Source organism: Fodinibius roseus (genome assembly GCF_900129315.1).
GTDB classification, from domain to species: Bacteria; Bacteroidota; Rhodothermia; order Balneolales; family Balneolaceae; genus Fodinibius; species Fodinibius roseus.
Genome location: NZ_FQUS01000013.1, coordinates 1 through 57,671, shown reverse-complemented (window position 1 = coordinate 57,671; position 57,671 = coordinate 1). Strand labels below are relative to the sequence as shown.

At 48.1% G+C, this 57,671-nt stretch carries 44 protein-coding genes and 1 tRNA gene (1 of these 45 running past the window's edge); 30 read left to right on the top strand and 15 right to left on the bottom strand.

Going from position 1 to position 57,671, the window contains the following annotated elements:
- Both recN and BUB16_RS12600 read left to right on the top strand, forming a co-directional pair.
- Positions 1-328, top strand: partial view of a DNA repair protein RecN gene (gene recN, locus BUB16_RS12605; RefSeq protein WP_073064785.1) — the final stretch only. The gene continues 1,385 nt to the left of window position 1, outside the view; 328 of the gene's 1,713 nt are visible here — the last part of the coding sequence; its start codon lies beyond the left edge, outside the window; its stop codon occupies positions 326-328.
- Between the two features lie 231 nt (positions 329-559).
- Positions 560-943 carry a rhodanese-like domain-containing protein gene (locus BUB16_RS12600; RefSeq protein ID WP_073064783.1) on the top strand — a complete coding sequence of 128 codons (384 nt, stop codon included), beginning with the start codon at positions 560-562 and terminating at the stop codon, positions 941-943.
- Positions 944-1,104: 161 nt separating this feature from the next.
- On the opposite strand, the gene BUB16_RS12595 is transcribed toward BUB16_RS12600, so the two are convergent.
- From BUB16_RS12595 to lhgO, 3 genes are all read right to left on the bottom strand, one after another.
- Positions 1,105-2,097 (bottom strand): sugar phosphate isomerase/epimerase family protein, encoded by a 993-nt coding sequence (locus BUB16_RS12595; protein ID WP_073064781.1) that lies wholly within the window; start codon positions 2,095-2,097, stop codon positions 1,105-1,107.
- Between the two features lie 239 nt (positions 2,098-2,336).
- Complete coding sequence (locus tag BUB16_RS12590; RefSeq protein ID WP_244545696.1) at positions 2,337-5,279, bottom strand: FAD-binding and (Fe-S)-binding domain-containing protein; 2,943 nt, start codon at positions 5,277-5,279, stop codon at positions 2,337-2,339.
- Positions 5,280-5,372: 93 nt separating this feature from the next.
- Complete coding sequence (gene lhgO / locus BUB16_RS12585; RefSeq protein WP_073064779.1) at positions 5,373-6,578, bottom strand: L-2-hydroxyglutarate oxidase; 1,206 nt, start codon at positions 6,576-6,578, stop codon at positions 5,373-5,375.
- Between the two features lie 193 nt (positions 6,579-6,771).
- On the opposite strand from lhgO, the gene BUB16_RS12580 reads away from it, so the two are divergent.
- From BUB16_RS12580 to gldC, 3 genes are all read left to right on the top strand, one after another.
- Entirely contained in the window at positions 6,772-7,341 is a 570-nt protein-coding gene (locus BUB16_RS12580) for a TlpA family protein disulfide reductase (protein WP_084088254.1), read from the top strand.
- Between the two features lie 399 nt (positions 7,342-7,740).
- The gene (ahcY, locus tag BUB16_RS12570; RefSeq protein WP_073064775.1) at positions 7,741-9,051 is read left to right on the top strand and encodes an adenosylhomocysteinase; all 1,311 of its coding nucleotides are present in this window, start codon (positions 7,741-7,743) and stop codon (positions 9,049-9,051) included.
- A gap of 112 nt (positions 9,052-9,163) precedes the next feature.
- Positions 9,164-9,499 (top strand): gliding motility protein GldC, encoded by a 336-nt coding sequence (gene gldC, locus BUB16_RS12565; RefSeq protein WP_073064773.1) that lies wholly within the window; start codon positions 9,164-9,166, stop codon positions 9,497-9,499.
- Positions 9,500-9,718: 219 nt separating this feature from the next.
- Here gldC and amrB read toward each other — a convergent pair whose 3' ends face one another.
- Both amrB and nth read right to left on the bottom strand, forming a co-directional pair.
- A complete protein-coding gene (gene amrB, locus BUB16_RS12560) occupies positions 9,719-10,969 on the bottom strand; it encodes an AmmeMemoRadiSam system protein B (RefSeq protein ID WP_244545695.1) in 1,251 nt (416 codons plus the stop codon).
- A 123-nt stretch (positions 10,970-11,092) separates the two neighbouring features.
- Positions 11,093-11,800: an endonuclease III gene (nth, locus tag BUB16_RS12555; protein WP_073064768.1), complete on the bottom strand. Its 708-nt coding sequence runs from the start codon at positions 11,798-11,800 to the stop codon at positions 11,093-11,095.
- A 169-nt stretch (positions 11,801-11,969) separates the two neighbouring features.
- On the opposite strand from nth, the gene BUB16_RS12550 reads away from it, so the two are divergent.
- From BUB16_RS12550 to BUB16_RS12530, 5 genes are all read left to right on the top strand, one after another.
- Positions 11,970-12,896: an ATP-binding cassette domain-containing protein gene (locus BUB16_RS12550; RefSeq protein ID WP_073065106.1), complete on the top strand. Its 927-nt coding sequence runs from the start codon at positions 11,970-11,972 to the stop codon at positions 12,894-12,896.
- Positions 12,897-12,952: 56 nt separating this feature from the next.
- On the top strand, positions 12,953-13,678 hold the full coding sequence (locus BUB16_RS12545; protein ID WP_073064765.1) for an ABC transporter permease subunit: 726 nt from the start codon (positions 12,953-12,955) through the stop codon (positions 13,676-13,678).
- Positions 13,675-15,267: a GldG family protein gene (locus BUB16_RS12540; RefSeq protein WP_073064762.1), complete on the top strand. Its 1,593-nt coding sequence runs from the start codon at positions 13,675-13,677 to the stop codon at positions 15,265-15,267. The genes BUB16_RS12545 and BUB16_RS12540 overlap by 4 nt, the downstream gene beginning before the upstream one ends.
- 21 nt (positions 15,268-15,288) lie before the next feature.
- Positions 15,289-16,239, top strand: coding sequence for a DUF4340 domain-containing protein (locus tag BUB16_RS12535; protein ID WP_073064759.1), 951 nt, complete (start codon positions 15,289-15,291; stop codon positions 16,237-16,239).
- 100 nt (positions 16,240-16,339) lie between these two features.
- Positions 16,340-17,614 carry a spinster family MFS transporter gene (locus BUB16_RS12530; protein ID WP_073064756.1) on the top strand — a complete coding sequence of 425 codons (1,275 nt, stop codon included), beginning with the start codon at positions 16,340-16,342 and terminating at the stop codon, positions 17,612-17,614.
- A 131-nt stretch (positions 17,615-17,745) separates the two neighbouring features.
- On the opposite strand, the gene BUB16_RS12525 is transcribed toward BUB16_RS12530, so the two are convergent.
- From BUB16_RS12525 to BUB16_RS12515, 3 genes are all read right to left on the bottom strand, one after another.
- Complete coding sequence (locus tag BUB16_RS12525) at positions 17,746-19,167, bottom strand: NAD(P)(+) transhydrogenase (Re/Si-specific) subunit beta (protein WP_073064753.1); 1,422 nt, start codon at positions 19,165-19,167, stop codon at positions 17,746-17,748.
- A gap of 8 nt (positions 19,168-19,175) precedes the next feature.
- Complete coding sequence (locus tag BUB16_RS12520; protein ID WP_073064750.1) at positions 19,176-19,457, bottom strand: NAD(P) transhydrogenase subunit alpha part 2; 282 nt, start codon at positions 19,455-19,457, stop codon at positions 19,176-19,178.
- 129 nt (positions 19,458-19,586) lie between these two features.
- A complete protein-coding gene (locus BUB16_RS12515; protein WP_073064745.1) occupies positions 19,587-20,711 on the bottom strand; it encodes a Re/Si-specific NAD(P)(+) transhydrogenase subunit alpha in 1,125 nt (374 codons plus the stop codon).
- Between the two features lie 610 nt (positions 20,712-21,321).
- Here BUB16_RS12515 and BUB16_RS12510 point away from each other — a divergent pair.
- Positions 21,322-22,356 (top strand): serine hydrolase domain-containing protein, encoded by a 1,035-nt coding sequence (locus BUB16_RS12510; protein ID WP_073064742.1) that lies wholly within the window; start codon positions 21,322-21,324, stop codon positions 22,354-22,356.
- 439 nt (positions 22,357-22,795) lie between these two features.
- Entirely contained in the window at positions 22,796-24,670 is a 1,875-nt protein-coding gene (locus BUB16_RS12505; protein WP_073065103.1) for a M61 family metallopeptidase, read from the top strand.
- Positions 24,671-24,880: 210 nt separating this feature from the next.
- Here BUB16_RS12505 and BUB16_RS12500 read toward each other — a convergent pair whose 3' ends face one another.
- The 4 genes from BUB16_RS12500 to BUB16_RS12485 all read right to left on the bottom strand — a co-directional run bounded on the left by BUB16_RS12500 (position 24,881) and on the right by BUB16_RS12485 (position 29,612).
- Positions 24,881-25,876, bottom strand: a complete 996-nt coding sequence (locus BUB16_RS12500; RefSeq protein WP_073064739.1) for a sigma-54 interaction domain-containing protein — start codon at positions 25,874-25,876, stop codon at positions 24,881-24,883.
- A gap of 882 nt (positions 25,877-26,758) precedes the next feature.
- Positions 26,759-27,394, bottom strand: a complete 636-nt coding sequence (locus BUB16_RS12495; RefSeq protein ID WP_073064736.1) for a response regulator — start codon at positions 27,392-27,394, stop codon at positions 26,759-26,761.
- A gap of 642 nt (positions 27,395-28,036) precedes the next feature.
- Positions 28,037-28,672: a response regulator gene (locus BUB16_RS12490; protein ID WP_073064733.1), complete on the bottom strand. Its 636-nt coding sequence runs from the start codon at positions 28,670-28,672 to the stop codon at positions 28,037-28,039.
- Positions 28,673-28,973: 301 nt separating this feature from the next.
- Positions 28,974-29,612, bottom strand: coding sequence for a response regulator (locus BUB16_RS12485; RefSeq protein ID WP_073064730.1), 639 nt, complete (start codon positions 29,610-29,612; stop codon positions 28,974-28,976).
- A 380-nt stretch (positions 29,613-29,992) separates the two neighbouring features.
- Between BUB16_RS12485 and BUB16_RS12480 the strand changes: the two genes are divergently transcribed.
- The 3 genes from BUB16_RS12480 (at position 29,993) to BUB16_RS12470 (ending at position 36,003) form a co-directional block, all read left to right on the top strand.
- Positions 29,993-33,238: a CheR family methyltransferase gene (locus tag BUB16_RS12480; RefSeq protein WP_073064727.1), complete on the top strand. Its 3,246-nt coding sequence runs from the start codon at positions 29,993-29,995 to the stop codon at positions 33,236-33,238.
- Positions 33,239-33,442: 204 nt separating this feature from the next.
- Positions 33,443-34,309, top strand: coding sequence for a DUF72 domain-containing protein (locus tag BUB16_RS12475; RefSeq protein ID WP_073064724.1), 867 nt, complete (start codon positions 33,443-33,445; stop codon positions 34,307-34,309).
- A 77-nt stretch (positions 34,310-34,386) separates the two neighbouring features.
- Complete coding sequence (locus tag BUB16_RS12470; protein ID WP_073064721.1) at positions 34,387-36,003, top strand: peptide chain release factor 3; 1,617 nt, start codon at positions 34,387-34,389, stop codon at positions 36,001-36,003.
- Positions 36,004-36,069: 66 nt separating this feature from the next.
- On the opposite strand, the gene BUB16_RS12465 is transcribed toward BUB16_RS12470, so the two are convergent.
- The gene (locus BUB16_RS12465) at positions 36,070-36,849 is read right to left on the bottom strand and encodes a hypothetical protein (RefSeq protein ID WP_084088252.1); all 780 of its coding nucleotides are present in this window, start codon (positions 36,847-36,849) and stop codon (positions 36,070-36,072) included.
- A gap of 368 nt (positions 36,850-37,217) precedes the next feature.
- Between BUB16_RS12465 and lpdA the strand changes: the two genes are divergently transcribed.
- The 7 genes from lpdA (at position 37,218) to BUB16_RS12430 (ending at position 43,512) form a co-directional block, all read left to right on the top strand.
- The gene (gene lpdA / locus BUB16_RS12460; RefSeq protein WP_073064718.1) at positions 37,218-38,624 is read left to right on the top strand and encodes a dihydrolipoyl dehydrogenase; all 1,407 of its coding nucleotides are present in this window, start codon (positions 37,218-37,220) and stop codon (positions 38,622-38,624) included.
- Positions 38,625-38,771: 147 nt separating this feature from the next.
- Positions 38,772-39,539: a lipoyl(octanoyl) transferase LipB gene (gene lipB, locus BUB16_RS12455; protein ID WP_073065096.1), complete on the top strand. Its 768-nt coding sequence runs from the start codon at positions 38,772-38,774 to the stop codon at positions 39,537-39,539.
- Between the two features lie 16 nt (positions 39,540-39,555).
- A complete protein-coding gene (lipA, locus tag BUB16_RS12450; RefSeq protein ID WP_084088251.1) occupies positions 39,556-40,434 on the top strand; it encodes a lipoyl synthase in 879 nt (292 codons plus the stop codon).
- Positions 40,435-40,529: 95 nt separating this feature from the next.
- The gene (gene plsY, locus BUB16_RS12445) at positions 40,530-41,231 is read left to right on the top strand and encodes a glycerol-3-phosphate 1-O-acyltransferase PlsY (RefSeq protein WP_073064714.1); all 702 of its coding nucleotides are present in this window, start codon (positions 40,530-40,532) and stop codon (positions 41,229-41,231) included.
- On the top strand, positions 41,224-42,249 hold the full coding sequence (locus tag BUB16_RS12440; protein WP_073064711.1) for an NAD(P)H-dependent glycerol-3-phosphate dehydrogenase: 1,026 nt from the start codon (positions 41,224-41,226) through the stop codon (positions 42,247-42,249). Before plsY ends, BUB16_RS12440 begins: the two co-directional genes overlap by 8 nt.
- 94 nt (positions 42,250-42,343) lie before the next feature.
- Positions 42,344-43,033, top strand: a complete 690-nt coding sequence (locus BUB16_RS12435; RefSeq protein WP_084088250.1) for an AlbA family DNA-binding domain-containing protein — start codon at positions 42,344-42,346, stop codon at positions 43,031-43,033.
- Between the two features lie 14 nt (positions 43,034-43,047).
- On the top strand, positions 43,048-43,512 hold the full coding sequence (locus tag BUB16_RS12430) for a HesB/IscA family protein (protein ID WP_084088249.1): 465 nt from the start codon (positions 43,048-43,050) through the stop codon (positions 43,510-43,512).
- A 283-nt stretch (positions 43,513-43,795) separates the two neighbouring features.
- On the opposite strand, the gene BUB16_RS12425 is transcribed toward BUB16_RS12430, so the two are convergent.
- Both BUB16_RS12425 and hslO read right to left on the bottom strand, forming a co-directional pair.
- On the bottom strand, positions 43,796-45,091 hold the full coding sequence (locus BUB16_RS12425) for an NAD(P)/FAD-dependent oxidoreductase (protein ID WP_073064708.1): 1,296 nt from the start codon (positions 45,089-45,091) through the stop codon (positions 43,796-43,798).
- Positions 45,092-45,098: 7 nt separating this feature from the next.
- Entirely contained in the window at positions 45,099-46,004 is a 906-nt protein-coding gene (gene hslO, locus BUB16_RS12420) for an Hsp33 family molecular chaperone HslO (protein ID WP_244545694.1), read from the bottom strand.
- A 465-nt stretch (positions 46,005-46,469) separates the two neighbouring features.
- Between hslO and recJ the strand changes: the two genes are divergently transcribed.
- From recJ to BUB16_RS12380, 8 genes are all read left to right on the top strand, one after another.
- Positions 46,470-48,191 (top strand): single-stranded-DNA-specific exonuclease RecJ, encoded by a 1,722-nt coding sequence (gene recJ / locus BUB16_RS12415; RefSeq protein ID WP_073064706.1) that lies wholly within the window; start codon positions 46,470-46,472, stop codon positions 48,189-48,191.
- A 69-nt stretch (positions 48,192-48,260) separates the two neighbouring features.
- Positions 48,261-48,333 (top strand) — tRNA-Phe (locus tag BUB16_RS12410).
- A 299-nt stretch (positions 48,334-48,632) separates the two neighbouring features.
- Positions 48,633-49,646, top strand: a complete 1,014-nt coding sequence (locus BUB16_RS12405; RefSeq protein ID WP_073064703.1) for a restriction endonuclease — start codon at positions 48,633-48,635, stop codon at positions 49,644-49,646.
- 15 nt (positions 49,647-49,661) lie between these two features.
- A complete protein-coding gene (locus tag BUB16_RS12400; protein WP_073065080.1) occupies positions 49,662-51,797 on the top strand; it encodes a type I restriction-modification system subunit M in 2,136 nt (711 codons plus the stop codon).
- Between the two features lie 188 nt (positions 51,798-51,985).
- Entirely contained in the window at positions 51,986-52,885 is a 900-nt protein-coding gene (locus tag BUB16_RS12395; protein WP_073064700.1) for an Abi family protein, read from the top strand.
- Positions 52,873-54,252, top strand: coding sequence for a restriction endonuclease subunit S (locus BUB16_RS12390; RefSeq protein ID WP_073064697.1), 1,380 nt, complete (start codon positions 52,873-52,875; stop codon positions 54,250-54,252). The genes BUB16_RS12395 and BUB16_RS12390 overlap by 13 nt, the downstream gene beginning before the upstream one ends.
- Entirely contained in the window at positions 54,236-57,247 is a 3,012-nt protein-coding gene (locus BUB16_RS12385; RefSeq protein WP_073064694.1) for a type I restriction endonuclease subunit R, read from the top strand. The genes BUB16_RS12390 and BUB16_RS12385 overlap by 17 nt, the downstream gene beginning before the upstream one ends.
- 199 nt (positions 57,248-57,446) lie before the next feature.
- A complete protein-coding gene (locus BUB16_RS12380) occupies positions 57,447-57,632 on the top strand; it encodes a hypothetical protein (protein ID WP_073064691.1) in 186 nt (61 codons plus the stop codon).
- Positions 57,633-57,671: the final 39 nt, after the last annotated feature.

The following is a 57,671-nucleotide window of genomic DNA, read 5'->3' as shown; positions in this document are numbered from 1 at the left end:
GCAAAGCCTGCCGGTCATGATTTTTGATGAGATCGATACGGGCATAAGCGGAGAAATTTCGGAGAAAGTGGGACGGACCATGCGGCGGCTCTCGAAGAAGTGTCAGATTATAGCGATTACGCATCAGCCCCAGATTGCCAGTCAGGCCCACCAGCACTATAAAGTCCGGAAAGTGGAAAGCGACGGCCGCACGGTTTCCCAAATTGTGCCGCTGGATGACGATGAGCATGTCCGTGAAGTCGCCACCCTGATGAGCGGCGAAATGATTACCGATTCCACCCTTACCAGTGCCCGCGAGCTAATTGAGAAAAACACGTTTTCTAATTAGGCGCAGACCTGTATGAGGTCAGGAAATCTATTGCAATATCAATACCCGGCTGTTAGCGTCCGACGCCCGCGGGTGGGAACATTCATGCCTTGAGGCTTGAACGGACGCTCGCACTTTGTGGTACAAAATATTGTTGAAGGAAGTAACCCTGAAACCGTGTAGATCTGCAGCTTCGTATGTACCCTGCAGCGGCCGGAAACGAGTCAATTCCTAATATTAAATCATAGCATTATGGGAAAACATCATTCAGAACGATTTGTAACGTTAGTCGACGATGCGAAGACCCGCATAGAGGAGGTTACTCCCGAGGACGTAAAAGAGAAAATGGAAGCCGGTGAAGAGTTTGTCCTGCTGGATGTCCGTGAGCAGGATGAGTGGAAAAAATCGCATATTTCGGAGGCCGAATACCTTGGAAGGGGTGTTGTTGAGCGGGACATTGAGGAAGAATATCCGGATGTGGATGAAGAGCTTATCCTCTACTGCGGGGGCGGATACCGTTCGGCGCTGGCCGCCGACAGTCTTCAGAAAATGGGGTATCGCAACGTAAAATCCCTGTCCGGTGGATTCCGGTCCTGGACCGAGGCAGGCTACCCGATCGAAAAAGAGGAGGAATAATTACCGGGTACGGTTCCCTGTCCGGTTTCTAATCATGCCCGGTTGCCAGTAACAGTTCTTCCCCGCGGATACGGAACTCTAACCTTTGATGGTAGAAAAGGTTAGGATAACAGAACCCTTCTTCCGTGGGCCCGGGGCCCTGGACCTCAGAATTTCGAATATTATCCCCTTTCCAGTCCAGCATCCCCGAGCCAGCGGTCGAGGATACCGAGGTCCCTCCGGAAGGCGGCCAAGACCTCCCCCCGGCCTGTTGTGAGCGTGGTGGCTCCATGGTTGGCTCCTCCGAGGTCGTACTCATAGTGAAGGGAGATGGGGACCTGCACATTATGTTCTTTCAGCAGCTCAAAATACGTTTGAAAGTCGACCATTCCTTCTCCCAGGGGAACATTTTGTTCCTGCCACCGGCCCTCTGATTTCACCCAGTGAAAATCTTTGATATCGAGGGTGCCGATATATGGATGAATTGCGGCAAATCCATTTTGCCACGAACGGGCCCCTTCAACGGTCGCATGTCTGATATCATACTGGGATCCGATCCACCCGGTATCCATTTCTTTTAAAACAAGCCACAAGTCCCAGATCGACGCCCCGAAGCTGGTGCCGGCATGATTCTGATAATCGCCCTGAATCCCATAAATGCTATTTATTTCCGCCAGCCGCTGCAGCTTTGAACGGAACGCCTCCAGGTTTTGCGTCACATTTTTGGTTTCATCATAGGGAAACCAGTCGGTGCGGTAATGGCCGATGTCCAGCCGGCTTGCTGTCTTGAGTATCGCTTCGGTATGCTCCTCATCGGGATCTCCGATCGCCGTGCTGATCATATGGACTTCGAGTCCCGCTTCCCGGACGGCCTCCACGGCCCGGGGCAGGTCCCGTTCCGCATGTTCCGGCAACACATGTCCCCCGGGGCGTACCGTCAGATCCACTCCGTCGAATCCCAGGTCCGCCGCCACCTGTGCCATCTCCGGGTAGTCCAGCCATTGGAGATGCTTGGAAAAAATGGAGATGCTGCAGCCGGTATCCTCCTGTGTATGGCTGTGGGGACGATTTTGTGGGGAGGAGAAGAGATTGTCGTCAAGAGCATTCAGGCCTGGGAGCAGTCCCGCCGAGGTGAGAATAGAAGTGCGCAGAAAATCCTTTCGAGAAAAATTCATAAGCCCGGAGATTAAAGCAGATGGTTAAAAAATGATATACAGGTGTAAATAAGCTATTGATAACCGATTAAGCAATAAGTAAAAAGATAATCCTCACGTGCTCTGCGATCGAATGCGAGCGGAACTGCGGTCACTGGGCCGGCCAAGCATCAAATCGTTGAAGTCAACCGATTCGCATGCACCCTCCAATGGCTGTAAACGAGTCAATCCTCTATATTCCAATCCCTAATTCTCAATTCCTAATTCCCAATTCCCACCCGCTCGGCCATAAGTTCCGCCGGATGCCACGCCCGCTTTCCCACCCCATCGCTGATCTGATGCCGGCATGAAAATCCCGGAGCGCAGACCAGGGCCTCGTCGGGCAGGGAGCGCACCGCAGGGAAAAGGGTGAGCTCTCCGATATCCATGGAGACCTCGTAGTGATCTTTCTCATAGCCGAAGCTGCCTGCCATCCCGCAGCAGCCGGTCTGCAGGACGTCTGTTTCATAGCCGGACAGCTGCAGGGCCTGCCGGGTTGCGCTGTTTCCGATCAGAGCCTTGGCGTGGCAGTGCCCATGGATATATACCTTGCGTGTGCCGGATGGAGGGGGTGTATTGTTCGATGCTGCCGATAACACCTTCCGGGCGAACTCTTCAAAAGTAAAGCTTTGCGCCGCTACCATTTCAGCAGAAGTCAGCTGCTCATCGTCACAAAGGTCCAGGTACTCATCCCGGAGCGTCAATATCTCGGAAGGTTCCAGTCCCACGATCGGGAAGCCGCGGTTGGCATAGGTGGCGAGCCGCGGCAGGTTTTGATCAAGTACTTTTTTGGCATGCTTAACCATCCCTTTGGAGAGCTGGGGACGTCCCAACTCATGGAAACCGGGAATAATAATCTGGTGACCCGTAGCCTCCAGAAAACGAACGGCCGCCCTGGCGATCTCCGGATCGTGGTAGTTGGTAAAAATGTCGATGAGAAGCACCACCTTTTGTCCGCCGCCGGCGGTTTCCGGAAGGGATTGAAGGTCATTAGCCTGTGCTGAACCGCGCCGGCGAGGGTCGGATGACTTGCTGCGTTTCTGATACCATTCCATAAACGGCTGGGGAGCAAAAGCGGGAAGGTCCCTTCGCTTGTCAATGCCGAGCCACTGCTGCAGCACTTCCTTGACGGCCGGCTGGCGCATCATCCAGTTGGAAAGCCGTGGCCATATACCGGCCAGTGGGTAGATCCTGGCAGCCTGTCCGAAGAATCGTTCTCCCGGGCTGATGCCCTTATCCTCGTGCCAACCCTGCATAAACTCAGCTTTCATGCGGGCCATGTCCACATTGGCGGGACACTCGCTTTTGCATGCTTTGCAGCTGAGGCAGAGGTCGAGGGCATCGCGCAGTTCCCCGGACCGGAAGGCCTCTTGCTGTCGGCCGGAAAAGAGCTGGCGGAAAAGGTTGGCCCGTCCGCGCGTGGAATCCTTTTCTTCCCGGGTGGCCATGTAAGAGGGGCACATGGTGCCGCCGCTGTCGGCCAGTTTGCGGCAGACGCCCGCCCCGTTGCAGAGCTCCAATGCATCGGCGAAGCTCTCCTCTTTTCGCCAGTTGAACTGGGTATCTACTTCGGGGGGCTGGTAGGCGGGAGAGTAGCGCAGGTCCTGTTCCATCGGCTTTGGATTTACAATTTTGCCCGGATTGAAAATATTTCCTGGATCCCAGATTTGCTTGACCCGCCTCAGAAGCGGCATCATCTCCGTCCCGAGTACTTTTTCGATATACGGCGCGCGCGCTCTCCCGTCGCCGTGTTCTCCGGAGAGCGAACCGCGGTAGCTTCGGACCAAATCGGCGATTTCTCCGGCCATCGTTTTCATTTTTTGAATTTCATCTTTCTCCTTCAGGTTGATGACCGGACGCAGGTGCAGCTCGCCCACCGAAGCGTGGGCATAAAAGACACAGTTGGCATTATGCCTGTCAAGTATCCGCTGGAAATCATCCACATAGTCAGGCAGATCAGGCACACGAACCGCCGTATCTTCACAGAAGGTGGGAGTTCGTCCTTTGGAACCCAGTCCCATAAGAAGTCCCAGCCCGGCTTTCCGAAGTTGCCAGACGCGATCTATTTTTTCGGGGTCCGTAATAAGGGCTGCGGAAGAGGTAAGGTTGCGCTTCTGAAGCTTATCAGCAAGCCGTTGCGCTTTTGCTTTGAGCCGGCTGATATTTTTTCCATCGAACTGGATGATCAGGATACCTTTGGGTTCACCCTGCAGGAAAAACCTGTTTTTTTGTTGCTCGATATTGCCTTTTGTAGCATTCAGGATGATATCATCGACCAGCTCGACTGCAGCGGGGCCCGTTTCTACGGCTTCTACCGTTGCTTCCATTGCGGCGCGGATAGAGGAAAAATGAGGAACCAGCATTACGTGGGCGGGATCTTCGGAGACCAGCTTTACTTTTGCCGATGTGGTCATGGCCAGCGTGCCTTCACTGCCGCAGAGGAGCTCCGCCAGGTTGAAGGGGCGTCCCCCTTCGGTAAAGGGGGCCATCTCGCAGAGCCGGTCGAGCGCATACCCGGTATTGCGACGGATGATCTCCGGATGAGGGTAGTTGGCAAGGATGCGATCGCTGTGTTCACGGAGAAGTCCTGTCATCTCCCGGTAAATTTGTCCCTCCAGGCTGTCAAGCTCCATTTTTGCCGCCAGTTCGGTCTGGGAAAGCGGCTTGAACACCGCTTTGGATCCGTCGCTGAGTACGGTTTCGATTTCGAGGACGTGCTCGCGGGTAGTTTTGTGCTTGATGGAAAAGAGTCCGCAGGAGTTATTGCCGATCATGCCGCCCAGCATGCAGCGGTTGGTTGTTGCGGTATCGGGACCAAAGAGCAGGTTGTGCCTGGAGGCTTCCCGGTTGAGCGTATCCCGGATGACGCCCGGCTGAACCAGCGCTTCCTGCTTTTGCGCGTCGATGTTGATAATCCGGTTCATATTGCGGCCGATATCCATCACTATGCCACCCCCGGTCGTCTGTCCCGCCAGGCTGGTACCGGCTCCCCGCGCCGTCAGGGACAGCCCTTGCCGCCGCGCATAGGTAACGATATCAATAACTTCCCGGGTGGTCTCGGGGAAGGCCACGGCTTTGGGCAATTCCTCATAACTGGAGGCATCCGTGGCATAAAGCCGTCGTGTTTGTTCGTCGGTAAAAAAATCGGGAGCCGTTGATGTCATGGTGTGGCTTAGGGTTAGAAATACGTTGAAAAAAGCTAACAAATAACCGGCAATAGCAAAACAAAAATTAAAAAAGCCGCGTCAAAATTCATCTCACCCTGTTCCGAAAGCGTCCCCCGCCCGCCCGACGATTTCATCACCGATCGCAAGTCCGGCCGTGGCGGCGGGACTCGGGGCATTGAGGACATGGATTTCGTTTTCAGTAACCTCGAACCGGAAGTCATTCAGAATTTCGCCGTCGGGCTTTAGGGCCATGGCCCGAACCCCGGAAGGCGAAGCGCTCAGGTGCTCGGGACGGATGGCCGGCACGAGCTTCTGCAGTCCTCTGACAAAGGTCTGTTTGGAAAAGGAACGGTACCACTCGTCGAGTCCCATTTTCCAGTGCTCTTTCGCCAGCTTCCAGAAGCCGGGAAAGTTGAGGGTTTCGATGGTCTCGTTAAGATCGAAAGAGGTCTTGTCGTAGCCTTCGCGTTTGAAGGCAAAAACGGCGTTGGGACCGCACTCCACCGCGCCGGTGGTCATTTTGGTAAAATGAACGCCCAGGAAGGGAAACGCCGGGTTGGGCATCGGGTAAATGAGCCCGTTAACAAGATGCCGGGCTTCCGGTTTCAGCTCAAAATATTCGCCCCGGAAAGGGACAATCTGGATATCGGGACGGATACCCGCCGATTGGGCCACCCGGTCGCTGTACAGGCCGGCGCAGTTAATCAGGTATCGTCCTCGAAACCGGTCGGTGCCGGTACCGACCGAGAGTCCCTTTCCATCGGTGTTGACATGGCGAACTTCCTGTCCGAAGCGTAGCTGTCCCCCGCTTTCCGCAATCAGCTCCTTCAGCTGTTTGCAGACGCCCACATAATCGACGATACCCGAGCAGGGCACGTGGATGGCTTTTACGCCGCGGGCATGCGGTTCGATCTCCGCCAGTTCGCGGGGACCGATTTTTCGGATGCCTTCAATCTCGTTGATCCGGCCTGTTTTGAAAATATCATCCAACCGGGGAATATCCTCCTCTTCGGTGGCCACAATCACTTTGCCGCAGATTTCATAATCTACGTTATATTTCCGGCAGAAATCAACCAGCTGGTGACGCCCGTCCACACAATTCCTGGCGCGGTAGCTGTTCGGCTTATAATAGATGCCCGAATGGATCACCCCCGAATTATTCCCGGTCTGGTGGGCTGCGACACGGTCTTCCTTTTCCAGGACCAGAATATCCAGATCCGGATAGCGCTCCGAAAGTTTATAAGCGGTGGAAAGTCCGACAATACCGGCCCCGACAATGATAAAATCGTAGGTCATGAGTCAACTGTTAGCAATTCTTTTTTTATTGCCGCCCAAGATACAAAATCCGCCGGTAGAGTTAAATCAAAAGGTCGCATACCGGTAATTCTGTCAGGAGTTTTGCACATAATTAGCTATTTTTCCAACAATAATAAAAGAATGCAGTTGTTATCAATCATAACCGGCTTTAATAAAATATCAGGTATTATTTATGATCGTTGGCGTGTTTAAGAAAATGGTGCCCCTGCTGCTGGCGGGACTCCTCGCAGGATGTGGCGGCGGGGAAAATTCGGAATCGACAAGCCAGAAAGAGCAGGCTGAACCCCAAACTACTGCGGACTATGTAGAACAGGCCACCTTTACGTCATTGGATGGCGATACGGTCAGCGTTAGCGATTTTAAGGGCAAGGTGGTGATGATTGATTTGTGGGAAACCTGGTGTAAGCCCTGTTTGGCAAGCTTCCCTACGCTTCAGAAGTTGCAGGAGGAATACCCCGACGATTTTGTTTTATTAGCCGTAACGCCGGGCTTTACGGATACGAAGGAGGATGCGCGTGCTTTTGCCCGGGAGCATGACTATGATTTTACGTACCTGATGGATTCAAACGGGCTGCATGAGAAAGTAGGGGTGCAGGGTATTCCTTTTAAGCTGTATGTGGATGCAGAAGGGAATTTCATCCAGAAGTCGATGGGCAGCTATGGTCCCGATCAGGACTACAAAAAAGTGAAAGAGATTATTGAAAAGCATAAACAGCAGGACGAAGCGGGAAGCGAGACCTGAAACACGCTTTAGCAGAAGTCTTTGAAAAACCAGAAATTTCGTTCAAGGTCAGGGCCCCGGGGAGGTTGCCCTCGCAGGATATCGTCCATATGTGAGAATTTCAACCGACCGATAACGCCGACATTGGCCAAAAGAACGGTTTCGCAAAGCGTTCTTATAGTTATGGTCCCATTGATTGCAGGCGTTGAAAAGCCCTGCATGTCATCCTGAGCACAGGGGAAGGATCCCCTGTTTAGAAGTAGAAAAAGTATTCGGGCGCTTCTTTGCTACGAATAACAGAGTCTATGGCTATTCAACGTCTTCTGAGAAACCGATTCCATTTGCGACTTCGGATTGAATCAGGCGGCTTAAAGCCGTATTTTAGCAGTTGAAATTTAACACAACCAAGTATCAATTTCTATGGCACAGAAAGTAAAAGAGAAACTACCCTATAAAGTAAAAGACATTGGCCTGGCCGATTACGGCCGTAAAGAGATTCGCCTGGCTGAAGCAGAGATGCCCGGGCTGATCGCACTTCGTGAAGAATATGCCGACCAGCAGCCGTTGGAGGGCGCTCGCATAGCCGGTTGTCTCCATATGACGGTGCAAACCGCCGTTCTCATTGAAACGCTTGTAGAGCTGGGAGCAGAGGTTCAGTGGTCGTCCTGCAATATTTTTTCCACGCAGGATCACGCTGCGGCGGCTATTGCAGAAAGTGGCGTTCCGGTATATGCCTGGAAGGGCGAAACCGAGGAAGAGTACTGGTGGTGTGTGGAGCAGACGCTCTTCTTTGAAGACGGAGAACCGTTGAATATGATTCTTGATGACGGGGGAGACCTCACACAGTTGGTTCATGAGGACTATCCCGAATTGCTCGACGGCATTCGTGGCATCTCCGAAGAAACGACCACGGGCGTGAATCGACTCTATAAAATGGCGAAGGAAGGTACGCTTGGCGCCCCGGCTATCAACGTTAACGATTCGGTCACCAAGTCGAAGTTTGATAATAAATACGGCTGCCGGGAATCATGCGTTGACGCCGTTAAGCGGGCTACCGATATCATGCTGGCCGGCAAGGTTGCGGTCGTAGCCGGGTACGGGGACGTAGGAAAAGGTTCGGCCGCTTCGCTTCGCGGGGGCGGTGCCCGCGTGATTGTAACGGAAATTGATCCCATCTGTGCCCTGCAGGCGGCGATGGATGGCTACGAAGTCAAAAAGATGGAGGATGCCGTCAGAGAAGCCGATATTGTTGTGACCGCCACCGGGAATAAAGATATTATTACCGCACGCCATTTCAAGATGATGAAAGACAAGACGATTGTCGGAAACATCGGTCACTTTGATAATGAGATTGATGTGGCCTGGCTCAAGGAACATGCTGAGCGCGATAACATCAAGCCGCAGGTGGACCTCTTCAGGCTGGAAGACGGCAAGGAAGTGATTCTGCTTTCAGAGGGACGCCTCATGAATCTCGGGAACGCTACGGGTCACCCGTCATTTGTGATGTCGAACAGCTTTACCAACCAGACGCTGGCCCAGATTGCGCTCTGGAATCGTCCGGAGGATTTTGACCTGAGCGTAAGCGTGCTGCCGAAGGACCTGGATGAAAAGGTCGCGCGGCTGCATCTTAAGAAGATTGGTGTCGAGCTCGAAGAGTTAACGGATGAGCAGGCAGAATATATTGATGTCCCCAAAGAGGGACCCTATAAGCCCGAACACTATCGCTACTAATAGCATGTAAAATTGTGATTTATGGCCTCATTCATGGTATATCAATGGATGAGGCCTTTTTATTAAGCCTTTAGCGGCTGGAATTACAAAAAGTCCAAGAATGAATTAAACGATGGCGCAGAATAAAAAAGAAATTAGTATCACGGTAGAACTGGATGACAATAACATTCCCGAAAAAATTGACTGGAACGCCACAGACAAGGCCGGTGAAGGGATAGCCAACTGTAAAGCGATGTTTCTCTCGATGTGGGATCCGGAAAAGCAGGATACGCTGCGGCTGGACCTGTGGACCAAGGAGATGACCAAAGAGGAGATGAAAGTATTTTTTCATCAAACACTGGTCACGATGGCCGAAACCCTGGAAAATGCCACGGAAGAAGAGGCCATGGCCGAGGATATGCGCGATTTTACGGCCTACTTCGCTGAAAAAATGGAGATTGTGGAATGATAAATTAAGTATTACTAAATGAAAACTACTCAATTAAAAATGATAGCTGCAGGAGCCGGCGAATTTTAGCTTTCAGAAGTCTTTTGAAAAACCGGGAATTTTGTATCAAGGTCAGGGCCCCGGGGAGGTTGTCCTCGCAGCATATCATCCATATGTGAGGATTTCAACTGACCGATAGAAGCCCCATTGGCCAAAAGAACGGTTTTACAAAGGCTTCTTTCATTTTTTCACTGAATAAAGGATAGAGCCGAAGGTGACGGCGCTTTTTCGTTCGCGCTCATCCCACAAGTCATAGTTTAGTTTGGTTCCTTTCAGTCCGGGCATGCTCTTCAGGAAGGTATAGAGCGGGGGAAATCCACAAATGCGATACGGATCCAGATCCTCTGAGATCAGCTGCAGCATTCCGGAAGGATCATTCCGGACCCCGTATTCCAGGAATTGCTCATCGAAGTTCCCCACTTCCTCAAACATGGCGGTGGCGGCCTCCTCATCGCCAAATTTCCTGCCGAAATGAGACAGGTCGCCGCTGATTAGGAAAAACGTCTCTTCATCCTCTGTAAATTCATCGGCCAATAGCGTCGAGAAACGCTCGACCAAGGTCCCGTGATGTCCCTCTTCCATATACATCAGCTCCTGCAGGCCCGAAACGAGAAAGGGGACCACCGTAAAATCGTGTTTCCAGAGATAGCTGAGAAAGAGCAGGGGCAGTTCGATGCTGTGCTCCATCCGGTGGGCACGGTCGCGGAGCGTTATACCGCAATCGCTGGCTTTGCTGAGCTTATTGACGGTTTCCCGATCGCATTTGATATCTCCCAGCGGAAGTTCGAAATCCTTGTTTACTAAAATAAAGGGATGATCTTCATAGAGGTCCGGGTATAAACCGGCATAATGAGCGGTTGCCAATACAACGACTCGCTGGGGTTTGATCTCCTTGATAGTTGCAAACGCTTCCGCATAACGATTCATTGCTACCTGTGGATCGATATGCGGGGCATACAGGGCCCGGGGCGATCCGTGAGACTCGCTGGCTGCGGACTCACAGCCGGCAAAAGCGTTATCGAGCAGGGGCGCCAGCTCGTCCGGATCAGAGGGATAGGAACGTCCGGCGGTGACGGATGAATGGACGGAGCGTTCTTCGTAGTTGTTTTCTGTTTTATCTGCATATGTTTTGAAATAGTCAGAATAAAGGAGCCTGTTTTTATCCAGGAATTTGATAAAGTCCAAGAGTTCATCTTTGCTGATATCTTCTCCCAAATAGGATTCCAGGTCGTTAATGCTCTTATGTCCGTCGATAAGCGAGAGCAATGATTCAATCTCGCGGCGGAGCGCTAAATCAGAGGTTGCGTATTGGCGCTGATCGTGAAAGTACAGGTAGTCGTTGCCGTTTTCCCGGATGGGAACAACCTCCAGGTCGGGCCGGAGTGGAGGAATAGGATTGGTTTTTGAATTGAAAATATTATCGTTACTCATGGACATTGACTTTTTTTGTATCACTGAGGCGCGCAGCAAAGAAAGAGGACTATGCAACAAGGAGGCTGTGAATCCGGTCTCTGTTTTGTGATACCTGTAAAGGAAGGGTTATTTCTCTGCATGTTACTCCTTTCTCATTTGCCGGCATTTGCAGTTTATTCCATATTTTTTGCAGACTGGATGATCCGGCGGCTCCGAGATACGGGCTTTGCAGGCATTTCGGCCGTGATGGATGATCAGGTGGGAGAGATCCGTCCATGACGTTCTCGGAAACAGCGCCATAAGATCGCGTTCGATTTTGTCCGTGTTCTTTTTTTCTTCGGTCAGCCCGTAGCGGTTGGCAAACCGGCGCACATGCGTATCCACCACCACACCCACATTAATATTAAAAGCATTGCCCAGCACCACGTTGGCGGTCTTGCGGGCCACCCCGAAAAGCTCCAGAAGCTCATCCATCGTTTGGGGAACTTCCCCGCCGTGTTCTTCTGCAATAGTTTGGGAGGAGGTTTTCAGGGCTTTTGCTTTGTTGCGGTAAAAGCCGGTGGAACGCACCAGTTCTTCGAGCTCCTGAATGGGCGCTTCGGCCATGGCTTCGGGCGTGGGATAGGCCTCAAACAGTTCCGGGGTCACTTTGTTGACCCGCACATCCGTACACTGTGCGCTTAAGATGGTTGCACAGAGCAGCTCAAATGCGTTGCGGTGAACCAGGGCGCAATGGGGGTCGGGATAGTGCTCGTACAGGGCATTCAGTATTTCCCGGGCCCGCGCTTTTTCTTGCTCCGTTTTTTGAGGAAGCTTTGGCAGATCGTCGTACAGTTTTACGTTTGGCATGCGGGGAATCGGTTGTCGGAATTTATTTTTACTGAAAATCAAAAAGAGTGAGGAGGAATACAATATTTTTCTTTCGGGCGAGTTTAATAAAACGAATAAAAAAAATATATTTGTTCGGAGTGGTTATCGGAGTATACATATTCCTGACATCCTGAAAAATGTTAGTTTTATGAATATTACTATATCTAATCTTACAAAAGAGTACGGCCGACAAAAAGCTGTAGACGATATATCATTCGAAGTTAAAACCGGTGAAATTCTCGGTTTCCTGGGTCCCAACGGCGCGGGGAAAAGTACCACCATGAAGATTATCACCTGTTTTATCAGTCCTACCTCGGGGAGCGTGAGCCTTAACGGATATAATATTTTTGATCATTCAAGGGAACTGCGCAGCCGTATAGGCTACCTGCCCGAGCATACCTCCCTTTATACGGATATGTCGATTGTGGATTATCTGAGACTTTCGGCCCGGCTGCAAAATATGGAAGAGGAGGCGATCATGCCAGCCGTGCGCAGGATGGTTGACCTGTGCGGATTAGGTCCGGAGCGGCACAAATATATCGGGGAGCTTTCCAAGGGATATCGTCAACGGGTGGGACTGGCCCAGGCACTTATTCACGACCCCGACGTGCTTATTTTGGATGAACCGACCACCGGTCTGGATCCGAATCAGATTGCCGAAATCCGGTCGCTGATCAAAGAGATTGGCAAAGAAAAAACCGTCATGCTCAGCTCTCATATTCTCAAAGAGGTCGAGGCTACCTGCGATCGTATTTTGATTATTAACCGGGGACGCATAGTGGCCGATGGTTCCACCGGGGAGCTCCGGCAGCGTGCCAAAGGGGCCAAGCAGCTTCTGGTACAATTCAAGGAGGACGGGAATGAAGTGGCCTCCTCTCTTACAAAATTATCTTCGGTCTCTGAGGTGCATCCGGCGGAAAATGGCGAAAGTGGCTGGATGGTCAGCACGGAACCGGGAATGGATTCGAGGGAGGAAATTTTCAGGTATTGTGTGCAGCGGGGCTGGATTCTGACGCAAATGACCCCTATTGAGTCGAGCCTTGAAGATATTTTCCGTGAGCTGACGGAAGATTAGCCTTTCTAAGATCAATGGCAGTGTGAAGCAAATACGAATGACAAGATACCAACCCTATGAATCATATCTGGATTATCTGCAAACGAGAAATTAACGCCTTCTTCGATTCGCTGATGGCCTATATTATGCTCGTGGTGTTCCTGGGACTCAGCGGCATTTTTACCTGGCTTATGGGCGGAGGAGATATCTTTTTTGTGGGACAGGCTTCGCTTTCGAGCTTTTTCAATGTCGCTTTCTGGACGCTTTTCTTCTTTATCCCCGCCATCACGATGCGGATGGTGGCCGAAGAGGAGCGATCGGGAACGATGGAGCTGCTGGCCACCAAGCCTATTTCCCACTTTCAGATTGTGGCGGGCAAATGGATGGCCGCCTGGTTGCTGGTGGCTATCTCACTGGCCCTGACGCTGCCCTATTATATCACGCTGGCCAGCCTTGGCCCCGTCGATCACGGGGCGACCATCAGCGGGTATATTGCGCTGCTGCTGATTAGCGGGGTCTACACCAGTATAGGTATTTTTGCCTCCAGTCTGACCAGCAACCAGATTGTGGCTTTTATCGTGAGTTTGTTTATTGCTTTTTTCTTCCAGATGCTGTTTTCACAGCTGGCCGTGATTCTGCCGGATAGCCTTGCCGGCGTGACGCAGTACTTGAGTTTGAATCAACATTACCAAACCATGTCCAGGGGAGTCATCGGATTGTCTAATATTGTCTATCTTATTTCGTTGATTTTACTCGGCTTTCTGAGTGCGACTATTTCAATTAAACGGAGGGCCTGGCAATGAATAATACAAGTACTATATTTGCGGGATTTTTAAAGAACCGGAAAGAAGCGGGTATTCAGCTTCTGTTGATCGTCGGCATCGCCGTTGCCGCGAATGTGCTGGCTGAAGAACTGGTCGTGCGGCTCGATCTTACGGAAAATAACCGGTATACCCTTTCACAGGCCAGTATTGATATCGCCGAATCGCTGGAAGACCCGGTGACGGTAACCGCCTATTTTTCGGAGAACATGCCACCCAATCTGAACCGGGTCAGAAGTGAGCTGCTGAACTTTTTGGAGGAGTTCAGGGCCTATTCTGACGATAACCTGGAATATAAATTTGTGAACCCCAACAAGGACCAGGCTACCGAGCAGGAGGCCCAGCAGGCGGGTGTGCGACCGGTAACCCTTGATATCCGCGAGCAGGACCAGGTTTCCCAGAAGAGGGCCTATCTCGGGGTGGTTTTTTCGTACCGGGGCCAACAGGAAGCGGTACCGTTCGTACAGCCCGGCGGATCGATGGAATATACTATTGCCAGCAAGATCAAACAGCTCACGATTGAAGACAAACCCAGGATCGGTTTGCTGCAGGGACACGGAGAGCCGCCCAGACAGCAGATGCAGCAGCTGGTCGGTGAACTGGAACAGCGATACGAGCTGGTTGAGGTGTCGGGACTGGACACTACATCGGTGCCGGCCGATATCGAGAGCCTGTTGATTATAAAGCCGGAGCAGGAACTTTCTCAGAACGAGCTTGTTGCCATTGATCAATACCTGATGTCGGGGGGACATGCTGTATTTGCCGTTAACCGGGTTCGGACAATGATGCAGCGCGGAATGGCGATGCCTCAAAATACCGGTGTCAACAGGCTCCTTGCCGCCTATAATATTCCCGTGCAGCCTAATTTGATTCGTGACGCCAGCGCCAGCGCCATCCAGGTACAGCAAAACCTGGGAGGGTTCCAGGTTATGAATAATGTGCAGTACCCGTATATCCCGCAGGTGACGACTTTTTCCGATCACCCGGTCAGCGCGGGACTGGAATCGGTCATGTTCCAGTTTGTCTCTTCGCTGGATACCGCACGCATCGATTCCGTCCAGTCACTGTCTGTGCTGGCCTCCAGTTCTGAACGGTCAGGCGTTGCACAGGGACGCTTTAACTTAAATCCCCGCCAGAATTGGACGGAGCGGGATTTCATGCAATCTCACCTTCCCCTGGCGGCCGCCGTTGAGGGTACATTTCGTTCGGCCTTTGCCGAAGTCGATTCGGTGGACGTGCCCCTTCGGGAAAGCACGAACAGCGCCATCATCGTGATCGGGGATGGCGATTTTGTGATTAATGGTCCGCAACAGCGCAGTCAGCAGCTGCCGGCTGATAATATCAGTCTGATGGTCAACAGCGTTGACTGGCTGGCGGACGATACCGGATTGATCGACCTGCGAACACAGCAGGTCACCGACCGCTCGCTGATGCAATTATCCGATCGTACAAAGACCATGTTAAAATACCTGAATCTGTTTCTGCCTATTCTGCTGATACTTGGTTATGGCTTTTTCCGGTACCAGCGCAGAAGGACCCGGCGCAGAAAATGGATTGAGGAAGGAATTTAAAAAGGAGAAAAGGATCCGATTATGACGAACGCATCCAAAACGCTTGCCGCCATTTTTATTGTTTTATTCCTGCTGACGGCCGCTATAAAATGGTCGTCGGGACCAGAGGCCAGTGAAGTATTTCGCTCGCAGCTGGTCTCGGTCGATACCAGTCAGGTGACCCGGATTGTGATCGCGCCGCCTTCAGGGGGACCGCTGACCCTGGAGAAGGATCAACAGCAGTGGCGGATCTCTTCCCATGCTTCGGAGCAGTCGCACCCGGCGGACGCCTCCCGTGTGAGCGGGGCGATCAGCCGGTTGAACGATATGAATGTGACCGCTGTGGCAACCCGTGATCCCGAAAAGTTCACCCGCTACCGGGTCGACTCCACGGGCATTAAGGTATCATTGTATAACGGCGAAGAGCTGTTAAGCAGTATCTACGTCGGTGCTCCCCAGAGCGGGGGACAACAGTCCTTTAATAATTATGTTCGCCTGGATCGCGAAGATGCGGTTTACGCGGTCGACGGCTTGCTGGAGTCCACCTTCGGCAGGGAGTTTGAGGAGTGGCGGGAGAAGACCGTGTGGGAGGTTGACCGATCGAATATTTCGCAGCTAAGTTTCAGCTACCCGGCGGACAGTTCGTTTGTCATTGACCGGGCAGAGGGAGAGCGTCAAAAAAACTGGGTCTCCGGCAGCGATACTCTTTCCTATTCCTCCGTCAGCCCTATCCTACGGCACCTGTCATCCCTCCGGGCTTCCGGTTTTGTCGATTCGCTTGCCAGGGATGCCTTCGGCTCAGAAAAGTATGCTGTCCGTCTGACTCTGACGGGGGGAGCACAGCACCAGCTGCGCCTAAGGGAATCGGAAGCGGATACCACCATCTACCTGGCCGCCAGCCCTGATTTCCCGTATATCTTTAGCCTAAATAAAGAACAATGGGATGAGGATGTGCTGAAATCGCGCAGTGAGCTTCTGAATGACGATCAGTAGGGACGGTTCCGGTAACGGATAAAGTGGCATTCCTCGGTCAAATTATCTTACTTTCCGTATCATTTTAATAGCGGAACGGAAGGTGAACACAGGTAATTACATGTCGTCAGAAAAATCAAAGGCCCGGAAACTGGTCTCGAGTCCCTACGCCTGGGGGGTACTGGGACTCCTGACCCTGATCTATATTTCAAGCTTCGTGGACCGGCAGATTATTGCCGTATTGGCCCCTCAGATCCAGCAGGAACTGTCGCTCAGTAATTTCCAGGTAGGGCTGCTGTACGGCACCGCTTTTTCCCTGATATATGCGGTCTGCGGGATTCCGATGGGGCGAATGGCCGATATCTATTCCCGCAGAGTCATGATTGTAGGGGGACTGCTGGTCTGGAGCCTTATGACCCTGGTCAGCGGCTACGCAGTTTCGCTTACCTTTCTGATAGTCGCCCGTTTTTTCGTGGGTATCAGCGAGTCGGCCCTGAGTCCCGCCGTATACTCCCTGCTGTCCGACTATTTTCATTCCTCGCAGCGGGGCACGGTTTTCTCTATATACGCCGCCGGTATTTTTGTGGGCATCGGCGTGGCTTTCCTCGGTGGAGGCACTGTTGCCCAGGCCTACGACTGGCGTATGGCTTTGCGGGTGGTCGGGGCGCCCGGCTTGCTGCTTGCAGCCATTGCCTGGCTGGTGATACGGGAGTTGCCGCGAGGCATTACGCAGGGCGGCAGGCGTTATAATACGGTGATGAGCTTTCGGGAGGTCATAAGGTATATTCTCCACAAAAAAACGGTGCGTTATCACTTTTTGGGCTTTTCGTTTTTGGCCTTCACGGGGTATACCATTCTCGGTTTTATCGGTATTGTGCTGACAGATATCCACGGCGCGAGCTCAATGGTGCCGCAGTACGGCTGGTTTATGATGGCTACGGGACTGAGTGTGGTGGCATCCGGGAAAATGGCCGACTGGATGGCGAGGCGATGGGATGCCTCCCGCCGTTTTGTGATGGGCATCGTTGCCGGGTTGGCGGGACTTCCCCTCTACTATTTCGGGCTTTTTGCGGAGTCGGCAACCACGGCGTTTATGCTCATCGGTCTGGCCAATGTGATCTCTTCCTCCTATAACGGCGTTGCTGCGGCCATCCTGCAATACCTGGTGAAGCCCGATATGCGGGCCCAGGCGGGGGGACTGTACCTGTTTGTGATCAGTGTCGTCGGCTTTGGGGTGGGTCCCCCGCTGGCCGGCTGGCTCATGGATGCGGTGTTCACCGGTCCCTATGGTCCCGCTAAAGCACTGATGCTGGTCTTCAGCTGCTGTGGGATACTAGCCAGCCTCTGTTTTTTAAAGGCGATGCGCACATATAGTCAGGATAAAGAACAAGATTAAATCCTTTAACATAATATAGCGGTAGCGCTGCTTCTTTTCGGAACTATTTTCTCTGGTCGAGCAGCCTGTTCCTCCATAAAAGCTATTCTTTTTTGAGGCCCGCTCCCAGGCTGTCGATATTTATTGGTGATTCACACTTCATTCAGGGCCTGCGAGAGATCCTGCAGGGTTTCCTTGGCGTCACCGAAAAACATCTGGTTGGTTTCCACATAAAACAAGGGATTGTCGATACCGGCGAAACCGGGACTCAGACTGCGCTTGAAGACGATGGTCCGCTTCGCTTCATCCACATCCAGGATAGGCATGCCGTAGATGGGACTACCCTTGGTTGTCTTGGCCGTCGGATTAACCACGTCGTTGGCGCCGATAACAAGCACCACATCCGTGGACTTAAACTCGGGGTTGATCTGATCCATGTCATACAGCTGGTCATACGGCACATCCGCTTCCGCCAGCAACACGTTCATATGTCCGGGCATGCGTCCCGCCACCGGGTGAATTCCGTATTTCACTTCCACTCCTTTCTTTTCGAGTTTATCCACCACTTCCTTGAGTACGTGCTGGGCCTGGGCCACAGCTAATCCGTACCCCGGCGTGATCACCACCTTGTCGGCATAGGCACACTGCAGGGCGACATCCTGGGCCGTCGTTTCGCGAACCGTCTTATCGGTGTCTGCAGCCGGACCGCCGCTGTCGCTGTTGTCGCCGCCGAAGGCCCCGAAGAGCACGTTGCCGAGCGTACGGTTCATTGCCTTACACATGATGTTGGTGAGAATGAGTCCCGCCGCCCCGACCAGGGCACCACTGATAATCAGCAGGTTGTTATTGATCACAAAACCAGCCATCGAAGCCGCCAGTCCGGAGTACGAGTTGAGCAGTGAAATGACCACCGGCATGTCCGCGCCGCCGATAGGCAGGACCGTCATCATTCCCAGCAGCAGGGCGATGCCGAAGAGGATCCAGAAGATCAGCTGATTCGCCGGGTCAAAGGCCAGCCAGCCGACCAATACCAAACTGACAATTGTCAGCAGCGCATTGAAGAAATTTTGCCCCGAAAAGGTAACCGGGTTGCCGCTGATGAAGCCCTGGAGCTTCCCGAAAGCGATGAAGCTGCCGGTAAAGGTGATGGAACCGATCAGGATACTGAGCCCGATAGTAACAAGATCCTGTCCCGCAAGTATGGTCGGGTCCGCCACCCGGCTGAGTTCTCCCCAGGCCACAAGCGCGGAAGCACCACCCCCGAAACCGTTAAAAATAGCCACCATTTCGGGCATGGCCGTCATTTCAACTTTTTTGGCGGCAAAAGCACCGATAGCGGATCCGAGCAGGATGCCACCGATGATATAATCAAAGCTGATAATCTGCTGGTCGAAAAGCGTGACGACAATACCGATAAACATCCCCAGGGCGGCCAGCTGGTTGCCGGAACGCGCCGTGGCGGGGGACCCCAGGCGTTTGATGCCGATGATAAAGATACCGGTCGCCAGGAGGTAGACAAGTTGAATAATATCGGGTAACATATTCTGAATGCCGGAGGGTAAAAAGTGACTCATTATTTATTTCAATCTTTTTTCTTAAACATTTCAAGCATGCGATCGGTGACCATGAAACCGCCGACTACGTTGATGGTTGCGAATACGATAGCACAAAACCCAATAATCTGAGCAATTTCACTTTCCACCTGTCCCGCTACCACCACGGCGCCAATAATAGTAATACCAGAAATAGCGTTAGCGCCCGACATCAACGGGGTGTGCAGGGTGGGCGGTACTTTGGATATGAGTTCGAATCCTATAAAGGAAGCTAACACAAAAATAAAGAGATTGAATATAAGACCTGACATAAGTAGAGTAGTTATTTTGCTCTTTAAAAAAAGCCATCCCGAACCTAATAGCGTGCGTGCAGGGTTTCTGTACTATGCAACACAGCTGCTGAAATAACTTCAGCATGGCATGATTCCTAATTGTTCATTTTAGTTGTCTTTCAGCATGGGACTGATGATCTCACCCTGATGTGTGATGGTCGTGTTAAGGGTGATTTCATCTTCAAAATCGAAGTGGGGTTTTCCTTCTTCCAGGAGGTGATCCAGGAGGGCCCACATATTTTTGGAATAAAGCGTGCTCGCGTGGTAGGCCAGCATGCTCGCGATATTTAACGGACCGATAACCTTGACTTCATTCACAAGGGTTGTTTCTCCCGCTTCGGTAAGCTCGCAATTACCGCCCTGTTCCGCAGCCAGGTCAACAATGACCGAACCGGCGTGCATGTCGTGAACCATCTCTTTGGTCACCAGCAGCGGCGCCGGTCTGCCCGGAATCAAGGCGGTGGTAATAATAATATCCGATTTTTTGGCATGCTCGTGGATAACCTGCCGCTGGCGTTCCTGTTCGTCTTCCGCCAGCTCTTTGGCATAGCCCCCCTCGGTTTCCGATTCCTCATCCAGGTCGGGTACTTCCACAAAGGTAGCACCGAGACTTTCTACCTGTTCTTTCACGGCGGGACGAATATCGAAGGCTTCAACCACCGCTCCCAGTCGCTTGGCGGTAGCAATAGCCTGAAGTCCCGCTACGCCCGCTCCCAGCACCAGCACCTTGGCCGGGGCAATCGTTCCTGCGGCGGTCATCATCATGGGCATATAGCGGTCCAGTTCATTGGCGCCCATCAGCGCTGACTTATAGCCGGCGATGGAACTCATTGAGGAGAGCGCATCCATATTTTGCGCCCGCGAAATGCGGGGCACAGCGTCCATTCCCAGGGCCGTAATGCCACCGGATTTGAGCAGTTCAACCGCATCGTCATTTTGCAGGGCCCACAAAAAGCAGATAAGGATGCTCCCTTCCGGCAGGCGCCTGAGATCTTCTTCGGGGGGCGTCTGAATACTGATGAGCAGGTCAGCCGAAGCGAACAGATCTGTGCGATCATTTTTTATCGTTGCTCCGGCTTCCTGATAGGCGTCGTTAAGATAGTTCGAAGCAAGGCCGGCATCCTTTTCAAGCATAACATCCAGTCCCATGTCCGTAAGCTTGCTAACCGTCTCCGGGACAAGGGCTACGCGTTTTTCATACTCGGCCGTTTCTTTGGGAATTGCAACAATCACAGCGTTTTGTAAAAAGTTTAAAATTAAATCGTAAAAATATAGAAAACTACGGGGATTACAAATGTTATTTTTGCTACTTCATAAAAAAATGTTCTATCATTCATCCTTCTGATACGGTATTCTGTTCATGGATGAATGTCCTACATCAGGCAAAGTCGAAAGTTTCGGATGCGGTGGCCTCCTTTACTCCGTCTGCATCTCCTGGTCTTTTGAGTCTTTAAAAATTATTTGAATTGGTGTAAAAACTGCCAAGAGCATTCTTCCCGATGTGCCTGCCACTTACGGCTAATGGGTATGGGCAGTAACATTCCGGACTGACTCGAAAAGATTACCAACCTATTTCTGTAAAGTAATCGCTACGTTTTCCTACAGCTGATGGTGCCTCCCTAACGCGGAAAAATCGGGGAACTATCTCTTGGGAGTGTGAATTTAAAAGTATTATGAGAAGCTTTTGCAAAACCATTCTTTTGGCCAATGTTGGCGTTATCGCTTGGTTGAAATTCTCACATATGGGGGGATATACTGCGAGGGCAAACTCTCTATGGCCTTGACTTTGTCCAAAATCCTGGTTTTCCGAAGACTTCTATGAATGGTGATAAAAACAGCAGTTATGGATATAAATATAAAGCAGATAGCTATAGGAGCAATTCTTGTTCTCGTTGGTGGCTTGTCTTCCTCACAACACCTTGAGGCCCAGGCCAATGCTTTTTCGATCGAGGAAATCAACAAGCGGGCTTCTGATATTCCCTCCGTTACGAGTCTTTTGATTCAGCAAAACGGGCAGCTGCTCAGCGAGGAATATTTTAACGGAGTGCGGGCATCCGGGCACGCCAACATAAAGTCGGCCTCCAAAAGTATTATTTCCCTGTTGGTGGGCATTGCTATAGATCACGATTTTTTATCGGGGGTCGACCAGCCGATCGGGCCGTTTTTCGAGGAATATTTTGAAAAACATCCCGATTCGGTAAAGCAGGCCCTCACGCTTAAAGATCTGCTGACGATGCGGGCCGGACTCGAAACCACCAGCTTCCATAACTACGGCCGCTGGGTGACAAGCGACAACTGGGTGCGGTATGCACTGGATCAGCCGATGGAGGCGAAGCCCGGAGGAGATATGGTCTACAGTACCGGAACCTCTCATCTGCTTTCCGTTATTATAACCCGGGCAGCGGGCATGAGTACGCGTGATTTTGCCCGACAATATCTTTTTAATCCCATGGATATTGCTGCAGGCGGTTGGGACCGCGATCCGCAGGGATATTACATGGGAGGGAACAACCTGGCGCTTCGTCCCGCGGATATGATGAAAATCGGGCAGATGGTATTGAATGGCGGGAGCTTCCGGGGGGAACAGATTGTCTCGGAAAGATGGCTGGAGGATTCCTTCAGGACCTATACCCGCAGTAACTTCAACCCCTATGACTATGGTTATATGTGGTGGAAAAAACCGGTCGGCGCGTTTCAGGTTCGTTTTGCCTGGGGATTTGGCGGACAGTATATCTTTCTGATCCCCGAACTCGATGCGGTGGTTGTATTAACCGGCTCGCTGCAAAACGCCGATCAGTCCCGATCCTACAAAGAGCCGGTATTTGATCTGCTCAGAGAAGATATTCTCCCCTTTTTGCAAAACCGGGTATCTTCTTAACCCGAATTATTCACGAATGATTGGGTAATAACTATTACGCGGGTAAATTTTTTGGTGGATAGTCCGGGTTAATAGAGAAAGAGGCTGTGGGAAACAGAATATAGTGACCTGACGGAAGAGTACATGGGCATTACATTTGGTATTGCCGGGCGACATTCATTAAGGCAAAGGGTCAAATAAATTGCTGAATTAATTTAAATTTGGCATACTGAAAAACAGGCGGCAGTCGGAACAACTATAGACGACTGTTTTTAACCGGTCAGAAAAGGAGTTGCAGAACCAGGTGTTTTGTTCAAGGCCGGGGGACGGTTAGAATCGCATAACATAGCCCATATATGAGGATTTCAACCGACCGGTAACGCCTGTATTAGGCCAAAGAACGGTTTTTGTAAAAGTTCTTTTAGAGATAAAGATGAAAAATAGCTATATACGGAAATCTATGGTACGACTTTGGAATACATATATTAAAAAACTGGTTCTTTTATGGGCTGTTGCCGTTATAGCTACAGGTTGTCAGCCGGGATCTGACCAGGAGCCTTCGCTTCATTATGACGTGCGCTTTCCCAATGCCGTTCATAATGAAGCGGAAATCACGCTTACCATGAAGAACCTGCTTCCGGGGGTGGTTACGCTGGCGATGAGCCGGACCTCCCCCGGACGGTATGCCCTGCACGAATTTGCCAAGAATGTATATAGTGTTACAGCGACCAACAGCAGGGGCGACACCCTCGATATTACGCGTCCCGACCTGCATCACTGGGAGATTAACGGTCATGACGGGACAGTGAAGTTTCAGTATACGCTGTTTGGGGATCACGCCGATGGCACTTATGTGGGAATCAACGAGCAGCATGCCCACCTGAATATACCGGCTTCGTTTGTCTGGGCGCCGAATTTACCCAACACGCCCATCACCGTTGCCTTTCATCCCCCGAAAAATTCCGAATGGAAAGCGGCTACTCAGCTTCAGGAGACCGATGTGCCGATGACCTTTATGGCCCCCAATTATTATTATTTCCTGGATAGTCCCGTGGAGTTGAGCAATCACATGATCGCCGAGTGGGAGGCCCCGGGCGATACGACCGGACAGACCATTCGCATGGCCGTGCATCACAACGGCACACAGGAGGAGGTCGACCGTTATGCGGAGATGGCTCAAAAAGTAGTAGCCGAACAGATTGCGATTTACGGCGAGCCGGCTAACTTTGACTACGACAGCTATACCTTTATTGCCGATTATCTGCCGTATGTGTATGGCGATGGCATGGAGCATCGAAATTCCACGATTTTGACCAGTCGACGTCCCCTGGAAGGAGACGATGCCCTGCAAAATTTGTATACCCTCTCCCACGAGTTCTTCCACAGCTGGAATGTGGAGCGTATTCGTCCCCGGTCGCTGGAGCTTTTTGATTTTATGGATGTCAACGTCTCCGGCGCCCTCTGGTTTGCAGAAGGGTTTACAAGCTATTATGATGATTTGACCATACGCCGGGCGGGTCTTATTTCGGACCAAAAATATGCCGCGGATTGGGCAGGGACACTGAACTATGTGCTTAACTCACCCGGGAACAGCTACTACAATCCTATTGAGATGAGCAGGCAGGCCCCTTTTGTAGACGCCGCCACCTCGGTCGATGCCCAAAACAAGTCCAATACCTTTATCTCCTATTATTCCTGGGGGGCTGTCCTCGGATTGGGGCTGGACTTAACATTGCGCTCGACCTTCGTGGATGTTACGCTTGATGATTTTATGCGGCGGATGTGGGAAAAATATGGCAAGACCGAAGAGCCTTACCGGATTTCTGATCTGGAGCAGACCTTGGCCGAAGTGACTGAGAGCTCGGAATTCGCAGAACAATTTTTCGATCGTCATATATACAGGGGGCGCCATGTTGATCTGAAACCATTACTGGCAAAGGCCGGATTGTTGCTTCAGCCTGCGGATACTTTGCAGCCCGTAGTCAGTTTCGGGACTGCCAAATTAGCATATGAACAGGGTAAGACCGTGGTTGCCCGTCGGACCCGGGTCGGAAGTCCGCTCTACCGGGCCGGCCTGGATAAAGGCGATGTAATTATTTCCATCGGCGGGACCTCTGTTTCCAATGCCGGCGAATTGCAGCAATTGCTCAAAGAGCACCGGGCGGGAGATCAATTACCCATCGTGTATCGTTCGCTGAACGAGGAAAAGGAAGGGATTATTCGACTGGCTGAAAATCCGGCTATGGAGGTGGTACTATACGAACAGGCCGGCCGGGAGATAACCGAAGAGATCAAACAGTTCCGCCATAACTGGCTGGGAAGCAAGGTGCAGTAGCCTTGAGCCGTAAGTTTTTTTAAGAGACCTTTGCAAAACCGTTGCTTTGCCCATCGCTTATATGTTCGCGATTTCAATATCTTCACCTGTAGCCTATACACTGCGGTTTTAAAATCGCTCAGGGGTCGGTCATGAACAAACCCCCTGGTTTTTCAAAGGCCTCGTATAAATAAAAATACAGGTAATCCCAAAAGCAAGAAACCTTTGTTATTAAGTATTGGCCTTTTCTGTCTCGTATTTTTCCAGTTTATTATGAAGCGTTTTCCTGGCAATATTTAATATTTTGGCCGCTTCGGTCTTATTATTGTCTGCAAAATGAAGCGTTTCGGCGATTATTCTCCGTTCGACTTCTTTCAGATCCGTTCCAACCGGGATCTGCATGATATTCTTTGCAGAATGGCTACTGGTAACCGGATAGCTGCGTTGGTTTTTGTGCATGTGGGAAGGGAGAGAACTAAGATCGATGGTTTTCCCGTCTGATAATACAATGCATCGTTCAACGACATTCCGCAGCTCCCGAACATTGCCCGGCCAGTCATAATCCAGAAAGAGATTCATACATTCATCACTGAAGATACGTTCCTCTAATTTATACATTTGAGCAAAATGATTTGTGAAGTGGGAAACCAATAGCGGAATATCACCTTTACGGTGCCGAAGCGGGGGGACATAAAGCTCGATCACGTTGATACGGTAGTACAGGTCCTCCCTGAAATCCCCCGATTTTACTTGTTCTGTCAATATTTTGTTAGTCGCCGAAATAAGCGAAACATCCACCTGTACCTCTTCGCTTCCGCCTACTCTTCGAAATGAGCCGAGTTCAACTGCACGCAGTAATTTGACCTGCATGGGCTTGGGCATTTCCCCTATTTCATCCAAAAAAAGCGTTCCCCCGTGAGCCCGTTCAAAGCACCCTTTTTTGCGGGCGTGGGCGCCGGTAAAGGCCCCTTTCTCATGACCAAATAATTCGCTTTCAACGAGTTCAGAAGGAATGGCCCCACAGTTGATGGTAACCATAGGCTTATGCGTTCGCACGCTGTGATAATGAAATAACTGAGCCATAACTTCTTTCCCTGTACCATTTTCGCCGGTAACCAATAGGGTGGCACCGGTTTTAGCCACCAATTTAATTTTTTGAATCAAGTTCTCCATTTCAGGATTCTGAGTAACAAAAACAGGTTTCTTAAATGATTTTTCTTCTTTCATCTCTTGTAACTTTTTTAGTTAAACATCTATAATATTGGTCACTTCAATAATGTACTGCATGATTTGTCAGGTGGGGTATGCGAAAATCCGGCAATTCAAAAGGTATTCTTGTTTAAACTAACTTGAGTGTTCACTATTCCCGCCTGAGTCACCTTCCCCTTCTGTTCCATGTCTTGTTTAACATATTCTATTTTTATTAAACTATTAATAGGAGTAATTATAAATTATGGGTACAATTTTTGAAGAATAATTGTAATATTATTTATGACGGGATGAATTAAGGGAGGACTTGCAAAGTCGGTTTTTGACCAATACCTTCTTTATCAGATGGTAAAGGTCTCCGGGGGGATATATGCGGCGTTTCCAACCCCGATAGCCCTGATTGTGAACAAAAAAACACCGGTTGTTTAAAGCTTCTTTCCCGATCAAAAAATAGAAGGGAAGAATAGCTGATATAAGACAAAAAAAAGATACGGGGTCTGTGTCCCCCGTATCTTTAAGAGCCTGAGTCTAAGCAGACTTGCCTCTCTCTTTTTCAGTTCTGTTATTGTACCCGCTTGATTTCTCTCTCTTCCTCTTTTCTCTGTTATAAATGTAGACAGCTACCGGTTAAATAAAAATAGTAGTTATTGGTATTATGCTGTACTATTTTTTAAAATTATCATGTCATAAAACAATGTAACAGCCTTTGAAGAAACAGGAATTTTGTTCTATATCTAAGACTGAGCGCATGATCTAAGACTGAGCGCATGTAAAACCACAGCCTGTTATCCACGAGGGAGGATTTAAATGCGCCAAAATGAAACGATTGGGTGAAAGAGCGGTTTTTTCAAAAGCCTTTACAGCATATGTGACAAATGAGTTGTATGAAGCCCTATCCACCTATTCTATCAAGTTATGCTCGATAGCATAGCGGGTCATCTCCACATTGGAGCCCAGGTTCATCTTTTCCTTGATGCGGGTCCGGTAGGTATGGATGGTTTGGGGGCTCAGCGAGAACTCCTCCGCAATCTCCGTTACGGTTTTGCCTGATGCAATCATACATAAAACCTGGAATTCCCGGTCCGACAATTTTTCATGTCTGGAGGTTTCCTGGTTGAGATCCACTTGAGAGGCCAGCTGTTCGGCCACTTCGGAGGTGATATACTTTCGGTTTTCAGTGGCAATTTTACGAATGGCTTTTATCAGGTCTTCTGAAATGCTTGATTTGGTCAGATATCCATAGGCGCCGGCTTTCAGGGCCCGAACGGCAAACCGTTCCTCGGAATGAACGCTTAGAATCAGTACGGGCAGGTCGGGATACCGTTCATTAATCTCCTTCAGTATTTCAAGACCGCTTTTGCCGGGCATCGTAATGTCCAAGACCAAAATATCAGGTTTTTCCTGCTCGAGGAGCTCCAGAATCTCATAACCGTCCTCGGCTTCTCCTACTATTTGTAAGTCATTTTCTCCTTCAACTATTCGTTGAATTCCTTCGCGTATTATCGGATGATCATCTGCAATAACTATTTTAATCATTTTTTTACCGTACCTGCTTATCAATGGTTTGAATGACTGTAATCTTGTTCTGTCGTTCGTAGCGTATTATTTGCATTCAAACCTTTTCGTCACCCTTTGTTTATTCATTGCCCGGTTATATAAAGATTGATTTAATAATCGCTGATATTGGATATGGTGAATCATAGTTCCTTTCACGGGATCATAAACCTTGGTATTACGTTCAAAAGCTGAGTTTTCCGGAAGGCATCTTTATCGCAACAACATTTTTAGCTATATAAAAGCTGTATGATGATTTGTAAGCCAACCGTCGAGCATTACCTGATTATTTAATATTAAACGATCTGAATACTGATACAATAGTATGCGGTATGGATTTTATGTACTATTTTTTAAAGATAGTTGTCATATAACAATCCAGTAGCTCCCATGAATAGTATGCTGCGAGGCTGTGAAAAATATAGGCTCCTATTTTTCCCCAGCTTACGGTGGAAGGAGGTTGTTCAAAAGAAACAGGCCCTATCCCGCATTTTTTACTTTAGGAGGACCCTGGGCTGGTATCGAAATTCGATAGCCTGGCGGTTTTGTCTCATGTGTAAAAGTATCAAGAAACAGGGATAAGCTATCTATATTTCTTTTTCGATTTTGTAAGATAAGGTATGCCTATTCTATCAGATTGTGTTCAATAGCATAACGGGCCATCCCTACATTGGAGTCCAGGTTCATCTTTTCCTTGATGCGGGTCCGGTAGGTATGGATGGTTTGGGGACTAAGCGAGAACTCTTCCGCAATTTCCGTCACGGACCGACCCGAAGCAATCATGCAAAAGATCTGGAATTCCCGGTCTGAAAGCTGTTCGTGCGGCAAGGCTTTTTTGTTGGCATCAACCTGCGAAGCCAGCTGATCAGCCACTTTAGGCGTAATATATTTTCGTCTTTGAGTGGCAATCCTGCGGATGGCTTTTATCAGGTCTTCTGAAATACTTGACTTGGTCAGATATCCGTAGGCGCCGGCCCTCAGGGCACGAACGGCGAATCGTTCCTCGGAGTGAACACTCAGAATCAGTACCGGGAGGTTTGGGTACTGCTCATTGATTTGTTTCAGTAGCTCAAGACCGCTTTTCCCGGGCATGGTTATATCCAAAATCAACATATGAGGAATCTCCTGCTGCAGGAGATTCAGAACTTCGTGTCCGTCCTCAGCTTCCCCGATTATGTGCAAATCCTTTTCCGGATGAATGACTTTTTTTATTCCCTCACGTATCAGGGGATGGTCATCTGCAATAATTATTTTAATCATTTTTCTCCACCGTACCGTTTAACAATGAGTTTGCGAGGGATAAGTACGTATGGTTCTACAGATACCTAATGTATATGTATATGTAAGAATCATATATCCAAAGCCCAAGCTCACGCTGGCTTGTTAATTTTCCAGTTCTGAGAAGATTATTTTCGGGGTTTCTTATGTAGGCGGATTCAGCTGACCTGATTTTCAGGTGATTGCAAAAACAGATAATAATGTATTGATGTTATGCCCTAATGTCTTGTATGAATTTAATGTACAATGGTTCCAGGATGATTCTGCCTGATATGGCAGTCATTCATTTGTCAATCAGGTCGTTTTCGATAGCATAGCGAGTCATCTCCACATTGGAGTCCAGGTTCATCTTTTCCTTGATACGGGTCCGGTAGGTGTGGATGGTTTGGGGACTCAGCGAGAACTCTTCCGCAATCTCCGAAACTGACTGGCCCGACGCAATCATGCATAAAACCTGGAATTCCCGGTCCGACAGCTTTTCATGTACGAGGCTTCCATTGGTGATATCGACCTGTGAAGCCAGCTGTTCGGCCACATCATCGGTGATGTATTTCCGGTTTTGGGAGGTGATTCTACGAATCGCTTTTATCAATTCATCAGAATAGCTTAATTTATTTAAATACCCGTATGCACCGGCTTTCAACGCTCGCACGGCAAACCGTTTCTCGGGGTGGTTGCTTAACATGAGCACTCGCATATTGGGATACAGTTCATTGATTTGTTTCAGCAAATCGAGCCCATTTTTCCCGGGCATGGTGATATCTAAAAGTAAAATATGAGGTATTTCCTTTCGCAGGAGCTCCATGACCTCCTGACCGTTTTGAGCTTCGCCAATCACTTCTATATCATTTTCTCCCTGAATTACGTTCTTTATTCCTTCGCGTATCAGGGGATGGTCATCTGTTATAATTACTTTTATCATTGTTCTTGATTTATGATGTCTTGATGTTAAGTAACGAAGGGTTCGATCAAAATCTATCTTTACAGGTAATTTCGATAATTACCCTCAAACCTTTTTCATTACTCTGCATGTTCTTGCCCCGCCATTACCACAAGATGGAAGCTAATCTATTCCTAATGTAGCAGTTAGTCATATTTATACGTACTAATTTATATAATATAGTATAACAAATATACTACAGAAGTGCGATTTTTACTCTGTGAAATTGTAATAAAATATGTCAGCCTTTTTGCTGTATCATGTAGATAAGTCATTTTTTTGTTATCTTATGGTCCAGAGGCTCTCATAAAGGGAGCATGCCTTCTCTTCTTTGAATCGAAAACGGCAGATTACCGGTTTTAATGATACTACATTCGAAAGATGAAACTCAGAATGAAGAGCCCCTGGTCGTCGGGCTCGGTGCTTCCGCGGGGGGACTCGAAGCCCTTCGCGTTTTTTTCGAAGCGATGCCGGATTCCCCGGGTATGGCATTTGTCGTCATTATACACCTTTCGCCTGATCATGAGAGCAGCGTGGCCAGGCTGCTTCAGGAACATACCTCCATGCCGGTACAGCAGGTTAGCGGACGAACCCCGATAAAAGCGGATCATATCTATGTTATTCCGCCGGGCAGTCTTTTGACCGTGGAAGATCAGCACCTGGTACTTGCCGACAGTGAAAAGAATAATAGACAACTTACGACGATTGACCGGTTTTTTCGTTCGCTCGGTAAAGCCAAAGGCCACTATTCAGCCTGTGTCATATTATCCGGCACGGGCAGCGATGGCAGCATCGGGCTAAAAACGATTAAGGAATATGGAGGCATAGTGATAATCCAGGAACCCGGAGAGGCGGGGTATGATGGCATGCCGCGCAGTGCACTTCAAACGGGACTGGTGGACCTGACCCTGCCTGTGAAGGAGATTTCGGCCCAGCTGATGAACTATAAGAAGAGTCTTAAGCAGATTGCCATTCCGGATTCAGGGGAGCTGCCGGAAAGTGAAACCCACGTATTGAAGGATATCTTGTCCAAACTTAATGAAAAAACGGGGCATGATTTTGCCCGGTATAAACAATCATCGGTACTTCGCAGGATTGAGCGTCGCATGCGGGTACATCGGATACGCACGCTCCCCGCCTACCTGGAGTACATCAGCCGGCATCCTCCTGAAATAAAAGCGCTATTTAAAGATTTGCTTATCAGTGTGACCAACTTCTTCCGGGATCGGGAGGCTTTCCGGGAGCTGCAGGAGACGGTTGTCCCCAGACTTTTTGAAGGCAAGGCCTCCGAAGACAGCCTGCGTGTATGGATACCCGGGTGTGCGACGGGTGAAGAAGCCTATTCCCTGGCCATATTGCTGCATGAGTATGCCCGGTCCCTCGAAAGCTCCCCTGCAATCCAGCTTTTTGCTACCGACATCGATGAAGAGGCGCTGGATACGGCCCGCAAAGGCCGGTACCCGGCGTCTATAGCAGCTGATATCACGAGGGAGCGGCTTCAACAATATTTCGTCAAAGAGGGGATGATGTACCGGGTTAAACCAGAGATAAGCAGCATGATGCTGTTCGCGGATCATGACCTGCTTAAGGACCCCCCGTTTTCAAAGCTTGATCTGATCAGCTGCCGGAATCTCCTGATTTACCTGGATCGCGAATTGCAGTCGGAGGTGTTTAACCTTTTCCACTATGCTTTGAAACCGGAGAAATGGCTGTTCCTGGGGATGTCGGATTCTATCCTGGAAGCCACAGAACTGTTTGACACCTTTAACAGCCAATACCCGATCTACCGGCAAAACACCGTATCAAAATCCAAAATCCGCCTCCCGCGTTATCCCCTTTCCACAGAAGGGCTTCATTTTACCTCTTCCCGGTCGAAAAAGAGGAAGACGGCACAGCAGCTCAGTATTGAGGATCTTCACCACCGCCTGCTGTTCAAACAGTATGAACCGGCCAGTGTCATAATTAACAAAAACCAGGAGGTGCTGCATGCTACTTCTGACATTGATCATTTTCTCAAATATTCGGGGGGGGAACCGAGTCAGAAAATTTTAAAAATGGTGGTCCCGGAGTTGCGCAAAGTGCTCAGCCGGATGCTGTTCCGGGTGAAGCAGGATGGCAACACGCTCAGCTCCAGAAAAGTACAGTTGAAGAGTAATGGCGCTTCCCGTTTTTGCAAGATGATCGTTCGAAGGATAGTCGAGCCGAGGGCCCCGGAGGGATTAATTCATATTATCATTATGGAAGTCTCTGAGTCAGTTCCTGAGCATCCGCAAGCGTCTGAAGATGTTGATGAAGAGTCGGATGTTATCACAGCCCTCGAGGGGGAGCTGGAATACACCAGGGAGCAGCTGCATATAACTATTGAGGAGTACGAGACCTCTACTGAAGAACTCCATGCTTCAAACGAAGAACTCCAGTCGATGAATGAAGAGCTGAGATCCACGACCGAACAGCTCGAAACGAGCAAAGAGGAGCTGCAGTCCGTAAATGAGGAGCTCAAAAGCGTAAATGCCGAGCTCGAACATAAAATTAAAAAGCTTAATGAGGCGAACAGTAATTTCAAAAACCTGATGGAGGCTACTGATGTTGCCACTATCTTCGTCGACGGCGATAACCGCGTGCAGTTTTATACGGAGACAGCTACCGACCTCTTTAACCTGATTCCTGCTGATGTGGGACGTCCTTTCAAGCATGTTACTCATACGCTCCGTTATGTATCGGTAACGAAGGATATCGACCGGATTAATGATAGCCAGGAAACGCTTAAGGAGGTGGTGTCAGATAAAGATGGTCATCAATACATTATGCGCATACGCCCTTATCGCACCGTGACCAACAAGATGGACGGGGTCGTACTTACGTTCGTGAATATAACTCAGCTTAAGAAAGTGGAGGAACAGCTTACCAAAGAGGTGGAAAGAAGTGCGCAGCTGCAGCGGGAAATTCTGAGCAACAGCCTCTCGGAACGGTGGGAACTCGGGGCATACCTGCACGATAACCTGGCCCAGATACTCGTATCTATAAAAATACTGGTGAATGAAGTGAAGGCTCAGCTGTCTCCCGTCGATATCCGCAGGGAAACCTCTTCTATTCTTACCGATATAAATAATCTCATAGACACGCAAATTGAGAATATTCGAAATGTAAGTCACGATATTATCCCGATCGACGTAGAAGAAGAAGGCGTTTCCCATGCTTTTCGCCTTTTATTGAGACGGTCGCAGAAAATTCACGGGATAAATTGCACCCTGGAAACCAACGGTGTCCTGAATCACATCAACAACCGGGAGCTGTCCACGCATTTGTATCATATTACCCAGGAAGCCATTAAAAACGCCGCGATCCACGGCGGAGCCGATCGAATTTCCGTCAGGATCAATGAAGAAGAGGGACGGTTGTGCCTTGAGGTCAATGACAATGGAATTGGATTTTCCTCCGCTGAGAAAGACAGTGAGGGGATGGGGCTGCGGATTATGAAACACCGGGTGGAGCTGATGGGAGGGACCTTTACGATAAAGACGCAGCCTGATTCGGAAATATTTACAACCGGTATCCGCTGTACGTTCCCGATCAGATCTGTCAGGCCGCATCCTCCGAAGAACAGGTGACTATAACTAATTAGAGAATACGGTTTTTTTCAGATATTGAATAGCCGCTTAGAAACGGCTGTTGACTGGAAGAGGTGAATTTTGCAAATTCTGTTAGCATTGGCCCGTATTCAGCAGTGCCTTCGATCCTTGGGGACAGGAGATGCCGGGTTAGTCGTAGATTAGGAGGTATCATATGGATATCTGTTCAATAAGTCCGAACACATGGCGATCACAAAATATCACATCGGGTGCACGGGCTGGAGCCTCAAAGACTGGGTGGGTAACTTCTTTACCGATGATGCAAAACAAAGGGACTTCCTTTCGCAATACGCTTCGGTCTTCAACGCCGTAGAGGGGAATACGACTTTTTACAACATCCCGAGCGAGGAGACCATAAAAAAGTGGGCCAGGGCCACGCCCGACGGCTTTAAGTTCTGTTTTAAATTTCACCGGTCGATTACGCATGGGCGGCGATTGAATGATGTGGAGGATGAGGTGATGCGATTCCTCGAAGTCTTTGACCCCATTGCCGACCGGTTGGGCCCCTTCCACATCCAGTTGCCGCCCCAGTTCTCGCCCGGCGAATTTGTCCGCCTGGAGCGACTGGTGCGCCTGTTGCCCTCCGTATACAGCTACGCGGTGGAAGTCCGTCATCCTGATTTTTACGATCACGGGAACAGGGAAAACCGGCTGAACCGCCTTTTGCAGAGCTATCACATCGACCGGGTTATTTTTGATACCCGGAAGCTGCACAGCATGAAAAAAGAGGAGGCCTCCATCCGGGAGGCCCAAAAAAAGAAGCCGAACGTCCCTGTCCGTTTTGAAAATACCGGGTCACGGCCTTTCGTCCGATTTGTAGGTGCCAATGATGTGCTGAACAACGAACCCTATCTGAAGGAATGGGCCATTGTGATCGCCGACTGGATTAAAGAGGGCCTTCATCCCTATATTTTTACGCATTCGCCCGATAAAGTGAGTCAGCCGCCCATTGCCCGGAAATTCCATCAGTTGCTTGCCGAGCTTATCGAGATCAACCCCATGCCCCCCTGGCCCGTGGAACGACAGAATGAGCAGCTGGGGCTGTTTTGATGGCATCGGGGTGATATACCAACAAAAAATTCGTATCTTGCCGGGCTGTCCAAAACAATAGAAATTGAGTTATCTCCATGGCCCAGTCCGACACCCTTACAAAAGACAAACAGGAAATTATAGAGGAGGCCCGTCGCCGGCGGACCTTCGCGATTATTTCCCACCCCGATGCCGGGAAGACGACCCTGACCGAAAAGCTCCTGCTCTACGGGGGCGCCATCCACGAGGCGGGTTCCATCCGCCAGCGGAAGGCCAACCGCTATGCGGCCTCCGACTGGATGGCCATCGAAAAAGACCGGGGGATTTCGGTAACCTCATCGGTGCTCCGCTTCGAGAAAGACAATATCAAGTTCAACCTGCTGGATACGCCCGGACACAAGGATTTTTCCGAGGATACTCTTCGGACGCTGGTTGCCGCTGATACCGCACTGATGGTTATTGACGTCGCAAAGGGCGTCGAGGAGCAGACCGAGAAGCTGTATGAGGTGTGTAAGATGCGGGAAATCCCGATCATCACCTTTGTCAACAAGTGCGACCGTCCGGGACTGGAGCCGCTGGAAGTGATCAGCAATGTGGAAAATCAGCTGGGTATCGAGCCCATTCCCGCTTCCTGGCCGCTGGGCTACGGGAAGGATTTTCAGGGTATTTACGACCTGATCGGCAAGCAGCTGCATCTTCAGAAGAAGGAGGAACACGGGGCTAAAAAGGCGGAAACAAAAGTATATGGCCTGGAAGAGGGCTTGGAGAAAGCCGTTCTTTCGGACCACGAGAAAGAGAAATTCCGGGAAGAGGTGATGCTGACCGAAGACATGATGGCGATGATGGATGAGGAAGCCTTTATGAACGGCAAATGCACCCCGGTATTCTTCGGATCGGCGTTGAATAATTTTGGGCTGGATGTCTTTCTCAATTATTTTGGAGAGCTCGCCCACCCGCCCCAGGAGTACCGGGATGCCGAGGGGAAAAGCCGAAAGCTTGACGACGGCTTTTCGGGATTCGTTTTTAAAATGCAGGCCAACATGAATCCCGATCATCGGGATTGCGCCGCTTTTATCCGCATCACTTCCGGCAAGTTTGAACGGGGACTCGAGGTGACGGAAAGCAATACGGGCAGGAAGGTTAAAATGTCGACCCCTCACACGCTGATGGGTGATGAGCGGCATATCCTGGAGGAGGCCTACCCGGGTGATGTGGTGTCCCTGTTTAACCCCGGCTCTTTTCGAATCGGAACGACGATATACAGCGATGATCCCGTGCGATTTGATGTCATCCCCCTGTTTACGCCCGAACATTTTATGAAAGCTTCTTCCAAAGATCCCTTTAAGCGCAAACAGCTGCGCGAGGGATTGAAGCAGCTGGCCGAAGAGGGCGTTGTTCATGTATTTGAAGTCCCCCGGGGAGTCGGCAATGAATTGCTGCTGGGGACCGTCGGCGCCCTGCAGTTTGATGTGGTCAAGCATCGGATGCAGACGGAGTACAATACGGAGCTACATATGTCAGCCGTCTCCTACCATGCGGCACGGTGGCTGGATGAGGACGAGGAGATTATTGAAAAGCTGGAAAACAGCTACTCCACTCATGTGACCAAAGATATGGAAGGTCACCCTATCGTCCTTTTCGACAGCGCCTATGCCATCAGTCAGGCCGAAGAAAAAGTAGGGGCCGAAAACCTCTACAAGTTCAAGCAGAATTAGTTTTGGGTAGAAAGCAGCAAGAAGGCCTACTATTTACTGCTTTCTACTTACAACTTTATACTTACGTTATTTCCCTCCGTTCGCCTGCAGGTCGGCAATACACTGGGCATCCAAATCCGGAATGCTGCCGTCGAACAGATTGGCAAAGAAGTCCGTGGTTTCCACGGATGGCTCCATCAGGCAGCCGTCGGCGGTACAGTGGGCACTCCCGGCCGTCTTGTGATCCGACTGGGTAGGAGAACCGTTTCCGACCAGTCCCAGGATATGCCCGAATTCGTGCTGGAAGACCGTCCCTTCAATCTTTTCCTTGGGCGGAGCTCCTATGCCGGATGCAGCTTCTTCCACCGTCTCGCCAAAAAAGGCCATGGAGGTGTTGAAATAGGCAATGCCGAGCACGTTATCCTGCTCCTGAAATTTCCCGTCCGTAATGAGAAAATAGGCGTGCAGGGTATTGCCCCTGCTGTCGGTATAGTTATCCCGGTACTCTTCCTCGAACGAGCGAATCTCATCAGCGGAGTAGGTGCCGCCCCCTCCCGATTCCACTTCGGTGGGAGTGTTGATGACTACCTCCGACTTATAAACACGGGCTTGTAAAAAGCTTTTGAGGCTGTCCAGTGCCTGCTGGGAAGGCTCGTGCTCCGGCATGTAGTCAATTTCAAGTTCGAGTCTCGCAAAGCTGCTGTCGTTCAGGAAAACCTCGGCTGAAGTGCCCGGCGTTGCCGTGCTTACGAATTGATTCGTGTTCTCATCGATTCCCGAGGGAGAATCGAGACAGCCATAAGCGGCCAGCGACAAGATTAAAGCAATACAAAGAACGACCAGGTGGTATCGTTTAATGATGCCCATAAAGTTGTTTTTTGTTTTATTACAATATTCTATCACTATTTAATAGGAAAAAAGGGATCATGTTCCCTGAATTTCCAACTTATATTTTGCAGTATGCCATGCATATGGAATAGTATGAAAACAGGTTGCTGAGAAGGAAGGCCGGTGTGCTTATCTGAATAACCGCTGCTTCCATTAATACATAGATCTTATTTCACCCTTCCGCGTATTATTCTTAAATTAGAGGGCTTTTGAAATATTGACCTGTTGGGTAAGTTGAATGGCCGAATGATCTCCCTGTCCGGGATGTTATGAGGTCGGCAGTAATCAGTGAAGAGGACAATTTATCAAATCAATCATTCACCAAATTAACAAATTAGTAGATAATCATGGCTAAAGAATTTGACGTTTGCGTAATTGGTTCCGGTCCGGGTGGATATGTGGCCGCTATTCGTGCATCACAACTTGGTTTTAACACGGCCATTATTGAAAAACGCCATTTGGGCGGCGTGTGTCTGAATATCGGATGTATTCCGACCAAGGCTCTCCTCCGTTCCGCGGAAGTGTATGAAAGTATTGAAGATGCTGCAGATTACGGTATTACCGTAAATGATTATGAGGCCGACTTTGAAGGTATCATAGGCCGCAGCCGCAATGTGGCCAATAAGATGAGTAAAGGCGTTCAGTTTTTAATGAAAGCCAACAAGATTGAGGTTTTTGAAGGCAAGGGCGTCTTTGAATCCAAAGAGCAAATAAAGGTTGTGAATGAGGATGATGAAACCCAAGAGCAGATAACAGCCGATCATTTTATTATTGCCACGGGCGCTCGTGCGCGAGAGCTGCCAAATATTAAAATCGACGGTGAAATGGTTATCGATTATGAGAAAGCGATGCAGCTGGAAGAGCAGCCGGAGAAGATGGTCGTGATCGGGGCCGGCGCTATCGGCGTTGAATTTGCCTATTTCTATAACACCATCGGCACGGAAGTCACGCTCGTAGAGCTGGAAGATTCGCTGGTGCCGGTTGAAGACAAGGACATAGGAAAAGAGCTCGGCAAAATTTATAAGAAAAAAGGCATTGACGTGCGCACCGGCAGCACCGTAGAGCAGGTTGAGGAAAACGGTGACGGGGTGAAGGTGACTATTAAGACGGGCGATGAGGAAGAGGTCGTCGAAGCGGATGTAGTGCTTTCGGCCGTGGGCGTGACCGGCAATGTCGAGGGGATCGGCCTTGATGAGATCGGGGTCGAATATTCGAAAGGGACGATTACAATTGATAAAGAAAACTACCGGACCAGCGTCGAGAATATCTACGCCATTGGCGATGTGGCCGGCGGTCCCTGGCTGGCTCACAAGGCATCGCACGAGGGGATCTTTTGTGTTGAAAAGCTGGCCGGTGAAGATCCGCTGCCGATCAACTATAATAACATTCCCGGCTGTACCTATTGCGAGCCGCAAATTGCTTCCGTCGGATATACCGAAGAGCAGGCCAAAGAGGAAGGATATGATATCAAAGTCGGAAAGTTTCCCTTCTCGGCCAGTGGCAAGGCAACGGGGCTCGGTCATGAAGAGGGCTTTGTGAAAGTAGTGTTCGATGAGAAATACGGTGAGTGGCTGGGCTGCCACATGATCGGCTCACACGTGACCGAACTGATTGCGGAAGCGGTGGTCGCCCGCGACCTGGAAACGACAGGCCATGAAATCATTAGCGCCGTCCACCCGCATCCAACCATGTCCGAAGCCGTGATGGAAGCCGTGGCCGAAGCTTATGGCGAAGGCGTGCATCTGGGCAATTAATGATGGTCAAAGGTTGAAGACAGCCCTTTGAGCAGCATCGCAGGTGTAGTATGGGATGATAATTATTAGGAATGACGAATTAGGAATTAAAGGATTACTCACCTCTCAATTCCTAATTCTTAATTTTAATTCCTAATGGAACTTGTTATGGAAGAAGCAGAAGTTGACTATTACGATTTGGGCCACGCCCCGTACCGGCCGGTGTGGGATCTGCAGGCTGCCATCCAGCAGCGGCTGGTGGATGAAAAGCTGGCCCGGCGCAGGCAAAAGCTCTACCAGCCCGGCAATGAGAGTAATGAAGTGCTGCTGTTTGTCGAGCATCCGCATGTCTATACGCTGGGCAAAAGCGGTGATAAAGCTCACCTGCTGAAAGAAATGGCTGAGCTGGCCAGTATCGAGGCCGACTTTATCGAAATTGATCGCGGGGGAGACATTACCTATCACGGTCCCGGCCAGATCGTGGGCTATCCCATTTTTGATATGGACCGCCACTTTACCGATATCCACAAGTACCTGCGCTGCCTCGAAGAGGTCGTCATCCGCACCTGTGGCGACTACGGCATTAATGCCGGACGTATAGACGGGCTGACCGGGGTGTGGGTGGGGGACCAAAAAATCTGTGCCATGGGCATCAAATGCTCGCGCTGGGTGACCATGCACGGTTTTGCGCTCAATGTGAATACCGACCTGAGCTATTTCAATCACATCGTACCCTGTGGAATTTCCGGCAAGGCGGTAACCAGTTTCCGTGATTTGCTGGGTCGTCCAATGGATTCGGAGGAGGTGAAAGCGCAGCTGCGCGCTCATTTCGAAGCCGTTTTCGATATACGTATAACAGAAGTGGATTCCCTGCCTGAACTGGACCATGAATTTTCGTATCTTAAACCGTCTGGCGCTAAAGCAGTATCCCCTTAATTTCTGATTGATCCTCATGATAAAAGAACTCAACGTTGTAGACCGAAACGAACAAACAAAACGGCGCCCGGATTGGCTGCGGGTGAAACTGCCATCGGGAGAAAAATTCAAGGAAGTCTCGGATACCATTCAAAAGCATTCGCTGAATACCGTGTGCTCGGAAGCCCGCTGCCCGAATATGGGAGAATGCTGGGGCAACGGGACGGCGACGTTTATGATCCTGGGTGATGTATGTACGCGTTCCTGTTCCTTTTGTGCGGTCAAGACGGGGCGTCCGGTGCAGGGACTGGATTGGGACGAACCCCGGCGCGTGACCGACGCAGCTAAAAAGATGGGACTGCAACACGTGGTGCTGACCTCTGTCAACCGCGATGAACGCAAAGACGGCGGTGCGCCTATTTTTGCCGAAACCCACCGGCAGCTTCGCGAAGCCATCGACGGGGTAACCATCGAGTCGCTTATCCCCGATTTTCGCGGCGTATGGGAGGCCCTCCAGATTGTCATCGATACCCCGCCGGATGTGCTGAGCCATAATCTGGAGACCGTGCCGGACCTGTACCGCATGATCCGTCCACAGGCGAAATACAAGCGTTCGTTAGAACTGCTTCAGCGTTGTAAAGATCATGGACTTCGCACTAAGACCGGGATTATGGTCGGTTTCGGGGAAGAGCGCGGGCAGGTAATTGAACTCATGCAGGACTGCGTGGATTATGGCGTGGATGTGCTGACGATCGGTCAGTATATGCAGCCGACGAAGATGCATCAGCCCGTTGAAGAGTGGGTGCATCCCGATCAGTTTGCCGAATACAAAGAGATTGGCGAAGAATTGGGACTTGAGCATGTCGAAAGCGGCCCGCTGGTCCGGTCTTCCTATCACGCCGAGCGCCATGTATAGGCCGCCGCCGGAGATTTTTTTATAATTGATGCTCGACCATTACGATTGATCTTTTATATTGCAAGAGATTGCCATTTCTCACTTAACCGAAATATATGCTTGCACTTGGTGTTGTCATACTATTGAGTTACCTGATCGGCTCTATCCCCTCATCCATATGGGTAGGCCGGCTGGTTAAAGGCGTTGATATCCGCAACCACGGAAGCGGAAATGCCGGTGCAACCAATACGTTTCGATTATTGGGATGGCGGCCCGGTGTGGCTGTGTTGACGATTGATTTTTTCAAAGGTTTCGTAAGTTCGCTGTGGATCAGCCAGCTGGCTTATCAGATCGGAGCCGGACCGGTATCGCTGTTTCCCTTTTGGGATGTGGATCCGTTTTTGCGTATCGTTTGTGGCGTTGTAGCCGTAATCGGACACATGTTTCCCCTCTATTCCAACTTTGACGGGGGGAAAGGGATGGCTACGGCCGCGGGAATGCTATGTGGTATCGAACCGGTTTCGGTAGCCATTACCTTCGGGGTGTTTCTCGTCGTGATGCTGGCCAGCCGGTATGTCTCGCTGGCCTCCCTGGTTGCCGCTTTCATATACCCGCTGATGCTGGTCATGCTTCGCTATGGTTTCGGATGGACTATTGACGGGAGCATTCTCATTTTCGGTGCAATCGTCGGTATCGGAATTATTATCAAGCATCGTGGAAATATCAGTCGTCTGCTGCAAGGCACCGAAAACCAGGTACGGTCGTTTAAGCCTGCCGTCGGATGGCTGAATAAAGATAAAAAACAGGAAAGTGAGTAGCAGCAAGGTAGAGAAAATCACCATCATCGGCGCCGGGAGTTTCGGGACGGCCCTTTCGGTTGTACTGGCCCGGGCCGGTAACAAGGTACAGCTTTGGGCGCGGGAATCGGAAGTGGCCTACGGCATTAACAAGCATCACCGTAATCCGTCCTATATATCGGACGTTACGCTTCCGGACTCCGTAACCTGTTATACCAACCTGGAGCAATGTCTTGACGATCCCGGGATGGTTGTTTTTGCCACGCCCTCTCACGTCATGCGCGGGGTGGCCGAACGCATCAAGCCTTTTTTCAACGGTAACGAGATTATTGTCAGCGTAGCCAAAGGGATCGAAAACAAGACCTTTCTGACGATGTCGCAGGTGCTCACCGAGGTGTTGCGAGGTAAAATTATTGAAGATCATATCGGCGTGCTGTCGGGCCCCAGCCATGCCGAGGAGGTCAGTACCTTTAAGCCGACCACCGTTGTCGCCAGCGCCTACTCCAAGCGGACTACCCGCATTATCCAGGATACCTTTTTGACGCCGATGTTCCGGGTCTACCTGAACTACGATATTATCGGCGTCGAGATCGGGGGAGCGGTAAAGAATATTATGGCAATTGCGGCGGGGATCATTGATGGCGCTAAGCTGGGCGATAATGCCAAAGCCGCCGTCATAACCCGGGGGCTCCACGAAATGAAACGACTCGGAATGAAACTGGGGGGCTCGCAGGATACCTTTTCCGGGCTTTCGGGCATCGGAGACCTGGTGGTTACCTGCACCAGCGAGCACAGCCGGAATCGATTTGTAGGGTACAATATTGGAAAAGGAAAGAAACTGGAAGATATCACCTCTCAGATGAATATGGTGGCGGAAGGCGTCAAGACTACGCGTTCGGTGTTTGAATGGAGCAAGCAGCTGAAGGTGGAAATGCCGATCACATCGGCGATATACCAGGTATTGTTCGAACGGGAGGATCCCGAGGATGTGCTCTATGAACTTATGACGCGTAATCCAAAGGAAGAAATCGTGATTTAACGGATCAGCTCGTCCCGTTCTTTGCTTTCTGTTCATGGAAGCTTAATATTTGATCGTTATCTTCGTTATACAGGAAAACGAACGCAGTGTGGCTATGTACGATAACAATTACAGTTCTGTCTCGCTCTCGGAAATGGATTACCTGGATGTCAAGAACCTGGCCCAGACGGGCGAAGGAACTTATCTCGAATTCAAGCGAACCATCCCCTCGGCCTTTAAAATCGCCCGTGAAATAGCGGCTTTTGCCAATACCAGGGGAGGCACGCTGCTGATCGGTGTGGATGATGACTGCTCGCTCGTTGGCGTTGCCGGCTACCAGGAGGAAGAGTACCTGCTTAAAAAAGCGGCGGAAGAACTATGCCGGCCGAAGGTGGATATTGCCATTGAGATTGTCCATTTTGGAGAACGTGATCTGCTGGTCATAAAGGTGCCCGAACTGACTGAAAAACCTGTTTTTGTAAAGACAGAAGAGGGCAATATCGTTTTTATGCGCGAAGAGGACCGCAACAAGGTGGCCAGCAAGGAGCTGATTGAGATTATCAAAAAACGAAATTCGGACGAAGGCGTAACTTTTGAATACGGGAAGAACGAGCAAACATTATTCCGGTATCTGAATGAATATGGCGAAATTACCGTTAAAAAGTTCGCGCACCTGGTGGATATTCCCCGCCGGAAAGCCTCGGCGACACTGGTGAATTTAGTGAGTGCCGACATCCTGAATCTGTTTCGGAAAAAGAATACCGATTATTTTACCTATTCACGGAAATGTGAAAATGAATATTAAGATTAAGAAGAACTATGCCTGCTGAAACGGAAGACAACTTGGACGATGTTATCTCGGATCTCATTGATGGCGATGAAGAAGAGGAGGAGCAAGCTCCGGCTTCCGCTTCTCCACTGGCGGATATCGACACCCCGGAGATCGACTTTGACGGTCCGGATGTAGCGCTGACCGAACGCGCGGCGCGGCAGGTCCGGAAGATACGGGAGGATGAAAATCTCGACGATGCGTTATACCTGCGCGTGGCTGTCGAAGGCGGGGGCTGCTCGGGACTGAGCTATAAACTGGGGTTTGACCATAAATCCGAGGAGGATGAGGTGATTGTCAGCCAGGGCATTGAAGTCATCGTCGACTCCAAACACATGATGTATCTCAAGGGCATTTCAGTAGATTACCCGGATGGGCTGGATGCGCGCGGCTTTACCTTCGACAACCCCAACGCCACCGAAACGTGCGGCTGCGGCTCCTCTTTTGCCACGTAGAGCTATCACCCTTTTGAAGTTGAATTATAACAACTTGTTGTGCGGTTGGTTTCCATGTAGGCTTTGTGTCTCCATTGCGGCCGGTCATCGTCTCCGCATGAAAAAGGGAATTGGTGATCGCCGCTTCCGTGGTTTTCTTCTATAGCCGCCATGAAAAGTGGAGACATGGCGTTATTATTATCCTGAGCCGAGAGCGTGGCGGACAAGAAGGTGAACAATAAGAGGGTTACTAACGGCGGTAATTTCCTGGGGGGGGTGATATAAGTGAATGGGAGCAGATTTTTCAGATTTCATTTTTTATTTCTGTTGTTTCCTCCTCCTTGGCACTCTTCCGGTCCGTGATAAGCCGTACGCCCCGGTTAAAGGTAAGATAGTGCCACATCCATTCCACAAATACGCGGAAGCGGTTGCGAAAACCGATCAGGAAGAAAATGTGGACGACCGACCAGAGAATCCAGGCAAAAAAGCCGCTGAATTTAAACCCGCGTATATCAGCCACCGCCTTGGCACGTCCCACCGTTGCCATGGTCCCCTTGTCGGTAAATGAGAACGCTTTTCGTTCTGATGCCGGGTCGGCGGTTTCCCTTTTGAGGAGCTCCCCGACAAAATCACCCTGCTGCATCGCCACGGGCGCAAGGGCCGGCAGCGGATTCCCTTCCGCATCCTCTTTATGGGCCGCATCACCGATCACAAAAATGTGATCATCGTCAGGCAGCGAGAGATCATCCTCTACCATCACCCTTCCCGTCCGGTCTTGTTCCGCCTTCAGGGAGGTGAGCAGCGGAGAAGCAGCCACCCCGGCGGCCCAGATGATATTCGGCGTTTGAATGGTGCCCTCTGAAAACGAAACTTCTCCTTCGCCGATATCGGTGACCGGGGTATTCAGCAACACCCGAACGCCCATCTCTTCAAGGGTTTCGCGCGCCTTTTCGCCCAGCGATTCGGGGTAACCGTTGAGGATACGCGCGGCGGCCTCCACCAGGAAAATACGCGTCTCGTTTTTGCTGAAGGTAGAGTAGTCGCGCATCATGTTGCGCTTGGCAATCTCGGCGATGGCCCCGGCCATCTCTACGCCCGTGGGTCCGCCGCCAATGACCACATAGGTCAGATACGGCTCCCGCAATTTGGGATCTTCCAGCTGCTCCGCCTCCTCGAGTGATAACAGAATGCGCTCGCGGACTTGCAGGGCATCCCCGATGGACTTTAATCCGGGGGCATGCTCCGGCCATTCTTCATTTCCGAAATAGTTGTATTGAGCACCGGGGGCCAGCACCAGGTAGTCGAAACCGATTTTACGCCCGTTTTTAAGTGCAATAAATCGCTGGTCGCGATCGATATCCGTTACCTTGCCCAAGAGCACCCGCAGGCCTTTTCGCTGGCCCAATATGGCGCGAATGGGGGTGGCGATATCGCCCGGGGAGAGGGCCGCCGTGGCCACTTGATAGAGCAATGGCTGAAAGAGGTGGTGGTTGTTCCGGTCGACAAGCGTAATATCGACTTCCGCCTTTTTTAGTTTTTTCGCCACCGAGATACCGGCGAATCCCCCTCCGACGATAACGACATGCTTGCGGTCTGCCATGGGTTGGTCAGTTCATTTTGGCTTTTGTTTGCATCAGCAGTTCCTCGATTTCGCTCTTTGAGACCTGGTACTCTTCGTTGCAAAAATGGCACACCAGCTCCTGTCCCTCGTCACTCATCTCTTTCAGGTCGTCGGGACCAAGCATCGCAAGGGCATTGACAAACCGTTTGCGGCTGCAGCGGCAGAAGAAATCGACCGGCTGGCGGTCCAGTTCCTTGACGCCCCCCGGCTCCATTACCATTTCCATGATATCATCAATATAATGACCCGATGCCAGTAGTTCGCTTATGGAATCGAATTGAAGCATCTTTTCCTGCATCGCCTCAATACGGCCTTCGGGTGCGTCGGGCATACGCTGCACCAGTACGCCTCCCGCTTCGGTGATCCGGCCCTGTTCATCAAGTCCCACATCGAGCAATACCGCAGAAGGTACCTGTTCGGACTGCACCATATAGTACGCCACGTCATCCGTAATGTTACCCCGGACCAGCTCGATGCTGCTGGTCCGGGGCTCGGCCTCGTTATACAAGGTCTTGCGGATGGTCAGTATGCCCACCCCGAGTCCGTCACCTAAACCTGTTTGCGCGTTGGTATAATCCAGTTCCGCCTCCGGGTGCTGGACGTAGCCGCGGATCTCGCCGACACGATTCGCTTCCGCTACCAGCAGTCCCACGGGGCCCTTCCCTTCGACCCGCATCCGGATGCGTTCTTCCCCCTTGAGTTCGGAGGCCATCAGCATGGTGGCGGTCAATGCACGGCCGAGAAGGACGGTATTGAGCAGGGACAGATCGTGTTTACGGCGGGCGGTTTTGACCACATCCGTTGTCTTTACGACCGAAATTTTAATATCACCGCCGGTGCTTATGCCCTTGGCCATCCGGTCTTTATGGATAAAATCTTCTTTGGAAATCATAGTAATAATAACAGTAATTAGTAATCGTATGGTTGAACAGAAAAACGTTAATTTATAACAGAACACAGTCTGTTTTCCCAAACAATATCGGGACTTGCTATACAATAATAACCTTGGTAAAGTTACACAAAATAATCCTCCGTTATGTAACTGTCATACGCAAACTCAGACGCTTTTTGTTCTGTTTTGTTCAGTATAATAGTTTGTGTGCGAGAACACCTGCTTCACAACAGTTTTTTGGGCTGTTGAATTCAATTTAAGATTCTCTTGCTCCTTTTGGCTTGACCCAAAAGATGCGTGAAAGATATCATCATTCCGATGATGATTTTTATCTGTGAAATTGTATCTTTATAGAAGCGGATCAGTTTCTATTCAAACGCCCCGGATCCGCGGGCCGTATAGCTGGGCAGTTTGACCGCTGCCGACTATTTATGACAAAAAATAAAAAAACAGATAACGATAACTATGTCTTTTCGATGGGTGTATTCAACGCCCGACAACGAGGAGGCTGTATCTGCGCTGCAGCAGGAGCTGGGTATCCCCGAGAAGGTGGCCCACCTGCTGGCGTTGCGGGGTATAGATTCTTATGATCGGGCCAAAACATATTTCAGACCAAGTTTAAGCTGCATCCACGATCCTTTTTTGATGATGGATATGGATGCGGCGACGGAACGCCTGGCAAAGGCTATTCGCAATCGCGAGCGGGTGCTGGTGTACGGCGATTATGACGTGGACGGCACCACCGCGGCCTCTGTGATGTACCTGTTTTTGAAAGAATTCGGTGTCGAGGTGGACTTTTATATCCCTCACCGTTTTAAGGAGGGCTATGGCATCAATCCGGAAGGAATCCGGCATGCCGCAGAATCACGGGCCGACCTGATCGTTTCGGTGGATTGCGGCATTACGGCTATTGAAGAGGCAAAACGCGCCAGGGAGCAGGGGATCGAACTGATCATCTGCGATCACCATAACGTGGGCCGTGCCATCCCGGATGCGGTGGCGGTGCTCGATCCCAAGCGCGAGGACTGTTCCTATCCTTTTGACGGGCTTTCGGGGGCGGGGGTAGGCTTTAAGCTGGTGCAGGGGACCGTTCACAAGCTGGGTCTCAGCAAAAAAGTGGCTTTTAAATTTCTGGACCTGGTAGCTATCTCTATCGCTTCCGATATCGTGCCGATGGTGGATGAAAATCGCATTCTCATGCGCGAGGGACTCAAACAGATTAACAGTGATCCCCGGATCGGACTGAAGGCGCTGGCGGATCTCATCAATTTGTCGATCGGATCCGTTTCGACGTCGAATATTGTTTTTTCCGTGGGACCGCGTATCAATGCGGCGGGACGTATGGGGGATGCTTCCAAAGCCGTGCGGCTGCTCATTGCCGAAACGGCCGCCGAAGCCCGGGCGAGGGCTCATGAGCTGGAAAGCATTAATATCGCCCGACGCGATGAAGACAGCCAGACGATGGAAGAGGCGAAAACCATTGTTGACGAGCAGTACGACCTTGACAAGATCTCCTCGATGGTGCTGCACAACCCCGACTGGCACCTGGGCGTGATCGGCATCGTGGCCTCCCGCCTGGTGGAGGCCTACGGGCGTCCCGCCATTATGCTCAGTACCGTGGACGGCAAGATCAAGGGCTCTGCCCGCAGCATTGAGGGGTTTGATATCTACGAGGCCTTCAAGGAGTGCGAGGACCTGCTCGAACAGTTCGGGGGACACAAATATGCGGCGGGGCTGACCATAGCCGAGGAAAACTACGAAGCTTTTTGTGAGCGTATCAATAAAATTGCGTCGGAGCGGCTGACGGAACAGGATTTTAAGCCTGAATTGTCTATCGATTGCGATCTTGATCTGAGCAACGTCAGCATGCGCTTTTGGAAGCTGCTCAGCCAGTTCGAGCCCTTCGGCCCGGGCAACCTCCGCCCTATTTTTGTCAGCAGGGATGTGCGGGTGGTGGGCGTGCCGACCATTGTGGGTTCGGGCCACCTGAAGATGAAAGTCGCCCAAAACGGATCCGGCGCCTTTGATGTGATCGGGTTCAACATGCACGAATACCTGCCCGTCATCCGCAATGAAAAGGATCAGAAGATGAACATCGCCTACTCGCTGGAAGAAAACAACTGGAATGGGCGGCGGACGCTTCAGCTTCGGCTGCGGGACGTGCAGCTGCGGGGAGAAAATCCGTAGAAAAAACGGATTGATCCTTTTTATAAAGCCGAAAAGATTTTATATTTGGCAACTCTTAGCGCAAACGAAGGGACTGTAGCTCAGTCGGTAGAGCACGCGACTGAAAATCGCGGTGTCGGCGGTTCGATTCCGCCCGGTCCCACGCAAAGCCCTGTAACTCCCTGAGTTGCAGGGCTTTAGTATTTTATGGTAAAACAATGCTAAAACAACTATATAGATAGTATTAGGAAGTATTTGCTTTCAGTTTGCTCTTATCTTATATATAGTTATCTCTAAATAAGTACTTTTAATGTTTTTTTATTCAAATTTTGTGCGAGCTGATGACTAATATTGGTATAATCGTATTCTTTGATTAATCTTATCTTTTAGTTTTTCTTTTTAATTCGTATTGAATATTGATATCGTTGGCTGAATGTGAATTAGTAAAAACAGTATGGATTTATGAGTTTATGGATGGTACGTGCAGGTAGACATGGAGAAATGGAAAGTACTGCGATGGAAGAGGGACTTGTTACTATTGGTTGGCACAACGTAAAAGATGTCTCAAAGTTTCAGAATCGGGACGAGTTAAAAAAATACTTATCTGATATAGATCCAGATGCTAGTAAGAGCAAAATTGCTAATAACGCAGGCCAAATTTACAGATTTGCTAATGAGATTAATGTTGGTGATTGGGTGGTATTACCATTAAAGACTGAATCAACAGTAAAAATAGGAAAGATAACGTCAGACTATAAGTATGATGAGAGTCAGTCAATAAAAGGGGTTAAACACTACAGAGAAGTAAATTGGACTGAGTCATTTCCAAGGTCAAAATTTGATCAAGACCTACTTTATTCTCTTGGTGCTGCCATGACGGTATGTGAGATTAGCCGAAATAATGCTGAGCAGAGGATAACGAATATGGTGAATGGTCAGTCATCTATAATTACAAGACAGATCAGTGATGAGGTTGAAGAAGACATTCCATTAGATATCGATCAGTTTTCGCGTGACCAAATAAGCAAATATATTATCCGGAAATTTAAAGGTCATGGTTTAACAAGAATTGTCGAAGAAATACTAAAAGCAGAGGGGTTTTATACCAGAAAAGCTGAAAAGGGACCAGATGGTGGGGTAGATATATTAGCAGGTAAGGGAACTCTAGGTTTTGATACTCCCAAAATTTGTGTACAGGTTAAATCCACCGAAAGTGAAGCAGATGTAAGTACTCTAAGAGAACTAATTGGTGTTCTAGATAATTTTAATGCAGATTTTGGTCTATTCGTTTCTTGGGGTGGTTTTAAACAAAGTGCACAGAAATTGGCAAGACAATCTTTTTATAAAGTTCGATTATGGGATGCAGATCGGCTGTTAGATGCACTGTTTAAGCACTATGAACATTTTAACGATGAGCTGAAGGCTGACCTACCTTTAAAAAGAACTTGGACATTAGTAATTGAAGACGAAGAATAATTATATACTTTGGAAATAAGAAATAAAGCCCAACAAGAACGAATAGATTTTATTTGGAAGATAGCTAACCTCCTGAGAGGGCCATATCGGCCACCTCAATATAGAAAGGTTATGCTGCCACTGACTGTATTGTGGCGTCTTGATAGTGTATTATTACCAACTAAAGAAGATGTTATAAAAAAACATCAGGAGCTTGAGCCTCAAGATCTACCAGATAAAGCAGTAGAGAGAATTTTAAAAAAAGAAGCTGGTCTTAATTTTTACAATACAAGTCCACTTACTTTGGGAAAAATGGTAGATGCCCATGAAAATTTAGACCAGGATCTAAAAACATATATCAAGAGTTTTTCTAAAAATGCTCGTAAGATTATACAAAGATTCCAGTTTGAAGAAGAGATTGATAAGCTTGAGGAGTCAAACCGCCTTTATAAAGTAATGAAGGAGTTCAAGGATGTTGACCTTAGTCCAGCTACAGTCAGCAATCTTGATATGGGTTACATTTTTGAAGAACTCATTCGTCGTTTTAATGAGCAAGCCAATGAAGAAGCAGGTGATCACTTTACCCCCCGTGAAGTCATCGAACTAATGGCAAATGTATTGTATACCTACGATGACGACCTATTTAATAAAGAGGGATTATTGGTAAAAATATATGATCCCACTTGCGGTACAGGTGGAATGTTATCTGAGTCTGAGCGCTATATAGAGCAACATAGTGAAGGTCTAAATATTGAACTATTTGGGCAGGAGTTTAATGATGAGTCTTGGGCAATTTGTGCTTCAGATATGTTGATTAAAGGAGAGAGTCCAGAAAATATTGTATTCGGTGATACCCTTGGTGATGGTAAAACCGAAGATGGATATAAGAACGAGACATTCCATTATATGTTGGCAAATCCTCCATACGGAGTAGAATGGTATCCTGAAGAAGATGTGGTAAAAAAAGAACATGAAGACTTAGGATTTAATGGACGTTTTGGTGCTGGATATCCAAGAATTGATGACGGCTCATTTCTATTCCTCCAGCATATGATTTCAAAGATGGTGGCACCACCAGAGGACGGGGGACGAGGCTCTCGAATAGGTATTGTTTTTAATGCGTCCCCTCTTTATTCCGGCAATGCAGGTTCAGGTACTAGTAATATTCGAAGGTGGATTATTGAAAATGATTGGTTAGAAACTATAATTGCACTTCCTGATCAGCTATTCTATAACACTGGTATAAATACATATATCTGGATTGTAACAAATAGGAAAAGGCCTGATCGAAGAGGTAGTGTTCAACTGATTGATGGGACCGAGCATTACCAAGACATGGACAAAAGTCTGGGAAGCAAACGTCATGAAATTACTTCGAATCAAATTGATGAGTTAACAAATATATATGGGGCTTTTGAAGAATGTAAGTATAGCAAGATTTGTGACATACGTGAGTTTGGTTTTATAAAGTTGACAGTGGAAAGACCGCTTCGTTTAAATTTTCAAGCAACTGATAGGCGTATTAAAAGGCTCTGGGACGAAAGAGCATTTAATAATTTGGCAAAATCTCGAAAGCGTAAAGATAAGAAAGCGCAAAAGGAAGAGATTAAAAAGGGGGAGAAAAAACAAGAAGCGATTATTGAAGCCTTAAAAACGCTAGATTCATCTATTATCTATAAGAATAGAGAGAAATTTATGAATGATGTAGAAGGTGTACTAGATGCTGCAGATATAAGCGTTAAGAAGACAGTGCGGGATAATATTTGGAAAGCGATTGCTGAGCAAGATGAAACTGCAAATATCTGCAGAGACAGTAAAGGTAATCCTGAGCCTGATTCTGATCTGCGGGACTATGAAAATGTGCCATTCCCAAATGACATCAAACTCCCACTCCCCTTAGGTTATCATAAAGATTCTGATCTTAGCGAATTGCTTGAGCAGGTTAAAGATTATTGTGACCAATATTTTGAAAATGAGGTAAAACCTCATTTTCCTGACGCATGGGTTGATTATGAAAAAATTAAGATTGGATATGAAATTCCTTTATACCGTAAATTTTATGACTTTGACCAAACTCGTGATCTTGAAGAAATAGAAGCAGATATTAAAAATATCGAACAAGATATTGTAGATATGCTGGGAGATATAACAGGTTCTAATAAAATGCAGTAGCTATTAAATCGTAAAATGTACGGCTATGCCGTTTTAGTACAGGTTTCTTACAAGTATTAGAAATAATCTTTTTTAAAAAGAAAACTTTTTTATGAATTATCACGTTATTATAATTGGAATATCAAATAAGACCTGCCACGCCTCTCATTGTGAAGCGCACCCGGGCGGGTTTTTCTTTTTTGTAGGCTATGCAATTTACTAAATCTCCTCTAAGTATAGCTGACCAAGTAGATTTATTAAAAGACCGTGGGCTAACTATAGATGATGAAGAACGGGCTCATCACTATTTATCCTATATTAGTTTTTATAGGTTACGAGCCTATACATATCCATTTCAGGATAATGATGACTCTGACCATCCTTTTACCGATGATGTTTCTTTTAATGATATTTTAGACTATTACATTTTTGACCGTCGATTACGTTTAATTGTTTTTGATGCAATTGAACGGATTGAGATTGCATTTAGAACCCAAATGATAAATCAGTGTGCATTAGTGCACGGGAGCCATTGGTATGAGAACTCTTCCTTTTATCGAAATAGGGAGCATTTCGAGAACGATCTAGACGCTATTGATGATGAATTAGAAAGATCAGCTGAAGTATTTATAGATCACTACAATAGCAAATATGATAAGCCGGAACGGCCACCGGCTTGGATGACCTTGGAAATCATTTCTTTGGGTACACTGTCAAAGCTCTATCACAATTTGAAGCTAGATAAAACCAAAAAAACGATTTCCGGGAAGTTTAATCTCGGTCATCCATTTGTCTTAGAAAGTTGGATGCATGCAATAAGTAATGTGCGAAATATTTGTGCACACCATAGTCGCTTATGGAATCGGAAATTAGTAGTTGCTCCTAAAATGCCTAAATTCACATCCCTTCCTTTTATTAATAAGAAAGATATTGATGTACATAAGCCTTACGCAATATTATGTTGTATGGCTTATTTAATGGACGTAATAAATCCAGGACACCATTTTAAGCAGCGCTTATTTGATTTGTTCGAAGAATTTAATCAGATAGAACTTAAGTATATGGGATTCCCAAAATATTGGAGAAATGAGGCACTATGGCAGATATAAGTACATTCGCAAAAAGTAAGCCTTCTGGTGTTGCATGGCTAGGTGATATTCCGAAGCATTGGGAGGTTATGCGATTGAAATTTATTTCAAAAGTGCAATCAAGCAATGTTGACAAGAGAAGTAGAGACGATCATCAAGATGTGCTTTTATGCAATTATACCGATGTTTATGATAATGAGTTTATAGACGAATCTATTGAGTTTATGGAGTCAACTGCTTCCCAAAATGAAATAAACAGATTTTTGCTGGAAGAAGGAGATGTGATAATTACCAAAGATTCCGAAAGCCGAGATGATATTGCGGTTCCAGCGTTAGTTAAAAATGATTTTAATAATGTACTTTGTGGCTATCATTTGGCTCATATAAGACCAGATTCAAATAAGTTAGTGGGTGAGTTTTTATTTCGGTGGTTACAGTCACAGGCGGTAAATAGTCAATTTGAAGTTGCAGCAAATGGTGTAACGAGGTTTGGTTTAACTCTTGGCAGTATTAAAGACTCGATTATAGCAGTACCTCCAGTTCCAGAACAGAAGAAAATTACTAGCTTGATAGATTGGAAAACTGGACAGATAGATACCCTCATTCAAAAGAAGTATCAACTTTTAGACCAATTAGAAGAAAATCGTCAGGCTTTAGTAACTCAAACTGTAACTAATGGTTTAGAATCTGGTAAAAAAAGTAAGCCTTCTGGTGTTGCATGGCTAGGTGATATTCCGAAGCATTGGGAGGTTATGCGATTGAAATTTATTTCAAAAGTGCAATCAAGCAATGTTGACAAGAGAAGTAGAGACGATCATCAAGATGTGCTTTTATGCAATTATACCGATGTTTATGATAATGAGTTTATAGACGAATCTATTGAGTTTATGGAGTCAACTGCTTCCCAAAATGAAATAAACAGATTTTTGCTGGAAGAAGGAGATGTGATAATTACCAAAGATTCCGAAAGCCGAGATGATATTGCGGTTCCAGCGTTAGTTAAAAATGATTTTAATAATGTACTTTGTGGCTATCATTTGGCTCATATAAGACCAGATTCAAATAAGTTAGTGGGTGAGTTTTTATTTCGGTGGTTACAGTCACAGGCGGTAAATAGTCAATTTGAAGTTGCAGCAAATGGTGTAACGAGGTTTGGTTTAACTCTTGGCAGTATTAAAGACTCGATTATAGCAGTACCTCCAGTTCCAGAACAGAAGAAAATTATTGACTTTCTTAATAAGCGGATGGAGAAAATAGATAAGCTAGAAAAGCAAGTAAAGAGAGGTATTGCTAGAATGAAAGAGTATCGTTCAACATTAATAGATAAAGCTGTTACTGGAGATGTTAAAGTCAGTCAAGATAGGGTAAAATATGTCAATAAATTATAAGGAAATAGCGTTTGAAAAAGCAATAGAAGCTTTTTTATGTAGTTTTAAAGGAGGTTATAAGAAAGGGGATCCTTCTAATTTTAATAGGAAGTGGGCACTTTTTCCCGAGCTTGTCACAACTTTCATTAAAGATACTCAGCCTCGAAAATGGGGCCCTATTGAGCAATTTTACGGAGATGATACAGAAAATTATGTGATCAAAGAATTACATCATGCTATTAATAGTCAGGGAATTCTTAATGTAATTCGGCATGGATTCAAATGTTTTGGCAAACGTTTACGTGTTGCTTTCTTTCGTCCACCTCATGGAATGAATCCGGAATCTGAAGAACTGTATCAACGTAACGTCCTTACTTTTACACGTCAGGTTCACTATAGCGAAGGTGAGCCAAGTAAGTCAATAGATATTGTACTTACTCTCAATGGTTTACCAGTAGCCACTATAGAACTAAAAAATCCTCTTACGGATCAAAATGTTGAAGATGCAAAAAAACAATATAAAGGTGAGCGTAATCCTGAAGATCTAATTTTTCAATTTAAGAAACGGGCTCTAATTCATTTTGCCGTTGATCCAGACCTAGTTTATTATACGACTAAACTAGAAGGGAGTGATACTTATCTTTTGCCTTTTAACAAAGGGCACGATGGAGGTGCAGGGAACCCGCCTAATCCAGACGGATATAGAACAACGTATCTATGGGAAGAAGTACTGCAGAAAGACAGCTTTATGGATATTCTAGCTCGCTTTCTGCATTTAGAGGTTGAAGAAAAGAAGATATCGACGGACCAAGGTATCAGGGTGATTCGAAAAGAGAATATGATATTTCCTCGGTATCATCAATTGGATGCCGTAAGAAAACTTGTTGATGATGCTGAAGGCCAAGGGCCGGGAAAAAATTACTTGATACAACATTCTGCTGGCTCGGGTAAAAGCAATACCATTGCTTGGCTGGCTTACCGTCTTTCGAGTTTACATAATGCAAAAGACCAGAAAATTTTTGATTCAATAGTAGTGATAACAGATCGTATTGTGTTGGATAAGCAGATGCAGGATACGATCTATCAATTTGATCATAAGAGTGGAGTCGTAAAAAAAATTGAAAAAGACTCAACTCAATTAGCTAATGCTCTGGATAATGCTACCCCAATTATTATTTCAACGTTACAAAAATTCCCCTTTGTTACCGATAAAGTTGAAGATTTAGAGGGACAAAATTATGCGGTAATAGTTGACGAAGCACATAGCTCACAGACAGGGGAACAGGCTGCTGATCTTAGATCTGTGTTAAACAAAGATGGCATTAAAGAAGCAGCTGAAGATGAGCTAGAGGATGAGGAAAATGATTATCAGGAGTTCGTCTTGCGTGAAATGGCAAAGAGGGGACGGCAGGAGAATATTAGCTTCTTCGCTTTTACCGCTACACCTAAGTATAAAACTGAAAAAGTGTTTAATGCACCAGGTCCCGACGGGGAACCACCTTTCCATCTTTATACGATGCGTCAGGCCATAGAGGAAAATTTTATTATGGATGTGCTTAAACACTATACGACCTATAAAAGTTATTATGGTTTAATAAAGGCTGTTGATGAGGATCCCGATTTTGAAAAGAAAAAAGGTTCTAAAGCACTAGCTAGATTTCTAAAGCTTCATCCTTATAGCATTGCTCAGAAAACGGAGGTAATGGTAGAACATTTCCGTCATCATACAATGCATAAAATCGGGGGTAAAGCAAAAGCTATGGTGGTAACAAGCTCTCGATTACATGCAGTTCGTTATAAGCAAGCTTTTGATAAATATATAACTGAGAAGGGATATAATGATATAAAAACCTTAGTTGCTTTTTCAGGAACAGTTGAAGATCCTGATAAACCTGGTTCTAAGTTTACTGAGGTTGGTATGAATAATGGGATTCGTGAAAAAGAATTGCCAAAGAAATTTGGTACTGATGAATATCAGATATTATTAGTAGCCGAAAAATATCAAACTGGTTTCGATCAGCCTTTATTACATACAATGTACGTGGATAAAAGATTGTCAGGTATCCAGGCGGTACAAACTTTGTCAAGATTAAATCGCCGTTATCCAGGGAAAGATGATACTTTTGTTTTAGACTTTGTGAATGATAGGGAAGAAATATTTAATGCTTTTAAGCCCTATTACGAGAAAACACCTTTTGCGGAGGATGTAGAACCTCGAAAACTTTATGAACTACAAGCACAGTTAGAGGGTTTTCGCATATTTGATGAGGAGGACATAGAAGCATTTTGTGAAATCTATTACAAACCTGAATTCAAAAGTACTGATACAGACCACGCTAAACTATATGCTGTGTTAGATCCAGTCGTTGAGAGATTCAAAGAGTTAGATGAGGAAAAACAAGATGAGTTTAAATCTGTATTGGTAAGTTATCGGAATATGTATGGCTTTTTATCTCAAATTATACCTTTTAAGGACTCGGAATTAGAACAATTATACACCTATGGTAGGTTTTTACTATCAAGACTTCCAAAAAATTCAAGCGATACGCAGTACGAGCTAGAAAATGAAGTAGCTTTGAAATTCTATAGATTAGAAAAAATAAGTGATGGATCTATAGATCTATCTGAAGGTGAAAGTAGAGATATTAAGGGGCCTTCGGATGTTGGAACTGGAAAAATCCGTGAAGAGTATGTTAAGCTATCTCAGTTGGTCGAGCTTTTAAACGAGCGTTTTGGCACTAATTTTACCCAAGCTGACCAACTCTTTTTCGATCAAATTGAAGAAGAAGCGATCTTAGATGAAGATATTCAGAAAGCTGCTAAGGCTAATAATTTAGATGATTTTAGATATATATTCGAAAAGGAACTTGAACAGCTTATCATTGATCGCATGGATGGCAATGAGGAGATATCCATGAAGATGATTAAGGATGAGAAATTTAGAGATTTAGCGAGCTGGCATATTCTAAAGAATGTTTATAGTAAAATTAATGGTAAGGAGTCAGTGGACTATTAAGAGGTTTACACTACCAGATTTCTCTTTGGCTGCTCATTCTATTCGCCTCCTATGACATGGGACAATCGTTTAGTTTTATTGGTGGAATAATTACGAGCATTTTTGGGTGATGCAAATCTATTTGGTTTTATTTCTTGTATTATAATGGGAGGTGTTTTTATTATCCTATAATTGAGATAACAAATTAAAATTTAATTGGATGGAGCAACAAGCTGTAAAGAATATTTTGAAGGAGAAGTATGAAAAACTTAATCAAGAAAATGCTAAACCTAGTTTTAGGTTAAACTTACTTAACAATATTATTCAAATAAAAAAACAAAAAACCTTCGGGGAGTGTAAGCTGAACTCTGTCTGGTTTGTTTTATTCATCAGTGTTCCGGGTTAAATCAAGTGGAAGCCGATCTCCAAATTTAATCGCCAGCTG

Coding starts and splice junctions, on each gene's coding strand:
- BUB16_RS12545 (WP_073064765.1), top strand. CDS start 12,953: ATGAATCATATCTGGATTATCTGCAAACGAGAAATTAACGCCTTCTTC.
- recJ (WP_073064706.1), top strand. CDS start 46,470: ATGTCTTTTCGATGGGTGTATTCAACGCCCGACAACGAGGAGGCTGTA.
- hslO (WP_244545694.1), bottom strand. CDS start 46,004: ATGATTTCCAAAGAAGATTTTATCCATAAAGACCGGATGGCCAAGGGC.
- lipB (WP_073065096.1), top strand. CDS start 38,772: ATGGAAGAAGCAGAAGTTGACTATTACGATTTGGGCCACGCCCCGTAC.
- BUB16_RS12385 (WP_073064694.1), top strand. CDS start 54,236: ATGTCAATAAATTATAAGGAAATAGCGTTTGAAAAAGCAATAGAAGCT.
- BUB16_RS12405 (WP_073064703.1), top strand. CDS start 48,633: ATGAGTTTATGGATGGTACGTGCAGGTAGACATGGAGAAATGGAAAGT.
- lpdA (WP_073064718.1), top strand. CDS start 37,218: ATGGCTAAAGAATTTGACGTTTGCGTAATTGGTTCCGGTCCGGGTGGA.
- BUB16_RS12600 (WP_073064783.1), top strand. CDS start 560: ATGGGAAAACATCATTCAGAACGATTTGTAACGTTAGTCGACGATGCG.
- BUB16_RS12380 (WP_073064691.1), top strand. CDS start 57,447: ATGGAGCAACAAGCTGTAAAGAATATTTTGAAGGAGAAGTATGAAAAA.
- BUB16_RS12520 (WP_073064750.1), bottom strand. CDS start 19,457: ATGTCAGGTCTTATATTCAATCTCTTTATTTTTGTGTTAGCTTCCTTT.
- ahcY (WP_073064775.1), top strand. CDS start 7,741: ATGGCACAGAAAGTAAAAGAGAAACTACCCTATAAAGTAAAAGACATT.
- BUB16_RS12490 (WP_073064733.1), bottom strand. CDS start 28,672: ATGATTAAAATAATTATTGCAGATGACCATCCCCTGATACGTGAGGGA.
- BUB16_RS12390 (WP_073064697.1), top strand. CDS start 52,873: ATGGCAGATATAAGTACATTCGCAAAAAGTAAGCCTTCTGGTGTTGCA.
- BUB16_RS12510 (WP_073064742.1), top strand. CDS start 21,322: ATGGATATAAATATAAAGCAGATAGCTATAGGAGCAATTCTTGTTCTC.
- BUB16_RS12495 (WP_073064736.1), bottom strand. CDS start 27,394: ATGATTAAAATAGTTATTGCAGATGATCATCCGATAATACGCGAAGGA.
- lipA (WP_084088251.1), top strand. CDS start 39,556: ATGATAAAAGAACTCAACGTTGTAGACCGAAACGAACAAACAAAACGG.
- BUB16_RS12580 (WP_084088254.1), top strand. CDS start 6,772: ATGATCGTTGGCGTGTTTAAGAAAATGGTGCCCCTGCTGCTGGCGGGA.
- gldC (WP_073064773.1), top strand. CDS start 9,164: ATGGCGCAGAATAAAAAAGAAATTAGTATCACGGTAGAACTGGATGAC.
- amrB (WP_244545695.1), bottom strand. CDS start 10,969: ATGAGTAACGATAATATTTTCAATTCAAAAACCAATCCTATTCCTCCA.
- BUB16_RS12535 (WP_073064759.1), top strand. CDS start 15,289: ATGACGAACGCATCCAAAACGCTTGCCGCCATTTTTATTGTTTTATTC.
- BUB16_RS12500 (WP_073064739.1), bottom strand. CDS start 25,876: ATGAAAGAAGAAAAATCATTTAAGAAACCTGTTTTTGTTACTCAGAAT.
- BUB16_RS12430 (WP_084088249.1), top strand. CDS start 43,048: ATGCCTGCTGAAACGGAAGACAACTTGGACGATGTTATCTCGGATCTC.
- BUB16_RS12485 (WP_073064730.1), bottom strand. CDS start 29,612: ATGATAAAAGTAATTATAACAGATGACCATCCCCTGATACGCGAAGGA.
- BUB16_RS12590 (WP_244545696.1), bottom strand. CDS start 5,279: ATGACATCAACGGCTCCCGATTTTTTTACCGACGAACAAACACGACGG.
- BUB16_RS12595 (WP_073064781.1), bottom strand. CDS start 2,097: ATGAATTTTTCTCGAAAGGATTTTCTGCGCACTTCTATTCTCACCTCG.
- BUB16_RS12395 (WP_073064700.1), top strand. CDS start 51,986: ATGCAATTTACTAAATCTCCTCTAAGTATAGCTGACCAAGTAGATTTA.
- BUB16_RS12525 (WP_073064753.1), bottom strand. CDS start 19,167: ATGAGTCACTTTTTACCCTCCGGCATTCAGAATATGTTACCCGATATT.
- BUB16_RS12505 (WP_073065103.1), top strand. CDS start 22,796: ATGGTACGACTTTGGAATACATATATTAAAAAACTGGTTCTTTTATGG.
- nth (WP_073064768.1), bottom strand. CDS start 11,800: ATGCCAAACGTAAAACTGTACGACGATCTGCCAAAGCTTCCTCAAAAA.
- BUB16_RS12550 (WP_073065106.1), top strand. CDS start 11,970: ATGAATATTACTATATCTAATCTTACAAAAGAGTACGGCCGACAAAAA.
- BUB16_RS12475 (WP_073064724.1), top strand. CDS start 33,443: ATGGCGATCACAAAATATCACATCGGGTGCACGGGCTGGAGCCTCAAA.
- BUB16_RS12435 (WP_084088250.1), top strand. CDS start 42,344: ATGTACGATAACAATTACAGTTCTGTCTCGCTCTCGGAAATGGATTAC.
- lhgO (WP_073064779.1), bottom strand. CDS start 6,578: ATGACCTACGATTTTATCATTGTCGGGGCCGGTATTGTCGGACTTTCC.
- BUB16_RS12470 (WP_073064721.1), top strand. CDS start 34,387: ATGGCCCAGTCCGACACCCTTACAAAAGACAAACAGGAAATTATAGAG.
- BUB16_RS12465 (WP_084088252.1), bottom strand. CDS start 36,849: ATGGGCATCATTAAACGATACCACCTGGTCGTTCTTTGTATTGCTTTA.
- plsY (WP_073064714.1), top strand. CDS start 40,530: ATGCTTGCACTTGGTGTTGTCATACTATTGAGTTACCTGATCGGCTCT.
- BUB16_RS12540 (WP_073064762.1), top strand. CDS start 13,675: ATGAATAATACAAGTACTATATTTGCGGGATTTTTAAAGAACCGGAAA.
- BUB16_RS12425 (WP_073064708.1), bottom strand. CDS start 45,091: ATGGCAGACCGCAAGCATGTCGTTATCGTCGGAGGGGGATTCGCCGGT.
- BUB16_RS12530 (WP_073064756.1), top strand. CDS start 16,340: ATGTCGTCAGAAAAATCAAAGGCCCGGAAACTGGTCTCGAGTCCCTAC.
- BUB16_RS12480 (WP_073064727.1), top strand. CDS start 29,993: ATGATACTACATTCGAAAGATGAAACTCAGAATGAAGAGCCCCTGGTC.